General features: G+C 72.7%; 30 protein-coding genes. 17 read left to right on the top strand and 13 right to left on the bottom strand.

Annotated elements, in window-relative coordinates:
- On the top strand, positions 1-3513 hold a 3513-nt coding region (locus tag ACFV9T_RS35775; RefSeq protein WP_385446693.1), incomplete at its 5' end, for an amino acid adenylation domain-containing protein.
- On the opposite strand, the gene ACFV9T_RS35770 is transcribed toward ACFV9T_RS35775, so the two are convergent.
- Positions 3453-5003 carry a sensor histidine kinase gene (locus ACFV9T_RS35770; protein ID WP_385446692.1) on the bottom strand — a complete coding sequence of 517 codons (1551 nt, stop codon included), beginning with the start codon at positions 5001-5003 and terminating at the stop codon, positions 3453-3455. The genes ACFV9T_RS35775 and ACFV9T_RS35770 overlap by 61 nt on opposite strands.
- Before the next feature lie 300 nt (positions 5004-5303).
- Here ACFV9T_RS35770 and ACFV9T_RS35765 point away from each other — a divergent pair, with 300 nt between their 5' ends.
- Positions 5304-6257, top strand: a complete 954-nt coding sequence (locus tag ACFV9T_RS35765; protein ID WP_385446691.1) for a kinase — start codon at positions 5304-5306, stop codon at positions 6255-6257.
- A 65-nt stretch (positions 6258-6322) separates the two neighbouring features.
- Here the strand turns inward: ACFV9T_RS35765 and ACFV9T_RS35760 are convergent, their stop codons facing one another.
- Complete coding sequence (locus ACFV9T_RS35760; RefSeq protein ID WP_385446690.1) at positions 6323-7303, bottom strand: TauD/TfdA family dioxygenase; 981 nt, start codon at positions 7301-7303, stop codon at positions 6323-6325.
- 165 nt (positions 7304-7468) lie between these two features.
- On the opposite strand from ACFV9T_RS35760, the gene ACFV9T_RS35755 reads away from it, so the two are divergent.
- Positions 7469-8311, top strand: a complete 843-nt coding sequence (locus ACFV9T_RS35755) for an alpha/beta fold hydrolase (protein ID WP_385446689.1) — start codon at positions 7469-7471, stop codon at positions 8309-8311.
- A gap of 47 nt (positions 8312-8358) precedes the next feature.
- On the opposite strand, the gene panD is transcribed toward ACFV9T_RS35755, so the two are convergent.
- From panD to ACFV9T_RS35740, 3 genes are all read right to left on the bottom strand, one after another.
- Positions 8359-8775 carry an aspartate 1-decarboxylase gene (gene panD, locus ACFV9T_RS35750; protein ID WP_385446688.1) on the bottom strand — a complete coding sequence of 139 codons (417 nt, stop codon included), beginning with the start codon at positions 8773-8775 and terminating at the stop codon, positions 8359-8361.
- A gap of 95 nt (positions 8776-8870) precedes the next feature.
- Positions 8871-9143 (bottom strand): hypothetical protein, encoded by a 273-nt coding sequence (locus ACFV9T_RS35745; protein WP_385446687.1) that lies wholly within the window; start codon positions 9141-9143, stop codon positions 8871-8873.
- 155 nt (positions 9144-9298) lie between these two features.
- The gene (locus ACFV9T_RS35740; RefSeq protein ID WP_385446686.1) at positions 9299-10237 is read right to left on the bottom strand and encodes a GlxA family transcriptional regulator; all 939 of its coding nucleotides are present in this window, start codon (positions 10235-10237) and stop codon (positions 9299-9301) included.
- Positions 10238-10437: 200 nt separating this feature from the next.
- Between ACFV9T_RS35740 and ACFV9T_RS35735 the strand changes: the two genes are divergently transcribed.
- From ACFV9T_RS35735 to ACFV9T_RS35705, 7 genes are all read left to right on the top strand, one after another.
- Positions 10438-11121 (top strand): DJ-1/PfpI family protein, encoded by a 684-nt coding sequence (locus tag ACFV9T_RS35735; protein ID WP_385446685.1) that lies wholly within the window; start codon positions 10438-10440, stop codon positions 11119-11121.
- Positions 11122-11146: 25 nt separating this feature from the next.
- On the top strand, positions 11147-11608 hold the full coding sequence (locus tag ACFV9T_RS35730; protein ID WP_385446684.1) for a hypothetical protein: 462 nt from the start codon (positions 11147-11149) through the stop codon (positions 11606-11608).
- A 115-nt stretch (positions 11609-11723) separates the two neighbouring features.
- Positions 11724-12206 (top strand): hypothetical protein, encoded by a 483-nt coding sequence (locus tag ACFV9T_RS35725; protein WP_385446683.1) that lies wholly within the window; start codon positions 11724-11726, stop codon positions 12204-12206.
- A gap of 511 nt (positions 12207-12717) precedes the next feature.
- Entirely contained in the window at positions 12718-24489 is an 11772-nt protein-coding gene (locus ACFV9T_RS35720) for an amino acid adenylation domain-containing protein (RefSeq protein WP_385446682.1), read from the top strand.
- A complete protein-coding gene (locus ACFV9T_RS35715) occupies positions 24486-26474 on the top strand; it encodes a class I adenylate-forming enzyme family protein (protein ID WP_385446681.1) in 1989 nt (662 codons plus the stop codon). The genes ACFV9T_RS35720 and ACFV9T_RS35715 overlap by 4 nt, the downstream gene beginning before the upstream one ends.
- Position 26475: 1 nt before the next feature.
- A complete protein-coding gene (locus ACFV9T_RS35710) occupies positions 26476-27042 on the top strand; it encodes a cupin domain-containing protein (RefSeq protein ID WP_385446680.1) in 567 nt (188 codons plus the stop codon).
- A gap of 140 nt (positions 27043-27182) precedes the next feature.
- Positions 27183-28637 (top strand): glyceraldehyde-3-phosphate dehydrogenase, encoded by a 1455-nt coding sequence (locus tag ACFV9T_RS35705; RefSeq protein WP_385446679.1) that lies wholly within the window; start codon positions 27183-27185, stop codon positions 28635-28637.
- Here the strand turns inward: ACFV9T_RS35705 and ACFV9T_RS35700 are convergent.
- The 7 genes from ACFV9T_RS35700 to ACFV9T_RS35670 all read right to left on the bottom strand — a co-directional run bounded on the left by ACFV9T_RS35700 (position 28616) and on the right by ACFV9T_RS35670 (position 44697).
- Positions 28616-36733 carry an SDR family NAD(P)-dependent oxidoreductase gene (locus ACFV9T_RS35700; RefSeq protein WP_385446678.1) on the bottom strand — a complete coding sequence of 2706 codons (8118 nt, stop codon included), beginning with the start codon at positions 36731-36733 and terminating at the stop codon, positions 28616-28618. The two genes, ACFV9T_RS35705 and ACFV9T_RS35700, sit on opposite strands and share 22 nt — an antisense overlap.
- Positions 36734-36804: 71 nt before the next feature.
- The gene (locus tag ACFV9T_RS35695; RefSeq protein WP_385446677.1) at positions 36805-39027 is read right to left on the bottom strand and encodes a family 43 glycosylhydrolase; all 2223 of its coding nucleotides are present in this window, start codon (positions 39025-39027) and stop codon (positions 36805-36807) included.
- Positions 39028-39147: 120 nt separating this feature from the next.
- Complete coding sequence (locus ACFV9T_RS35690; protein ID WP_385446676.1) at positions 39148-39870, bottom strand: HAD family hydrolase; 723 nt, start codon at positions 39868-39870, stop codon at positions 39148-39150.
- Positions 39871-39943: 73 nt separating this feature from the next.
- On the bottom strand, positions 39944-40939 hold the full coding sequence (locus tag ACFV9T_RS35685; RefSeq protein ID WP_385446675.1) for an aldo/keto reductase: 996 nt from the start codon (positions 40937-40939) through the stop codon (positions 39944-39946).
- A 31-nt stretch (positions 40940-40970) separates the two neighbouring features.
- Complete coding sequence (locus ACFV9T_RS35680) at positions 40971-42575, bottom strand: FAD-dependent monooxygenase (RefSeq protein ID WP_385446674.1); 1605 nt, start codon at positions 42573-42575, stop codon at positions 40971-40973.
- Positions 42572-43693, bottom strand: a complete 1122-nt coding sequence (locus ACFV9T_RS35675) for a 3-oxoacyl-ACP synthase (RefSeq protein WP_385446673.1) — start codon at positions 43691-43693, stop codon at positions 42572-42574. Before ACFV9T_RS35675 ends, ACFV9T_RS35680 begins: the two co-directional genes overlap by 4 nt.
- Positions 43690-44697, bottom strand: coding sequence for a ScbA/BarX family gamma-butyrolactone biosynthesis protein (locus ACFV9T_RS35670; RefSeq protein ID WP_385446672.1), 1008 nt, complete (start codon positions 44695-44697; stop codon positions 43690-43692). The genes ACFV9T_RS35675 and ACFV9T_RS35670 overlap by 4 nt, the downstream gene beginning before the upstream one ends.
- 285 nt (positions 44698-44982) lie before the next feature.
- On the opposite strand from ACFV9T_RS35670, the gene ACFV9T_RS35665 reads away from it, so the two are divergent.
- From ACFV9T_RS35665 to ACFV9T_RS35645, 5 genes are all read left to right on the top strand, one after another.
- Positions 44983-45984 carry a beta-ketoacyl-ACP synthase III gene (locus ACFV9T_RS35665; RefSeq protein ID WP_385446671.1) on the top strand — a complete coding sequence of 334 codons (1002 nt, stop codon included), beginning with the start codon at positions 44983-44985 and terminating at the stop codon, positions 45982-45984.
- Positions 45985-46037: 53 nt separating this feature from the next.
- On the top strand, positions 46038-46277 hold the full coding sequence (locus ACFV9T_RS35660; RefSeq protein ID WP_385446670.1) for an acyl carrier protein: 240 nt from the start codon (positions 46038-46040) through the stop codon (positions 46275-46277).
- Complete coding sequence (locus ACFV9T_RS35655; protein ID WP_385446669.1) at positions 46277-47497, top strand: beta-ketoacyl-[acyl-carrier-protein] synthase family protein; 1221 nt, start codon at positions 46277-46279, stop codon at positions 47495-47497. The genes ACFV9T_RS35660 and ACFV9T_RS35655 overlap by 1 nt, the downstream gene beginning before the upstream one ends.
- Before the next feature lie 28 nt (positions 47498-47525).
- Positions 47526-48230, top strand: a complete 705-nt coding sequence (gene fabG / locus ACFV9T_RS35650; protein WP_385446668.1) for a 3-oxoacyl-ACP reductase FabG — start codon at positions 47526-47528, stop codon at positions 48228-48230.
- Between the two features lie 78 nt (positions 48231-48308).
- Entirely contained in the window at positions 48309-49109 is an 801-nt protein-coding gene (locus tag ACFV9T_RS35645; RefSeq protein ID WP_385446667.1) for a thioesterase II family protein, read from the top strand.
- On the opposite strand, the gene ACFV9T_RS35640 is transcribed toward ACFV9T_RS35645, so the two are convergent.
- Positions 49078-49875, bottom strand: a complete 798-nt coding sequence (locus ACFV9T_RS35640) for a BTAD domain-containing putative transcriptional regulator (protein WP_385446666.1) — start codon at positions 49873-49875, stop codon at positions 49078-49080. The two genes, ACFV9T_RS35645 and ACFV9T_RS35640, sit on opposite strands and share 32 nt — an antisense overlap.
- Positions 49876-50136: 261 nt before the next feature.
- Here ACFV9T_RS35640 and ACFV9T_RS35635 point away from each other — a divergent pair, with 261 nt between their 5' ends.
- Both ACFV9T_RS35635 and ACFV9T_RS35630 read left to right on the top strand, forming a co-directional pair.
- Positions 50137-54567, top strand: a complete 4431-nt coding sequence (locus ACFV9T_RS35635) for a type I polyketide synthase (protein WP_385446665.1) — start codon at positions 50137-50139, stop codon at positions 54565-54567.
- An 83-nt stretch (positions 54568-54650) separates the two neighbouring features.
- Entirely contained in the window at positions 54651-55280 is a 630-nt protein-coding gene (locus ACFV9T_RS35630) for a TetR/AcrR family transcriptional regulator (protein ID WP_385446664.1), read from the top strand.
- Positions 55281-55397 lie beyond the last annotated feature (117 nt).

Genomic DNA, 55397 nt, shown 5'->3' with positions numbered 1-55397 from the left:
CTCGGTTCCGAGGACGATCCCGACAGCCTGATCTCCCGGCAGATCGACTACTGGACGACCCAGCTGGCCGGTATCCCCGCCGAGATCACCCTCCCCGCCGACCGGCCCCGTCCCGCGGTGTCCTCTCATCGTGGTGAGCGGGTCGAGTTCGCCGTGCCGTCGGCCGTCCATCAGCAGGTCGCATCGCTGGCGCGGCAGAGTGGTGCGACGGTGTTCATGGTGCTGCAGTCGGCGCTGGCGCTGCTGCTGTCGCGTTCCGGCGCTGGTGAGGACGTGCCGGTCGGCACTCCCATCGCCGGGCGCAGCGACGATGCCGTGGACGATCTCGTCGGCCTGTTCATCAACACCCTCGTCCTGCGCACCGATCTGTCGGGCAATCCCAGCTTCCGGGAACTGCTCGGCCGGGTCCGGGAAACCGCCTTGGGCGCGTACGCCCACCAGGACCTGCCCTTCGAACGCCTCGTCGACCTCATCAACCCCGAACGCTCCCTCTCCCGCCACCCCCTCTTCCAAGTCATGCTCACCCTCAACAACACGGCAGGCCTGGGCGGTTCCGCAGCGCACACAGCCGGAAGCGACCTGGTCATCGGGGCGCAGAAGACCGGGACGGCCACCGCCAAGTTCGATCTGCTGCTGTCGGTGGCGGAACTCCACACCGAGCAGGGCGAATTGGACGGGATGAGCGCGGCTCTGGAGTACGACGCGGACCGCTTCGACACGGCGACCGTACGTCGGCTGGGGCAGCGGCTGGTCGGCGTGCTGGAGCAGGTCACCCGCGATCCGAAGCTCACCGTCGGGGCGGTGGGCCTCACGCTGCCGGATGAGTCGGCCACGATCGCCGCATGGAACAACACCTCCACCACCCGGGAGACACCGGAAGCGGGGCTGCTCGAGGTGTTCGCCGAGCAGGCACTCGGGCGCGGGGACTTCCCCGCTGTGGTGGACGAGGACACGGCGCTCAGCTACACGGAACTCGACGGCAGATCGAACCGGCTGGCGAGAATCCTGCTGCGACACGGGGTCCGCCCGGACACCATCGTCGCGCTGGCACTGCCACGTGGCGTGGACTTCGTCGTCGGTCTCCTGGCCACCCTCAAGGCGGGCGCGGCCTATCTGCCGATCGACCCCCAACTCCCCTCCGAGCGCGTCGAGTTCATTATCGAAGACGTTCGTCCCACAGCCGTGCTGACCAGCCCCGAGCTGGCCGGCCGGTTCCCCGGGACCGTCCTGGTGCCCGACGAGACGGCGCTCGCGGGCTGCTCCGCGGCTCCCGTGACCCAGGAGGACCGGGGAGGGCCGCTGCTGCCGGATCACCCGGTCTATGTGCTGCACACCTCGGGCTCGACGGGTGAGCCGAAGGCGGTGGAGATGACCACGGGCGCCCTCCGCGACCTGCTGGACTGGCACCACCGGGCGATCCCGGCGGAGGCCACCGTCACCGCCCAGTTCACCGCGACCGGCTTCGATGTCTCCGCCCAGGAAATCCTCTCCGCTCTGCTGTCCGGCAAGACGCTCGCGATCTGCCCGGAGGACATACGCCGCGACCCGGCCCGGCTGGTCTCCTGGCTCCGGGACACCGGTGTGGGGGAGCTGTACGCGCCGACACTCGTCCTGGACGCGGTGTGCGCGGCCGCACTCGAAGCCGGTGAGGACCTGCCCGCCCTGCGGCACGTGGCCCAGGCCGGTGAGGCGCTGGTGACCCGGGGAGCCGTACGCCGCTTCTTCACCCAGGCCGCCGCCCGCCCCGTCCTGCACAACCACTACGGGCCCACCGAAACGCACGTGGTGACGGCCGTGTCCCTGCCCGCCGACCCGGCGGAGTGGGCGGACGCGCCTCCCATCGGTGTCCCCCTGCCCCACGTCCGGGCCCATGTGCTGGACACATGGCTCCAGCCGGTGCCCCCGGGCATGCCCGGGGAGCTGTACATCTCGGGTGCCGCACTGGCGCGTGGCTACCGGGGCCGTCCCGGTATGACCGCCGAACGGTTCGTGGCCTGCCCCTTCGGAACGAAGGGAGAGCGGATGTACCGGACGGGCGACCTCGTACGCCGTACCGCCGACGGGCAACTGCACCACCTCGGCAGACTGGACGATCAGGTCAAGCTACGCGGCTTCCGCATCGAGCCCGGCGAGATCGCCGCCGCGCTGCGCGAGGACCCCGCGGTGGCCTCGGCGGCCGTCCTCGTCCACGACGGTGCCTCCCTCGTCGCGTTCGTGACACCTGCCGGGGACCACCCGCCCCGGGCGGCCGAGCTGCGCGGCCGCCTGACCCGGACCGTGCCCGATTACATGGTCCCGGCGGAGTACGTCGTGGTGGACGAGTTCCCCACGACCCGCAACGGGAAGCTCGACCGGCGCGCCCTGCTGGCCATGGAAGTGGAGAAGCCCGCCTCCCGCGCCGCCGCGACCGAGGCGGAGAAGCGGATCTGCGCCGTCTTCGCCGAGGTACTGGGCGTCGAGGAGGTAGGGCCTGACGACGACTTCTTCCGTCTGGGCGGCCACTCGTTCCTCGCCGCCAAGGCCGTCGCCGTCCTGCGCGAGCAGCTGGGGGCGGACCTCGGCGTGCGCGACCTGTTCGAGGCCCCGACCCCGGCCGGGCTCGCCCTGGAGGCCGAGCGCGGCGGACTCCGGGACTCCTTCGCCCCGATGCTGCCGCTGCGCACGGGGGGCGAGGACCGGCCCCTGTTCTGTGTGCACCCCGGTGGCGGCATGTCCTGGTGCTACGCCGGTCTGCTCACCCACCTGGATCCCGGCATGCCCGTCTACGGCCTGCAGGCCAGGGCGTTCAGCAGGCCCGGTGCGATGCCGGGGAGCGTCGAGGAGATGGCCGAGGACTACCTCCGCCAGATACGGGACATCCAGCCGGAAGGCCCGTACCGGCTGCTCGGCTGGTCCTTCGGCGGCGTCCTGTGCCATGCGCTGGCCGTGGAACTCCAGGCCCGCGGGCAGGAGGTGGAGCTGCTCGCGCTCGTGGACTCCTATCCGCACCCCGCCGACGAGACATCCGAGGAAGGGGCCCTGGACCGGGCGCTGCGCGAGCTGGAGGACCGGCTGCTGGTCGACAACTTCACCGCGTCCCGGTTCTCCTTCGACACCGCTGAACTGGCCTCCGGCCGCGACGCGCTGATCGCCCGCTACCTGCTGTTCCTGAAGGAGAACCAGCATCCGCTCGCCGCGGTGGGCGAGAGCACCCTGCTGGCCATGAAGGACGTCTGGATCAACAACAGCCGACTGCTGACGGCACACCGCCCGGGCCGCTTCCGCGGCGATGTGGTGCTGTTCACCGCCACCGAGGTACCGGACGGGGTGCGCGGCCGGGGCGGCGCCGGATCGTGGACACCCCATGTCAGCGGCGCCGTCGACGAGCACCCCGTCCACGCAGAACACGAACAGCTGCTCACCGTGCCCGCGCATATCGCCACCATCGGAGGGGCGCTGGCGCAGAAGCTGAGTCAGGTACGCCCCTCCACGCCCGGCAGCACCTCTTTGGAGACCAGGCGGTCGCCGGAGTAGCAGAGCCGGTACATGTCGACCTGGTCCAGGAGGTTGCCGTTGGACCGGTAGAAATCACACCTGGTGCCCCGGGGTGAGGGGGCCGCCAGAGCGCTGTCGGGCGGGTAGGGGTAGCTCTGCAGAGGGAGGAGATGGGCGAACTCGGAGCGCTGCTGCCCGACGTGGACGGTCGAGTAGGCCGCCGGGTGCAGGACGCACGTCGCCAGCTGGTAGGCGAGGTACGCGGCGGCGGGCAGCACGGTGAGGCCGACCGCGGCGGGGGCGACGAACGCCGCCGCGAAGCGCAGCCGGGCCTTGCGCCGTGCGTCCCCCATGCGGCGCGTCGACTCCGTTTCCGTGGACGGCGGCGTCTGCCGGGCGGGTTCCGGCGGCGACGCGGTCACGCGCTCGGGCAGCTCGGCCGTCACCCGGAAGCCACCCTCGAACCGCCCCGCCCGCAGTACGCCGCCCAGAGCGGTCACCCGCTCCCGCAGCCCGGCCAGACCGCGATTCCCGGACACCACGCCCGGCAGCGGCCCCGCGGGCGGCGCCGAGTTGACCACGCTGATCCCGACCCGGCCGTCCTCATGGGCGATGCGCACCCTGACCGCGCTGCCGGGTGCGTGTTTCGTGGCGTTGGTCAGGGATTCTTGCACCACCCGGTACACGGCGTGGCCGACCAGCGGCGACAACGCGGGGCTCCCGCCCACCCGCTCCAGATCGACCGCGATTCCGGACGCGGTGGCCCGGCTGAGGAGATCCTCCACCGACTCGACCGAGCGCTCCTCGGGACCCCTCTCCGTCCCGTCGCGCAGCACCGTCACGGTCTCGCGCAGATGGTCGACGGCGTCGGACACGGCCTTGCGCAGCTCGGCCACATCGTCACGGTCCTGGTCGCTGAGGGTGGGCGAAAGCTCCAGGGCACCCGCGCGCAGGGCGATGAGGCTCAGCACGTGGCCGAGGGAATCGTGCATGTCGGCCGCTATCCGCGTCCGTTCGCGCAGCCTGGCCTGCTCCGCGACGAACCGCTGCTGCTCCTCGAGGCTCTGCGCCAGCCGCCAGCCGCCCCGTACCAGCGCCTGGCGGGCCCGCTGGTACCGGCCGACGAGCCAGGGGACCAGGAGCGCCAGCGGCAGCACGGTGACCGCGTAGAACCACCACACCAGCGCGACACCGAGCACCGCGCACAGAGCGAGATCGGTGGCGAGAGACGCGGCGAGCACCAGCAGCGGTGCGAACCTGGCCGGTGCGCGGACCCCCATCAGATAGGTCATCACGGCCAGTGCCAGCACGTAGGCGTTGGCTGGGGTGGACTCGTCGGCGAACCCGATGGCACACAGCCCGTTGACGAGGAACACCGCGACCTCGGGCCACCGGCGGCTCCCCGGAACGGCCACGGCCAGTACCAGGACGGGCAGCACCAGCTCCAGCGCCATCGAGGGGTCCGTCGCGTTCGCGAAACCCACGGCCCCGGCGCCGGAGAGCACCAGCCACAGGGCCACATCACGCACGGTGGTCCTCAACGCGGGTAAGCGCGTGGGCGCTTGGTTCCCCGTACCTGCTTCTTCGATCCCGATCTGTTGCGTCACCCAGGTGAGCCTAGCGAACCCCGGCGACCTCCCCGCCTCGTCGTCCGAACCGCAGAATTCCGCCAGTGACCAGGCACTTTGCGACAGGAATACAGCTCGTTGACACCCCTTGCGGTCCGTTGGCACCGTTGCCCGACGACAGTGTGCCCGCCGCATCGCCGACATCAGATCCGTGCGCGCGGATTGCTGGGAACGTTCCTATTCACGCGACAGGGGATCAGAGTGGCAGTCTCCGGGAATGCTCTCGAACACGAGTCCACCGTGCTGCCGGTGGTGCCGGACACCGGTTCGCCGCACGGGGGCATGACCGGCATCAGTACCGCGTTCGGCACCTTCGGTGAGCTGCTGCAAGGTGTCCTGCCGGGCCCGGAGGGCGACTTCCTGGTGACGCTGCCCATCGCGCGCTGGACCGTGGCGACCTTCCGGGTCGACTCCGGGTCGACCACGGTACGGGTGGTGCCGGAACACAAGCGCAAAGCGGCCCGGCTGCTGTCGATGATCATCGAGGAGGCGCCCGTACCCATGGGGGGCGTGCTCACCCTGGACAGCGCGCTCCCGGAGGGCAAGGGCCTCGCCAGTTCCTCCGCCGACCTGGTGGCCACCGCGCGGGCAGCGGGCAACGCGCTCGGCATGCCCATGCCTCCCCGGCGCATCGAGTCGTACCTCCGCCGGATCGAACCCACCGACGGCGTCCTGTACGACGGCATCGTCGCCTATCACCATCGCCAGGTGCGGCTGCGCCGGATGCTCGGCTCGCTCAGCCCGATGACCGTCGTCGGCATCGACGAGGGGGGCACGGTCGACACGGTCGCGTTCAACCGGATCCCCAAACCGTTCTCCGCCGCGGAACGACGCGCGTACGAGCGGCTTCTCGCCCACCTCACCACCGCCGTACGGCGCGACGACCTCCGGGAGGTGGGAGCCGTCGCCACCCGTAGCGCGCTGATGAACCAGGCACTCCGCCCCAAGCGGACGCTGGAGGAGATGATCGCGGCGTGTACGGACATCGGCGGTCTCGGCGTCGTCGCGGCGCACAGCGGAACGTCGCTCGGCATCCTGATCGACAACGCCGACCCCGAGCGTGCGGCAAAGCTCACCCGGGCCGTCCGGGTGTGCTCCGAACTGGCGGGCAACGTGACCGCCTACCGCACCCTCAGCTTCGGCCAGGCCCGGTGAACATGCCGTCGCGGCGCGGGGGACGGACGCTGGGGGACCCACGCCCCGCCGCGCGCGGGCCGGTCTCAGGCCCGGGGCCTCGGCAGCGGATCCCCCAGCGCCACGACGATCTCGCGCTCACCGGTGTAGGGCGCCCGGCTGTGCGCGGTGCCGAAGTTGTCCACCAGCAGCAGGTCGCCGTCGCGCAGAGGGACCTGCACCGCGTGCTTGTCGTACGTCTCGTTGATGACGTCGACGGTGGCGGGATCCAGCGGCGTGCCGTCGCCGCGAAGCGTCGTGAACGGCAGGCCTTCGACGCCGAATTCGCCGACCAGGAACTCCCGGACCGTCGGGTCCATCGTCCACTCGTTCAGGAAGGCGATCTGGTTGAACCAGCACCGCCGGCCGGTCACGGGGTGCTCGACGACGGCCGGCAGCGTCTGGCGGGTCCGCAGCCCGCCGCCCGGGGTCCGCTGGAAGTCGATGCCGTGGGTGCGGCAGTACTCGTCCACCGCGTCGGGGTCCGCGGTGCCGAAGGCGTCGGCCGAGGAGATGCCGACCAGCTGGTCGTAGGTGCGTACGAGCTGCCAGCCCTCCCGCTCGAAGGGCTCCACGACCCCGGTCGGCAGGGAGCCGAGGACCTTCCCCGCGTCGGCCACCGACAGCGCCCCACCGGAGGAGCCCGCCGTCAGACACGAGAAGATCATCCATTGCGGGGAGCGCGGGGCGCTGGTCAGTTCGTGGTGCATGCACATGGGCTGGTCCGGTGGCCACTCCGAGGACGTGTACACCCCGCCGGGCAGTGCCGTGCGCGGAGCGAACCCCTCCACCTCGGCCATCAGCTCCGAGGCCAGGGCGCGGCTCGCCGCCGCGGCTTCGGCGTGGCTGCTGACGCCCAGTCCCCGGACCAGGACCGTGCCGCGTTCCAGGGCGGCCGACCGGAGCGCTTCGGCGTTCTCGGCGAGCCAGCCCGGACCGCCGTCGGCGGCCGTTTCGATGACGAGGATGTCGTCCTCCGCGCAGCCCGCCATTTCCCGCGCGAAGCGATGGGTATCGCGAGACATCATGCGTTCGTCCTTCCGTTTTTCTCTGCTGAGGGGTCGAACGCCGCCATCACACAACATTGACCGTGGACAGTGGAAGCCTTTTACTCAGGCCCGATTGTCGCTGTACGGAGACATGCCGGGGAGTAACGCCTCCGGTCCTGCCCGTGTGTTACTCGAGGAGTTCCCATGCCGGTAATCGACCGCGACGGATTCAGACTGAACTTCCAGGACGCCGGAAGCGGTGTTCCCGTCGTTCTCATCATGGGGTCCGGTGGCAGCGGGCGTTCGTGGCACCTGTATCAGGTGCCCGCGCTGGTGGCGGCGGGATACCGGGTCATCACCTTCGACAACCGCGGAGTTTCGCCGGATGACAACAGCCGGGCGGATTTCACCGTCGACGACATGGCGGCGGACGTGGCCGCACTCATCGAGCATCTGGGACTTGGGCCCTGCGCCGTCGTCGGCACCTCGCTGGGCGCGCGGATCGCCGCGGAGCTGGCGCTCGCCCGCCCCGAGCTGGTGAACAGGCTCGTCATGCTGGCCGCACGTGGCCGCGGCGACGCGCTGAGCACGGAGCTGAGCCTCGCCGAACGGGAGTTGGACGATCTCGGAATCGCGCTGCCCGCGCGCTACCGTGCGGTGATCCACGCGCTCCAGCAGCTCTCGCGGCGTACCCTCACCGACGATCTGCGCACCAAGGACTGGCTGGAGCTGTTCGAGCTGTCGACCTCCACCGACGCGACGGCACGGGTCCAGCGCGGCCTGTACCCCATGCCGGACCGGCTCCCCGCCTACCGGGCGATTCAGGCGCCCAGTCACGTCATCGCCTTCGCCGACGACGTCCTGACCCCGCCCCTCGCGGGCAGGGAACTCGCCACCGCCATACCGGGCGCGACGTTCCAGCTCATCGAGGGGGCGGGGCATATCGGGTACCTCGAAGTACCGGAGATCGTGAACCGCGCGCTGCTGGAGGCCCTGGGCTCCGGGGGTACGGTCCCCCGCGAACCGGAGGCGCACCACGCGGTATGACGGCATGGCCGGCGGCCGAAGAACCCCCGGCCGCCGCCCCGCACCCGCTAGGCGCTGATCGCGTCCCCGCGCCGCAGCTCGGACCCGGCCGGTACATCGGCCGGGTCCGAGCCGAGGCTGACCACCTTGTTCTCGCCGTCCACGAAGACGACGCGCGGCTCCAGCTTGGCCGCCTCTTCATCGGCGACCATCGCGTAGGCAATGATGATGACCAGGTCGCCGGGGCTGATCAGTCTGGCCGCGGCGCCGTTGATTCCGATGATTCCTGAATTCCGCGGGCCCTCGATGACATAGGTGGAAAGACGCGCGCCGTTGTCTATGTCGACGATGTCCACCCGCTCCCCGGGGAGCAGATCGGCCGACTCCATCAGATCGGCGCTGATGGTGAGCGATCCGACGTAGTGCAGATCCGCCTGGGTCACCGTGGCCCGGTGGATCTTGGATTTCATCATCGTTCTCTGCATGATTCCCATTTCATGGTCGGTCCCGGTGCGAAAACAGATCAGAAACGCCTGGCGAAAGCAGCGTACAGCCGATGACGAAGAACCCCGGTCCGGATTCATTTCCTCCTTGAAGAGGAAGGAAGCCGACCGGTCGGCCATTCGAGCCGGGTGTCCCCGGCGACCAGCTCGGCGTTGATGGCTCCTGCGGCACGGGCGCCCGCGGCGGCGGCGCCGACGACCTGCTCCATGACGCTCAGGCCGAGCCCGGCCAGGAAGCCCGCGCGGGCGGTGAACCGGGGCGCGACGGCCAGGGCCTGGCAGGCCACGAGGATGCCGCTCGCCAGCCGTACGCCGGTCAGTCGCCCGCCCTCCTGTTCCAGGGCGGCCACTCGCCGTCGACCACTGCGATGCCACGGGCGGTGCCGCCATCGGCGAGGCGTACGGTGAACCCGGTCGCGTCCCGTTCGACGGCGGTGGCGTGTCCCGGCCTGAACTGGCCGCCGTAGGAACGTACTTCGTCGAGAAAGCTTGCCGTAGTGGCAAATCAGCTGAAGGTGCGGCGGTAGGTGTGCGGGCTGACTCCGGTGGTGCGTTTGAAGCGGTCGCGGAAGGCGGTGGGGGAGCCGAAGCCGACCTGGGCGCCGATGCGTTCGACGGAGTGCGGCGTGGTCTCCAGGAGGTGCTGGGCCTGGCGGATGCGGGCGCGGTGCAGCCACTGGAGCGGGGTGGTGCCGGTCTGCTCGCGGAAGCGGCGTATCAGGGTGCGGGTGCTGGTTCCGGCGTGGGCGGCGATGTCGGCGAGGGTGAGGTCGCGGCCCAAGTTGTCCTGCAGCCAGGTGAGCAGGGGTTCGAGGACGGAGCCCTGCGGGGTGGGCGCGTAGTCGTGCACGATGAACTGCGCCTGCCCGCCCTCGCGTTCGAGCGGCATGACGGACAGCCGGGCCGCGTGGGCGGCGACGGCCGAGCCGTAGTCGCGGCGGATCAGGTGGAGGCACAGGTCCAGGCCCGCGGCGGCGCCCGCGGAGGTGAGGAACTGGCCGTTGTCGACGTACAGCACGTCCGGGTCCACCTCGATGTCCGGGTAGGCGGCGGCGAGCGTACCGGCCGCGATCCAGTGGGTGGTGGCCCGCAGCCCGTCGAGGAGGCCGGTGGCGGCCAGGATGAAGGTGCCCGCGCAGATGGAGGCGATGCGGGTGCCGTCCGCGGCCGCCGCCCGCAGGGCGTCGCGGACCTCGGGCGCGAGCGGTGCCGTGGGGTTCGCGGTGCCGGGCACGATGATGGTGTCCGCGCCCTGGAGCCCGTCGAGGCCCCAGGGTGCGCGCAGCGCGAAGGTCCCGGTGTCGATTTCCTGGCGCTCGGCGCACACCCGGAGCTGGTAGCCGGGGCGCCCGTCCGGCAGCCGGGTGCGGGCGAAGACCTCGATCGGCGTGGCCAGGTCGAACGGGATCACCTGGTCCAGCGCGAGAACGGCGATGGTGTGCATGGCCGGAAGATACCCCTTCGACGAGCGGCGCGGGGTGCGGAGTTCTCGACGTCGTCGCACGTCGGAGCGGCCACGCCGCAGGTGGCACTATCCCGTTGAAAGGTGGCACTCATGCCACTGGGAGGCGGGGCGGCAGCCGATTACCTTCGGTGGCGTTCCCGGCACTGGCCGGGCTTCCCGCCTCGGAAAGAGAGCCCTTCATGCATGTCCAGGTTGTCCTGCTCGACGGCTTCGACCCGCTCGATGTCATCGCCCCCTACGAGGTGCTGTACGCCGGTCGCGCCGCCTCGGCGGGGGCGGTGAGTGTGGAACTGGTCTCCGCCGAAGGGCCCCGCGAGGTGGCCAGCGGCATCGGGAGCCTGACCCTGCGGGCCACCGCCGCCCTGGATCCCGCGCGGGCCGGTGTGATCCTGGTGCCCGGCGTCGCCGGTCGCCTGGGCGAGCCCGGCGAGGCGCCCGGGCAGGGGGTGAGGGAGGGGCAGCCGGATGAGTTCATCTCCGTACTGCTGGGCCGCGCCATGGCCACCGAACTGCCCGCGCTGCTGAAGGCGGCGATGGAGAACCCGGAGGTGACGGTCGGCACGGTGTGCGGCGGGTCGATGCTCCTGGCCATGGCGGGCCTGTTGGCAGGACGCCACGCCACCACCCACCACGGGGGCCTGGACGCGCTCGGCGCCGGTGGCGCCCACGCGGTGAGCGCCCGCGTCGTCGACGACGGCGACCTCGTCACCGGGGCCGGTGTCACCTCCGGCCTCGACCTGGGGCTGTATCTGCTGGAGCGCGAGATGGGCCCCCGGATCGCGCACGCCGTGGAAGAGCTGATCGCCCATGAGCGCCGCGGCACCGTATGGCGCGACCAGGGCCCGGCGCCCGTCGGCTTCTGACCACCGGCTCCCGGGATCTCTGACCATGACGAAACTCTTCCTCATCCTGCATGTCCTGGCCGCCGTGGTGGCCATCGGTCCCGTGACCGTCGCCGCGAGCATGTTCCCGCCGACGCTGCGCCGCGCCCATGGCGACCCGGACGACCGTGAGGCGATCAGCACCCTGCGGGTGCTGCACCGCATCTGCCGCGTCTACGCCGCCGTCGGCCTCGCCGTGCCCCTCTCCGGGTTCGCCACCGCCAGCAGCCTCGGTGTCCTCGGCAGCGCTTGGCTGATCGTCTCGATCGTCCTGACGGCCGCGGCCGCCGCCGTCCTGGCCCTGCTGATCCTGCCCGCGCAGGAGGGGGTTCTCACGGCGGCCGGGACTCCCGGCGCCGCGACCGGTGCGCCGGGCCGCCTCGCCATGCTCACCGGCATCTTCAACCTGCTATGGGCGACGGTCACCATCCTGATGATCATCCGCCCCGGCTCCACCACGGGAGCGTGACGCGCGGGGCGCGCGGCCCTGCGGGGGTGCGCCGGGGTGCGTTCGGCGTGCCACAGGTCCTCGCCGGAATCTTCATGCGTTGTTTGCATCGGCCGGATCGGGCAATTCGCACAGCATGGCTAACGCACGAGCGAACAACGAATCGACCGACCGCGCGACCAAGGCCACGAAGGCGACAGCCGCGAAGGCCAAGGATGCCTCCGAGAAGGCGGCGGAGAAGACGGCGGCGAAGGCGGAGTCCGCGGGCCAGTCGACCGCCGATGCCGCCAAGTCCGCGGGGAACGGCGCGGGACGCGCCGCGACCAGCGCGGGCCACGCCGTCGGACACGCCGTGACCTCGATGGGCGCCACGGCGGGCAAGGCGGCCGGGACGGCCGGTACCGCCGTGACGAGCACGCTGAAGGGCGTGACCTCGGCGGCGGGGCAGGTGACCTCCGCCGCCACGACCGCCTGGACCGTCCTGAAGAACCGCAAGCTCATCGCTGCCGGTGCCGCGGCCGGTGTCACCGCCCTCAGCGCGGCCTCCTACGCCGTGGGCCGCCACGCGGAGCGCAGCGGCCACGGTCCCGTCACGCGGATGACGGGCGGCCGTATCTGACCGGCCCGACCGCGCAACCGCTCGACAGTTCAACAGATCGACCCACCGCCCGCCGAAGACCGCCCCGTTGCGGCCTTCGGCGGGCGGTTTCGTGCGTGCGCGTCACGTATCGCGTTTGCGGGTGGGACGGTTGCTCACCAAGGGGCAGCGCGAGCAGGTGTTCAGGGATCGGCGTATGGGCAGACAGGGTAGGGAGTGACGGCCGAGGGCCCGGGCGTGCTGGATCACGGCAGGGCCGAATCGGCCGTATCCGTGGCCGAGTTGCTGCTCCAGGGTTGTGAGCTGCTGCGATCTACCGTGTGCGGTCACGTTTAGGCGATCCGAGTGATGATCGTCTCCATTGCCATACCTTTGCGATGGCTTTACTCGCCTGTTAGTCTTCCGGCGACCGGACAAGATCGGAACACCGCCCAACCGGCCCCGTGCCCGAACAGCCCGACGACTGATGCAAATCGCCCTGTGAAGCCACTTCTACGTTGAGGTCGTCACACGGCGACCGGGCGGGAACCTCATGGCCCTGGACGACACCGGCACCGAACTCCCCCTTTCCGAGGCGCAGTCAGGCGTATGGCTGGCCGAGCGGTCCCGGCCCGACCTGTCCTCGCCCTACCTCTGGGGCGAGTACACCGACATCACCGGCCCGCTCGACACCGGTGTCCTCGTGGCGGCCGTCCAGCAGGCCGTGCGCGAGACCGAAGCCCTCCATGTCCGCTTCACCGAGGCGCCGGACGGACGGCCGGTCCAGCGCGTGACGCGCCCGCGCTCCGTCCCCTTCCCCGTACGCGACCTGCGCCACGAGCCCGATCCGTACGGAAGCGCCCTCGACTGGATGCGCAAGGAGCTGTCCCGGCCCGTCGACCTGGCCGAGGGCGAGCTGTTCGACGGCGCCGTCCTGCGGATCGGCGACGACCGGCATCTGCTGTTCACGCGGGTGCATCACATCGCCCTCGACGGCTTCGGCATGACGCTCTTCTCGCGCCGCGTCGCGGACCTCTACGGCAGCCTGCTCGACGGCGACCCGATACCCGGAGGCGACTGGACCCCGCTGCGGGCCGTCCTCGACGAGGACCGGGCCTACCGCGCCTCACCGGAGTGGGAGGCCGACCGGCGATGGTGGCTCGGCCATATGGAAGGGCATCCGGAGTTCCTGAGCCTGGCCGCCCGCCCGGCCCCGGTGCCCGCCGCCTCGCTGCGGCTGACCAGCACCCTGTCCACGGCGGAGTTCGCCCAACTGCGTTCGGCCGCCCAGGACATGGGGCAGCGCTGGTCGCGGCTGGTCATCGCGGCGACCGCCGTCTTCGCCCACGCGATGACCGGCAGCCGGGACGTCGTCCTCAGCCTGCCGGTCACCGGGCGGGTCAGCGAGCAGAGTCGCCAGGTGCCCGGCATGTCGGCCAATGTGCTGCCGCTGCGGCTGTACGTCGACCCCGCCGCCCCCTTCACCGACCTGGCCGCCCGGGCTGACGAGGCGATCGCCCTCGTCCAGCGGCACCAGCGCTACCGGGGCGAACAGCTGCGCCGCGACCTCGGATACCCGCAGGACGGGCGGCGCTTCTTCGGGCCCGTGCTCAACATCCAGCGCTTCGCCTACGGTCTGCGCTTCGGCCCCGCCACCGCCACCGTGCACAACGTCCAGGCGCCGCCCTCGGAGGACCTGTCCCTGGTGGCGTACGACCGTGGCGACGGCCCGCTCACCATCGACGCCGACGCCAACCCGGCCAACCACACGCCGGAGTTGCTGCGCGACGCCAGCGACCGCTTCCTGCGGGTGCTGCGCCAGGCCGCCACCCGCCCCGGCCCGACCCCCGTGGCGCGGTACGCCGTCACCTCGGCCGCCGAGCGCGACCGCGTCCGTACGGCGGGCAGCGGGCAGCCGCAGCGGCACACCGACCCGGAGCGCACCGCGCTCACCTGGTTCGAGGACCATGTCACCGCCACGCCCGAGGCGTTCGCCGTGCGCGCGGCCGCCACCGGCGAACGGCTCACCTACCGGCAGCTGGACGACCGCGCCACCGCCCTCGCCGCCCGGCTGACCTCGGCGGGCGTCACCGCCGAGACACCCGTGGCCCTGCTCGTGGAGCGCTCGCCCGACCTCGTCGTCGCCGTGCTGGGCGTGGTCAAGGCGGGAGCCGCGTATCTGCCGCTGCACCGCGCGGACGGCACGAGCCGCCTGACCGCGATCGCCGCCGGAGCCGGGGCGCGGTTCCTGATCACCGACGCCACCACCCGGGACGACGACATCGCCGCGTCGTTCCGCGACCGGGGACACCACACCCTCGTCCTCGGCGACCAGCCGTCCGCCCCGCCGCCCTCCCCTCCGGTGACCGTGCGCCCGGATCACCTCGCCTGCGTGATGTACACCTCGGGCTCGACCGGCACCCCGAAGGGCGTCGCGATCACCCACGGCAATCTCGTACGGCTCGCCGCCGACCGCTGGTGGGACGAACGCGGCGCGGAGCGGGTGCTGCTGCACTCCCCGCACGCCTTCGACGCGCTCACCCTGGAACTGTGGGTGCCGCTGCTCACCGGCGGCGAGATCGTCATCGCCCCGCCGGGCCGCACCGACCTCAGCGTCCTGCGCGAAACCATCGCCACCCACCGGGTCACCGGACTGTGGCTGACGGCGGGCCTGTTCGCGGCGATCGCCGAGGAGGACCCCGACTGCCTCGCCGGGGTCCGCCAGGTGTGGACCGGCGGCGACGTGGTCGCGCCCGAGGCCGTACGGCGCGTCCGCTCCGTACCCCGCGCGCCCGCCGTCGTCAACGGCTACGGACCCACCGAGACCACCGTCTTCGCCACCCGCTACCCGGTGCACGACCTGCCCACGGACACCGCCTCGATCCCCATCGGCAGCGCGCTCGACGGCACCCATGCGCACCTCCTCGACGACGCGCTGCGCCCCGTCCCGCCCGGTGTCACCGGGGAGGTCTATCTCTCCGGCACCGGGCTCGCGCGGGGCTACCTCGGCGCGCCGCGCCGCACGGCGGAGCGGTTCGTGGCCTGCCCGTTCGGCCCGCCCGGCGCCCGCATGTACCGCACCGGAGACCTGGCGCGCTGGAACCCGGACGGGACCCTGGACTTCGCGGGCCGCGCCGACAGCCAGGTCAAACTGCGCGGCTTCCGGGTCGAACCCGGCGAGGTCGACGCCGCCCTGTGCCGCCACCCCGCCGTGACGCAGGCCGCCACCGTGCTCCGCGAGGACCGGCCGGGTGAGCGCAGGCTCGTGTCGTACGTCGTCACCGCGCCGCTGGAGGAGGGGGAGAGTGGTGCGGACGAGCTGGAGCGCCACGCCGCCGAGCACCTTCCGGCGTTCATGGTGCCCTCGGCGATCGTCCCCGTCGAACGGCTCCCCCTCACCCGCAACGGCAAGCTCGACCGCGCCGCCCTGCCCGCGCCACTCAACTCCCGGCCGGACGCGACGGAGGGCGACACCGCCACGGACCGGCCGCCCCGCACGCCCGCCGAGGAGACGCTCACCGCGCTCTTCCGCGACGTCCTGGGCGAGCAGCACATTCCGCCGGACACCGGCTTCTTCACCCTGGGCGGCGACAGCATCCTGGCGATCCACCTGGTCAGCCGGGCCCGGCGGGCAGGGCTCCCGCTCACCTCGCAGGACATCTTCCGCCACCCCACGGTCACGGCGCTGGCCGCGACCGTGGCCGACCGCTCCCCGCTGCCCACGGGCCCGGACGCCGCCGCCCCGGGCGACACGGACACCGGCGTCGACACCGACACCGATCCGGCGGTGGAGCCGACACCCGTGATGCACTGGCTGCGCGAACGCGGCGGGCCCGTCACCGGGTTCGCGCAGTCCATGGCGCTGCGTACCCCCGCCGCACTGGACCTGCCGAGGCTGCGCACCCTCCTCGACGGGCTGCTCGACCGCCACGACATGCTGCGCCTCCGCCTCTCCGCGCGGGACTCCTCCTGGGAGCTGCGGACCGAACCCGGCGGCCGGATCGCACTGGTACGCCACGACGCGTCCGGCCTGGACCCGCAGGCGCTGGAGGCCGCCGTACGGGAACACGCCGCGCGGGCCGGGGAGCGGCTGGACCCCGCCGAGGGGCGCGTCGTCCACGCGGAGTGGTTCGACGCCGGAGCCGACCGCCCCGGCACCCTCGTCCTCACCGTGCACCACCTCGCCGTCGACGGGGTGTCGTGGCGGATCCTGCTCGACGACCTGCGCGACGGCTGGCGCGCGCTGGCCGAGGGCCGGACCCCGGCACCGCCGCCGGTCGGCACGGGGTTCGGGCGGTGGAGCAGGGCGCTGGCGACACACGCCCGGGATGCCTCGGTGCTGGCCGAACTCCCGTACTGGACCCAGGTCGCCAACGCGGTCGGCCACCTCCAGGCGGAGTCGCGGCCGGAGCGGCCGGACCCGGCGCGGGACACCGAGGCCACCCGCCGTCACCACACCCGCACCCTCCCGGCCGCGCTGACCTCGGCCCTGGCGGAGCGGGCCACCGCCGCGTTCGGCGCCTCGCTCAACGACCTGCTGCTGACCGCGTTCGTCCGGGCCGTCGCGGACTGGCGGGGCGCGGGGGAGACGGGGCAGCAGCCGGGGGACACGGCCGTCGGGCTGGACCTGGAGGGACACGGCCGGGAGGAGTTCGCCGCCGGACTCGAACTGTCGCGTACGGTCGGCTGGTTCACCGTCATCCACCCGGTGCTGCTCGACGCGGGGGACGGGGAAACGCCCTGGGACGTGGCCGTGGCACGGGTCCGCGCCGCACTGCGCGACGTACCGGCCCATGGCCTCGGCTACGGCCTGCTGCGCCACCTCAACCCGGACACCGCCACCCGGCTGGCCGCACCGGCACCGCCCCGGATCGCCTTCAACTACCTCGGCCGCTTCGAGGCGGACGGCGAACGGGACTGGAGCCCGGACGGGAGCGTCCTCGCGTCCGGCGCGTCGCCGGAGCTGCCGTTGGCGCACGCCGTCGAACTCGACTCCGTCATCGTCGACCACCCCGAAGGCCCCCGGCTCACCGCCATGTGGTCCTGGGCCGGTCGCCTGCTGGACGACGCGCACATGGCGGACCTTGCCGGGCGCTGGTTCGAGCACCTCACGGCCCTGGCCGACGGTGCGGACGAGCGACCGGTGGCGCCCGCAGCGGACCGCGAGGGTTCCGTGGCAGACCGCGAGGGCGAGGCGTTGCCGCTGGCGCCGCTCGCCCAAGGGCTGCTGTTCCACTCCCAGTACGACCATGGCGAAGACGGCGGCGCCGACCCGTATCTCGTGCAGTTCGTCTTCGAGCTGACCGGCGAACTCGACGCCACCGCGCTGCGCGAGGCACTGCGCGCCCTGCTGCGCAGGCACCCGAACCTGGCCGCCGGATTCCGGCCGGACGACCTCGGCAGGCCCGTGCAGATGGTGCCGGACCACATCGACGTGCCGTGGCGGGAGGAGCGGGTGGCCTCCCGCGCGGAGGAGGACGCCTTCCTCGACCGGGACCGGCGGGTGCGGTTCGACCTCGCCCGGCCGCCCGCGCTGCGCGCCACTCTGCTGCGCGCCGCCGGTGGGCGGCACGTCTTTGTGCTGACGGCCCATCACATCCTCCTGGACGGCTGGTCCTGGCCGATCGCGGTCCGGGAGCTGTTCACCCTCTACGCGGGCGAAACGCCCCCGGCCGCCACGCCCTACCGCGCCTATCTGGACTGGCTCGCCACCCGCGACGCCGAGGCCGACGAGGCCGCGTGGCGCGGAGTCCTGACCGGGCTGGACGGCCCCACCCTGGTCGGTGGCGAGCGCGGCCGGGACAGCGCCGCACAGCACGGCCAGGCCGACGCCGAGCTGGACGCCGGAGTGACGGACGCGCTGCGGCAAGCGGCCCGTACCCACGGGCTGACCGTCAACACGCTCGTACGGCTCGGCTGGGCCATGCTGCTGGGCGCCCACACCGGCCGTGACGACGTCGTCTTCGGCGCCACGGTCTCCGGCCGCCCGCCCGAGCTGCCCGGCGTGGAGAACATCGTCGGCCTGCTCATCAACACCATCCCGGTCCGGGTCCGCCTCGACCCCTCCCGCACCGTCGAGGAGACGCTGCGCGCGCTGCGCGACCAGCAACTCGCCGTCGTCGAGCACCAGTACGCCGACCTCACCCGGCTGCAACGCCTGGCCGGACATGGCGAACTCTTCGACACTCTCGTCGTGTTCGAGAACTATCCCCTCGACGCCGATGTGCTGCGGGACGTCGCGCCCGGCATCGAGATCACCGGGCTGCGGGTGATGGACGGCACCCACTACCCGCTGTCGCTCATCGTCCTCCCCGGCGACGGAACGCGGCTGGGCCTGCGGCTCGACCACCACACCGGGGTCCTCGACGCGGACGCCGCCCGGCGCCTGCTCGACCGGCTCGGCGCACTGCTCGGCCGTATCGCCGCCACACCCGGCGCCCGGCTCGCCGACATCGGCCTGCTGCTGCCCGACGAGCGGACACCTCGGCCGCTGGCCGACGCCGAGCGGACACCGGACCGGGTCACCCTGCCCGCGCTGTTCGAGGCGCAGGCCGCGATGCGACCCGACGCCCCCGCGCTGACCGATGGCGAACGCACCCTCCGATATGGAGAGTTGAACGAACGGGCCAACCGCCTCGCGCGGGCGCTCGTGGCGCGCGGCGCGGGCCCCGGCCGTCTTGTCGCCCTCGCCCTGCCACGCGGCGCCGACCTGGTGACCGCCATCCTCGCCGTGCTCAAGTCCGGCGCGGGCTATGTGCCGCTGGACCCGGCCACCCCGCCCGAGCGCGTGCGCCATGTGCTCGGCGAGGCGAACCCGCCGCTGGCCGTGGCCACGTCCGACACCGCCGCCATGCTGCCGCCCGACCGGGACCGCATCCTGCTGGACGACCCCGGGACGGTCGCCGCCCTGGCCACCGGCCCGGCCGGTGACCTCGGCCGATGTACCGACCCGCACACCACCGCCTACGTCATCCACACCTCCGGCTCGACCGGCACCCCCAAGGGCGTCGTGGTCACGCACGACAATGTCGTACGGCTGCTGGACACCACCGATGAGCGGTTCGGCTTCGGCCCGGACGATGTGCACGCCCTGTTCCACTCGTACGCCTTCGACGTGTCCGTATGGGAGCTGTGGGCCGCGCTCGGCCGTGGCGGGCGGCTCGTCGTCGTACCGCACACCGTCAGCCGCTCGCCGCGCGAGATGTGGCGGCTGCTGGTGCGCGAGCGGGTCACCGCGCTGTGCCAGACGCCGTCCGCGTTCTACCAACTCGCCCAGGCGGAAGCCGACATGGCGCGGGCGGCCGACGGACCGCCCCGGCACGCGCTGCGCGTCGTGGTCTTCGCCGGGGAGGCGCTGGACCCGCGCCGGATCCGCCACTGGTATCCCGAGGGCCCCGGCATCCACGGCCGCCCCCGGCTGGTGAACATGTACGGCATCACCGAGACCACCGTGCACTCCACCTACGCCGAACTCACCGACCCGGCCGACACCCGCAGCGCCATCGGCGAACCGCTCGACGACCTGCGGCTGCACCTGCTCGACCACGCGCTACGGCCCGTCCCGCCCGGGTGTCCCGGCGAGATCTACCTCTCCGGCCCCGGTGTGACCCGTGGCTACCTGGGACGGTCGGCCCTGACCGCGACCCGTTTCGTGGCCGACCCCTTCGGCCCGCCCGGCGCCCGGATGTACCGCTCGGGAGACCTGGCGCGCCGGTGGCAGGACGGCACGCTGGAGTACCTGGGCCGCACCGACCAGCAGGTGAAGGTGCGCGGCTTCCGGATCGAACCGGGCGAGATCGAGGCCGTCCTGGAGCGCCACCCCGATGTCGTCCAGGCCGCCGTCATCGCCCAGGCCACCGAGACCGACGGCAACGCGGACGGCAGCGTACGGCTCGTGGCGTACACCGTCCCCGCCACCGCCGACACCCGCCTCGACCCCGCCGCGCTGCGCCAGCACACCGCCGACCACCTGCCCGGATACATGGTGCCCGGCTTCGTGGTGCCGATCGCCCGGCTGCCGCTGACCCGCAACGGCAAGCTCGACCGGCGCGCCCTGCCCGCACCCACCGAAGGGCTGCGGACCGGCGCCGGACGGGCGCCCGCCACCGAGCTGGAACGGTTCCTGTGCCGCGCCTTCGCCGAAACACTCGGCGTACCCGAAGTCGGCGTGGAGGACGGCTTCTTCGACCTCGGCGGCCACTCGCTGCTCGCCACCCAGCTCATCAACAAGATCCGGGCGGGCCTCGGCATCGACCTCGCCATCCGCACGCTGTTCGACGCGCCCACCGTGGCCGCGCTCGCCCCGCGCGTCACCGCGCAGCGCGAGCCCCGCCGGGCGCGGGCCGGACGTCCGGCGCAGCGCCCGCCACTGCGCCCCGGACTGCGGCCCGCCCGGGTCCCGCTGTCGTTCGCCCAGCGCCGCCTGTGGTTCCTCCACCACTTCGAGGAGGCCGGGCCGACGTACCACATGCCCTTCGCCTTCACGCTCCGCGGCCCGCTGGACACCGAGGCGCTGCGCGCCGCGCTCATGGACGTCCTGACGCGCCACGAGATCCTGCGCACCGTGGTGGAGGTCCACGACGGCGAGCCCTGGCAGCGCCCCACCACCCCCGCCGAACCGCCCTTCGAGACGGTGGTACTGGACGAGGCGGACGGGTACGGCGCCGACGAAGCGCGCCTCGTCGACCGGCTCGCCGCCGACGCCGCCCGCCCCTTCGACCTGGCCACGGAAGTGCCGCTGCGGGCGACGCTGTACGTGCTGGGCCCCGACCGCCACGTCCTGATGCTGCTGCCGCACCACATCGCGGCCGACGGCTGGTCGCTGACCCCGCTCACCCGCGATCTGTCGGCCGCCTACCGGGCCAGGGCCTCCGGTGCCGCCCCCGGCTGGGAGCCGCTGCCCGCGCAGTACGCGGACTACGCCCTCTGGCAGCGGGAGCTGTCCACCGACGCCGACGCCGCGTACTGGACGCGCGCCCTGAGCGGCATCCCGCAGGTGCTTCCTCTGCCCGCCGACCACCCGCGCCCGCCGACCACCTCGCACCGTGGCGGCACCGTCGAGCTGGCCCTGGACGCCGAACTCCACCGGGGGATCACCGCCCTCGCCCGCGAACACGAGGCAAGCGTGTTCATGGTGCTGCACGCCGCGCTCGGCGCCCTGCTGTCCGGGCTCGGCGCGGGCGAGGACATTCCGATCGGCACGGCGGTCGGCGGCCGCCATGATGCGGCACTGCACGACACCATCGGCTGCTTCGTCAACACACTCGCCCTGCGCACCGACCTGTCGGGAACGCCCTCCTTCGCCGAGCTGCTGCGCCGGGTGCGCACGTTCGATCTGGACGCCTTCGACCACCAGGAGCTGCCGTTCGAGCAGCTGGTGAAGCTGCTCAATCCGCCGCGCTCCACCGCGCACCACCCCGTCTTCCAGGTGATGCTGGCCTTCCAGGACACCGGGAACGCCGACATCGACCTGCCGGGAATCACCGCGCGGCAGGTGGCCGTGCACGGCGACCGGGCCCGGCTGGACCTGCTGTGGAGCCTGCGGCAGGAGTACGACGCGACCGGCGCGCCCGGGGGCATCACCGGGGTGCTGGAGTACAACGCCGACCTGTTCACCCGGGGGACGGCGGACGCGCTCAACGACCGGCTGGCCCGGCTGCTCCGCGCCGCCGTGGCCGACCCCGGCCGGGCCGTCGCGGACCTTCCCCTGCTCACGGAGGACGAGGAGCGGCGGACCGTCACCACCTGGAACGACACCGCACACGAGGTAGCCGGGCCGGGCGTGGTCGAGCTGTTCACGGCCCAGGCCCGCCGCACCCCGCACGCGCCCGCCCTGATCGGGGCCACCGAGACGCTGGACTTCCGGCAGCTCGCCGAACGCGTGGCCGACCTGGCCCGGACGCTACGGGACCGTGGCGCGGGCCCCGGCCGACTGGTCGCCGTAGGCCTGCCGCGTGACACCGGCCTGATCACGGGATGCCTGGCCGTGATGTCCACCGGCGCCGCCTATCTGCCGTACGACCCCGAGCTGCCGCCGGACCGGATCGCCGCCCTGCTCGCCGACGCCCGCCCCGCCCTGATCCTGCGCGCCCCGGACACCGGTGGCGCCCCGGACAGCGGTGGCGATCCGGACACCGGTGGCGATCCGTGGACACTCGCCACCTCACCCGACCCGGCCCTGCTCCCCGACGACGCCGCGTACGCGATCCACACCTCCGGCTCCACCGGCCACCCGAAGGCCGTCGTCGTGCCGCAGCGGGCGCTGGCCAACCTGCTGGCCACCATGCGCCACCGCCTCGGTGTCCACGAAGGCGACCGCGTCCTGGCCGCCGCCCCCGCCAACTTCGACATGTCGGTGCCCGAGTTGTTCCTCGGCCCCGTCACCGGCGCCGCCACCGTGGTCGCCGACTCCGCGACGCTCCGCGATCCGGACGCGCTGCTCGCCCTGCTGGCCAGGCACCGCGTCACGGTCATGCAGGCCACCCCCTCGCGGTGGCAGACCCTGGCCGAGCGGCGGCCGGAGGTGCTGCGCGGCATGCGCGCGGTGATCGGCGGCGAGGCCGTTCCCGGCCCGCTCGCGGAAACCCTCACCGACCTCGGCTGCCGCCTGTTCGCCTATTACGGCCCCACCGAGACCACCGTCTGGTCGGCCTGCCACCCCGTCACCGGCCCCCAGGAGCCCGGCGTACCCCTGGGGCGGCCGGTCGCCAACACGCGTGCGTACGTGCTGGGTCCCCGGATGCGGCCCGTGCCGCCCGGCGCCATCGGCGATCTGTACCTGGCGGGCACGGGCGTCGCCCACGGCTATCTGCACCGCCCGTCGCTCACCGCGCAGCGCTTCGTCCCCGACCCGTTCGGCCCGCCCGGCACCCTCATGTACCGCACCGGCGACCTGGCCTCGTGGCGGGCCGATGGCACGCTGCGCTTCCACGGCCGTGACGACGACCAGATCAAGCTGCGCGGCCATCGCGTCGAACTCGGCGAGATCGAGGCGGCGTTGGCCGCACACCCCGAGGTCGGGGCCGCCACGGTGGCGGTGTGGGACATGGGCCCGGAGGACCGGCGGCTGGTCGGCTACGTCGTCCCGCAGCCCGACGACGCCGACCTCGACCTCGACTCCGTGCGCGCACACCTGGCCGCGCGGCTGCCCGGCTATATGCTCCCGGCCCGCCTCCATACGCTCGACCACCTCCCGCTGACCCGCAACGGCAAGGTGGACCGGCGCGCACTGCCCGAGCCGGACTGGGGGAGCGACACCGGCAGCCGGGCGCCGGGCACGCTCCGGGAGGAGACGCTGTGCCGGTTGTTCGCCGAGGTGCTCGGCGTGGACCGGGTCGGCGCCACGGACAGCTTCTTCGCCCTGGGCGGCCACTCGCTGAGCGCCACCCGGCTCGCCACCCGCATCCGCGACATCCTCGGCCTGCGGCCCTCCATCCGCGACCTGTTCGAGGCGGCCACCCCGGCCACGCTCGCCGCGCGCCTCGACGACGGCACCCCCACCACCCGGGGCCACCTCATCGCGTACCGCGCCACCGGCGAGGCGGCGCCGGTGTTCTGTGTGCACCCCCTGAGCGGTATCGGCTGGCTGTACGCCGGGCTGCTGCACCACATCGACGGCGCCCATCCGCTCTACGCCCTGCGGGGTGAGGACCCCGGTGGCATCGGCGAACTGCCGTCCAGCATCGAGGAGATGGCCGAGCGGTACGTGGACGAGCTGCGCTCGGTACGCCCGCACGGCCCGTATCACCTGGTCGGCTGGTCGTTCGGCGGAGTCGTCGCCCACGCCATGGCCGTACGGCTGCGGGAGCTGGGCGTCGCACCGGGGCTGGTGTGCGTCGTGGACGCCCTGCCACCCACCGGAGACGGCGACGACGGCGGCGAGGCGCCCGGCGCACCCATCGACGAGGAGCGCATCCACCGCATCCTGGTCACCGCCGCGGGCCACGACGAGCGGCGATTCCCGCCCGGCGGGCTGGACTTCGCCACCGTCACCGCCCTGCTCCGCACCGAGGGCAGCGCGCTCGCCACCCTCACCGAGGAGGACATCGGCCGCATCGTCGCGGTGGCGAAGAACAACGCCCGGCTCCTGCGCGCCTACCGGCCTCCCGCCCTGGACGGCGACGCCGTCCACGTGGCCGCGGCCGGAAACCGCCCGGCGCTGGAGAAGGCGTGGCGCCCGCTGGTCACCGGCGCGCTCACGCTGCACGAAGTCGACAGCGACCACGAGCGGATCATGCAGCACCAGCACATCGGCGGCTTCGGCCACCTCCTCGCCGAAGAGCTGCGCCGCCACGACCGCACCGCCCGAGGGACGGAGAACGCATGACATCCGTGGCGCACGGAGCCCCGCTGGACACGACGGAACTGGCGCGCCGCTTCCGAGCGGAGCTGCTCGGGCTGGACGCGCTTCCGGCGGGCGCCCGCGTCGTCATCCGGCTGCCGCACGGCGAACCGCTGGCCGGGGCCCTGCTCACCTGCTTCGACCGGCGGCTGGTCGCCGTACCGCAACATCCGCGCACCTCCGACGCGGACCTGGCCGCCACCGTGCGGCGCGTGGAGGCCTCGGCCGTCATCGACACCTGCGCCGACCGAGCGCACCCGATCGGGCTGCGGATGCTTCCCGGGGCGCCCGCCGAGCCCGATCCGGGGGCGGCGGAGCTGGCGTTCATCATGTTCACCTCCGGCTCCACCGGCACTCCCAAGGGCGTGATGCTCAGCCGCCGCGCCGTCCTCGGCAACGCCGCCAAGACGGCGCGGCTGCACCGCTTCGCCCCCGACCGTCCGCACGGCACCTGCCTGCCGCTATACCACTGCAACGCGCTCGTGATGTCGCTCATCGGCGCCCACATCACCCACACCCCGCTGGTCCTGCACACCGCCTTTGACCCCGAACGCTATCTGCGCGACCTGGCGGCGGGCGGCGCCCGCACCGCCTCGATCGTCCCCGCCCTGCTCACGGAGCTGGTGGAGGCCGGTCCCGGCTGGCCGGACGGCCTGGACTACCTGATCACCGCGGCCGCCCCGCTCACCGGCGACCTCGCCCGCCGTTTCCACCAGCGCTACGGGCCCAGGCTCCGCCAGGGGTACGGGCTCACCGAAGCGGTCAACTTCAGCTTCACCATGCCCGAGCTGGGCGGCCAGGACTTCACGGCGCAGTACCTGGACCGCTTCCCGCCGGTCGGACTGCCGCTGCCCGACACGGACGTGCGGCTCGAATCCGGCGAAGTGTGGATCAGAACACCGGACATGATGGACGGCTACTGGCGCGACCCGGCCGCCACCGCCCAGGCCCTCACCCCCGACGGCTGGCTGCGCACCGGCGACCTCGGCGAGCTGCGCGACGGACTGCTCGTCCTGCGGGGCCGCACCAAGGAGCGCATCGACCGCGGTGGCGAGAAGCACTATCCGCTGGACGTGGAGCGGATGTGGCACGAGGCGGGCCTGCCCGGCCGGTTCGCCGCCGTCCCCGTCGCCGAGGCCGCTCTCGGCCATGAGGTCGGCCTCGTCGCCGACGGCCCTCCCGCCGACACCCTCGACGCGGTGCGCGCCGTGTGCGAGCGGTCCGCCGTACGCCCCGCAGCCGTGCGGTGGGGCGGCTTCCTCGCCACCGCCACCGGCAAACCGCAGCGCACCGCGATGGGCCGCACCCTGGCCGTACGGCGGATCTCCGCCGTCCGCTACGAACGGCTGCTGCGCTACGCCGCCGTCACGGCCCGTACCCTGCTCGGCACCGGCACCGGCACCGACACCGGCCCCGAATCCGCACCGGAGCTGCGCCGGGCGCTGCGCGCGATCGCGCCGTACGCCGCCGACGAGCCGGTCCCCACCGGCGAGGAGCCCGTCTTCGCCGCCTTCGACTTCCTGCGCGAACACGTGCGCGCGCACGGGGCCGGGACACCCCTGCCGGAAGCGGAGAAGGTCCGGTGGCGCGCTTATCTGCGGTCCCAGTGGCCTCTTTCGGAACACGCCGAACTCGCCGCCGAGATCCGCGCCGCCGAGATCCGCGCCACCGAGGGCGATACGACCGATAATCCCGATCCACCCCAGTTCGGGGTGTGGTGGGAGTCCGGTGGCGGCGGCCTGCGGCTGCTGGCACACGCCCCGACGGCCTCAACCACCGACGGCATGCCATGGGCGCTCGACTACCTGTGGCGCTGTCTCGCGGACGACCACGGGGCCGCCCGTGCCGACCGCTGGACCTGGGTGCGGCAGCCGCGCACCGGCCACCCGGCCGCGGTGGGCTTCTCCGTGCTGCGATCCGGCCGCCATGACCTGGGCGGCGTCGTATGGGATTCACAACCGAGGGAGTGACATGCGCAACCAGGACACCGAGCCCGCGCTGAAGATCGCCACGTGGGCGAAGAAGACGCTGAGCCCCGAGCACACCGGGCTGCACGTGGAACACGCCGCGCTGCCGGTCGAGGTGCACGGCACATCGTCGGCCAGCGGGCGCGAACTGGTGACCAACGACGACATCGGCGCCGATCTGATCCGGCTGCCCGCGGGCGCCGGATTCGTCCCGCACACCCACCCCGGCCACCACATCCTCACCATCGTGGCCGGAATCGGCACCATGACCTACGGCGGCCGCATCTACGAGACCCACGCCGGACAGACCCTCCTGATCGAAGGCGGCATCCCGCACGCGGTCGGCGCGATCACCGACCATGTGATCCTCGCCGTCGGCGCGCCGCACAAGCGGATCGGCGCGGACGACCGGATGATCCCGGTGGCGTACGAGGAGGTGGTGGCCGACGACGGCGAGCTGACCTGCCTGATCTGCGGGTCCACGGCCGGTCCGCCGCGCTTCCTGCACTCCGTGGGCTGTCCGCACTGTCCCTGTCGGACGTGTGCGGGCATGCCCGCCGAGCACGGCTAGACATCCCCTGAAGCCGGACCCGCCAGGAGGTGTCGCCGCGAGCCCGGTGGCCCGGCGACACCTCGAGGCCGAACCTCGTGGCTGATCAAAGGTGCAGGCGGGTTACCATATGAGCACCGCCTAGCTCGAAAGATGAACTTGTGACTGTCAACGAGGACTCGTTCACCAACTGGAACACCCGCGAGGAGATCGCGGAGTCGATGATCCCGATCATCGGGAAGCTGCACCGGGAGCGAGACGTCAACGTCCTGCTTCACAGCCGCTCCCTGGTGAACAAGTCGGTGGTCAGCATCCTCAAGACCCACCGGTTCGCCCGGCAGATCGCCGGTGACGAACTCTCGGTCACCGAGACGCTGCCGTTCCTGCAGGCCCTCACCACCCTCGATCTCGGCCCGTCCCAGATCGACATCGGCATGCTCGCCGCCACGTACAAGACCGACGACCGGGGTCTGTCGGTGGAGGAGTTCACCGCCGAGGCGGTGGCCGGTGCCACCGGTGCCAACAAGATCGAGCGCCGCGAGGGACGCGATGTCGTCCTCTACGGCTTCGGCCGCATCGGGCGGCTCGTGGCCCGTCTGCTCATCGAGAAGGCCGGGTCCGGCAACGGTCTGCGGCTGCGCGCCATCGTCGTCCGAGGAGGCGGCGGCCAGTCCGCCGACGACCTCGTCAAGCGCGCCTCGCTGCTGCGCCGTGACTCCATCCACGGCCAGTTCCAGGGCACCATCACGGTCGACGAGGAGAACAGCCGGATCGTCGCCAATGGCAACGAGATCAAGGTGATCTACTCCGACGACCCGACGTCGGTGGACTACACGGAGCATGGCATCAAGGACGCCATCCTCATCGACAACACCGGCAAGTGGCGCGACCGCGCGGGCCTGTCGAAGCACCTGCGCCCCGGCATCGCCAAGGTCGTCCTGACCGCGCCGGGCAAGGGCGACGTCCCCAACATCGTCCATGGCGTCAACCACAGCACCATCAAGCCGGACGAGCAGATCCTGTCCTGCGCGTCCTGCACCACCAACGCCATCGTCCCGCCGCTGAAGGCGATGGCGGACGAGTACGGCGTCGAGCGCGGCCACGTGGAGACCGTCCACTCGTTCACCAACGACCAGAACCTGCTGGACAACTACCACAACTCGGACCGCCGTGGCCGGTCGGCGCCGCTCAACATGGTCATCACCGAGACCGGTGCCGCCTCCGCCGTCGCCAAGGCGCTGCCCGACCTCAAGGCGAAGATCACCGGCAGCTCCATCCGGGTCCCGGTGCCGAACGTCTCGATCGCGATCCTCAACCTCCAGCTCGCGCGCGAGACCACCCGCGAGGAGGTCCTCGACCACCTCCGTGATGTGTCGCTGACCTCGCCGCTCAAGCGTCAGATCGACTTCATCAGCGCCCCGGACGCGGTGTCGAGCGACTTCATCGGCTCGCGCCACGCCTCGATCATCGACGCCGGTGCCACCAAGGTCGAGGGTGACAACGCGATCCTCTACCTCTGGTACGACAACGAGTTCGGCTACTCCTGCCAGGTCATCCGCGTCGTCCAGCATGTGTCCGGCGTGGAGTACCCGACCTACCCCGCCCCGGTGGTCTGATTCCGCCGCCCCCTTCGGGGGGTGGTGCCGAGCGCGGTGAGCCATGCGCGGATGGCCTCGGCTGTCGTCCGCGCATGCGTCTCGGTCATGCTCCAGTGGTCACCGGGCACGTCCACCGTGTCGTACGGCTCCAGCCAGGACGTACGCCACGCGTCGCCGTGTGCCTCCCGCCCGCCGTGGGTCCGCGTCTCGGGCAACCGCTCCGTGGCGCGGACCAGCAGGGTGGGAACACCGGTCGGCCCGGGGCGCCAGCCACGGGTCATGCGGGTGTAGGCCCCGAGCGCGGCCATGGCCATGTCGTCCACGGCCATGTCGAACCGCTCTCCCATCTCCAGGGGGACGCGGGCGGGCATGGCCAGCAGCCAGGGCTCGTCCTCGCGGTCGGGGGTCACGTGGTAGGTGTCCACGATGACGAGACCTGACGGCGGTGTGCCGGTCGGCGCGAGCCGGGCCGCCACCGAGTGCGCGGGGTAACCGCCCATCGAGTAGCCCAGCACGACGTACGGGCGGTCCCCGACCTGCTCTCGTACGGTGGCGGCGTGCAGGTCCACCAGGGTCTCCCAGTCACGCGGGACGGCGTCCCCGTGGGCGACGCCGGGGTGCTGGATCTCCAGGACGTCCCGCTCGCCGCCGAAGAAACCGGCCAGCGTCCGGTACCAGGGCCCGCCGGGACTGGGGGAGAAGCCCGGGAAGCAGACGAGGACGGCCTGTTCGGTACGTTCGTCACGGCTGGCCAGCCTCAGTGGCGCGAGCGCGTGCCGGGCACGGTCGGCACGGTCGAAGACGGGCAGGGCGAGCGAGGCGGTCGTCAGCAGGTGCATCGCCTGGACCACCTCCCCGGTCCGGCACACCCGCCGGTAGAGCGAGGCGAGAGCCTGTGGCGGGCGGGCCGGTGGCGCGTGCGGTGCCGGTGCGGCGGCCATCGGTTCTTCGGGCAGCGCGGGCAGCGCGGGCAGCGCGTGGCCCAGCTCCGTGAGCAGGTGGTCGGCCAGCTCCGCGACGCTGGGCCGGTCGAAGGTGACCGTCGCGGGCAACGGCAGACCGGTGAGCGTACTGAGCCGGTTGCGCAGCAGGACACCGGTGAGGGAGTCGAAGCCCAGCTCGCCGAAGTGGGCGCCGGGGTCCACGTCGGTCGCGTCCGGGTGGCCGAGAACCTGGGCGGCCTCCTCGCGGACCAGCGCCAGCAGGGCGGACGCCCGGTCGGCCCCGGACAGCGAGGCCAACTGGTCCCGCCAGCCAGCCGTGTTCGCGCCGTCGGCCACGGACCGGGCGGCCGGGCGGGGGCTGCGGATCAGCCCGCGAAGTGGCGGCGGGAGGGGCGACCCGGCGGTGCCGGTGGCCTGAGCGGGGGACAGCGGCAGTGGAGCCAGCACCGCTTCGCCCATGCCGAGCGCGGTGTCGAACATCGCGAGGCCCTGTTCGGCGGAGACCGGGCGGACCGGGCCGTGTCCGGCCCGGTCCGTGCGGGCCGCCATCCCGCCGTCCCTGTCCCTGTCCCTGTCCCTGTCCGCGTCGCCTTCCGTGTCCGCCCAGGGGCCCCAGACGAGGGAGAGCGCGGGCAGGCCGAGAGCCGCGCGGTGGAGTGCGAGCCCGTCCAGGAAGGCGTTCGCGGCGGCGTAGTTGCCCTGTCCGGCGTTGCCCAGCAGTCCGGCCGCCGAGGAGAACAGCACGAAGTGCGACAGCGGCAGATCCCGCGTCAGCTCGTGGAGATGCCAGGCCGCGTCCGCCTTGGGACGGAACACGGCCGCGATCCGCTCGGGCGTCTGCGCCTCCAGTACGCCGTCGTCCAGCACTCCGGCGGCGTGGACGACCGCGGTCAGGTCCGGCGCGTACCTCCCCACCACGGTGGCGAGCCGGTCGCGGTCGGCGGCGTCACACGCGATCACGTCCGCCCGCGCTCCCGTCTCTTCCAGCGCGGCCCGTAGCCGCCGCGCGCCCGGTGCCGCCGGGCCACGGCGGCTGATGAGCACCAGATGGCCGACCTGGTGACGGGTGGCCAGGTGCCGCGCCAGCAGCCCGCCGAGAGCCCCGGTGCCGCCGGTGATCAGAACGGTGCCGTGGAGCGGGGCCACGCTGGTGGGGGATGAGGCGGCGGTCAACCGGGGGACGCGTACGGTGCCTTCCCGGACGGCGAGCTGGGGTTCGCCCGTGGCGATGGCGGCGGGCAGCAGGCGCAGCGACTCCGGCCGCCCGTCCACGTCCACGACGGTGAGGCGGCCAGGAAACTCCGACTGGGCGGTGCGCAGCAGACCCCACACCGAGGCGGCGGCCAGGTCCGGCGACGGTGAGGCGGCGTCACGCGTCACCACGACCAGATCGGGTCCGGGGGCGGACAGCCTGGTCCGCAGCAGGTCCAGGGCGCGGGCGGTCAGGGCGTGTGCCTCCGCGACAGGCTCCCCGGAGGGGGCGGCGAGGGAGACGACGACCGGGCCCCCGCCGCCGACGGGAAGGACCTGGCCCACGCCCAGGTCGTCGGGCGCCGCGATGACCGGCGCGGGTACGTCCGGTCCGGGTACGTCCGGTCCGGCTGCGGCCGGGATATCCGTCCACCGGGTGCGGTACAGGGTTCCGGACGCCACGTTCCCGGCTTCCCGGAGCGGCCGGGTGGTGAGCGAGTCGATCCGGAGCACCGGTCGGCCCGTACGGTCGGCGAGGTCGACGGTGACCGTGTCCTCGCCGGTGGCGCGGATCCGCCCCCGTACGGCCGTGGCCCCGTCGGCGAACAGGGTCATGCCGCGCCAGGCGAAGGGCAGCCGGGCGCCGCCACCCTCGGGCGGCGCGGCGAGCAGCCGGGCGTGCAGGGCGGCGTCCAGCAGTGCGGGATGGATACCGTACCGCCGGGCGTCCGCGCCCACCGGCTCCTCCAACACCACCTCGGCGAACAGCTCCTCGTCCCGCCGCCACACGGCCGTCACCCCCTGGAAGGCGGGGCCGTACGCGTAACCGGCGTCCGCCAGCCGACGGTAGGCGCCGGTGAGGTCGACGGGTACGGCGTCCGGGGGCGGCCACGTCGTGGCGTCGGGTGCGAACTCACGGGACCCGGTGGCCGGGCCGAGCCGCCCGGTCGCGTGGTGGGTCCAGGCGCCGAGCGCACCGGAGTCCACGGGGCGGGAGTGCACGTCGGCCGGGCGGCGGCCGGACGCGTCCGGCTCTCCGAGGATCACCTGCGTCTCCACCGGATCGCCCGCGACGGGCAGGACCAGCGGGGCGAGCAGCGCGAGATCCTGCAGCACCTCCGTTCCGCACACGTCGCCCGCGTGGAGCACCAGCTCGGCGAACGCGGTACCGGGCAGCAGTACATGACCGGCGACGACGTGATCGAGCAGCCACGGCTGGTCCACCACGGACAGTCGGCCGGTGCACAGCAGACGCTCGGTGCCGGGCACGGTGGTCATCCGGTCCAGCAGCGGATGGCCGTCGTCCGGCGCGGGCACCGGACCGGTGGCGCCCGGCGCCGGACCGGCGGTGTCGGCCAGCCAGTAGCGCTTCCGCTGGAAGGGGTACGCCGGCAGCTCCACCCGCCGGGCACCGCTGCCCGCGAACACCCGCCGCCAGTCCACCGGCAGCCCGCGCACATGCAGTTGGGCCACGGCGTCCAGAGCCGTGGCCGGTTCCGGCGCGTCGGCCCGTACGGTGGCCGTGCACAGCGGGTCTTCTCCCGTTCCGGCCAGGGCCGCCATGGCCGCCGCGGTGAGCTGCGCGCCGGGCCCGATCTCCACGAAGGCGGTCACCCGCTCGTCGTGGGCCAGCCGGTGCACGACGTCACCGAAGCGCACCGCCTCACGGGCGTGCCGTACCCAGTAGGTGGCGGAGCGCATGTCGTCCCCGACGGCCGGACGCCCGGTGAGTGCCGACACGACGGGGACGCGCGGAGGCTGGTACGTCAACCGGGCGGCGACCCGGCCGAACGCGGCGAGCATCGGCTCCACCAGCGGCGAGTGGAAGGCGTGGGAGACCCGCAGCCGCGTGGTGCGGCGACCGCGCGCGGCGAACCGCGCCGCGACGGTGAGAACGGGCGCCTCCGTACCGGAGATGACGACCGATCGAGGAGCGTTCACGGCCGCGATGGCGACGCTGTCCGGGATATCAGCCAGCGCTTCCGCCACCTCCTCCTCGGAGGCGTCCAGGGCCACCATGGTGCCGCCCGTGGGTAGTTGGCGCATCAGCAGTCCCCGGGCGGCGACCAGCTCGACGGCGTCCGCTTCCGACAGGATGCCGCCGACGTGGGCAGCCGTCAGTTCACCGATGGAGTGCCCCGCCAGGAAATCGGGCCGCACACCCCAGGACTCCAGCAGCCGGAACAACCCCACCTCGAAGGCGAACAGGCCCGCCTGCGAGAAATCCGTCCGCTCCAGCAGGTCGGCGTCCCCGGTGCCCGGCTCGGCCCACAGCACGGTGCGCAGGGGACGCTCCAGACCGCCGCCTTCGTCGAACCGCTCGCACAGGGCGTCGAAAGCCCGGGCGAAGACGGGGAAGGCGGCGTGCAACTCCCTTCCCATGCCGTGTCGTTGAGCGCCCTGCCCGCTGAACATCAGGGCCAGCCGCCCGGCGGACACGGGCGTCGGGACGGGCCCGTCCGTGGCCAGCGTGTCCAGCGCGGTCAGCAGCACCGCACGGTCCGTGGTGGGCAGGGCCGCCCGGTGCGCGAGCGCGGCGCGCGTGGTGGCCAGGGAGAACGCCACGTCGGTCAGGTCTGTTTCGGGGTGTGAGCGCAATCGCGTCGCGATCTGCCCGGCCTGCGCGCGCAGCGCCCGCGGGCTCGCGGCGGAGAGCAGCAGCGGAGGCGACGACGGCACGCGGGCAGGGGCGCCGGGGAGCGGCCCGGGTGTGCCCGTGGCCCGGGCCGCGTCTTCCGGGGCGGCCTCCTCCACGATGACGTGCGCGTTGGTCCCGCTGATGCCGAACGCCGAGACCCCGGCCCGGCGTGGGCTGCCGGGCGCCGGATGCCACTCCTCCTCCCGGGTCAGCAGCCGTACGGCGCCCGACGACCAGTCCACCTGGGGCGACGGCTCGCCGGTGTGCAGGGTGCGGGGCAGCCGCCCGTGGCGCATGGCCAGGACGGTCTTGATGACCCCCGCGACCCCGGCGGCGGCCTGGCTGTGCCCGATGTTCGACTTCAGCGCGCCCAGCCACAGCGCCCGGCCGCCGGTCCGGCCGGGGCCGTAGGCGGCCATCAGCGCCCGGGCCTCGATGGGATCGCCGAGCGCGGTACCCGTGCCGTGGGCCTCGACGCCGTCGATGTCGGCCGGGGACAGTCCCGCGTTCGCCACGGCCTCCCGGATCACCCGCTCCTGGGCCGGGCCGCTGGGCGCCGTCAGCCCGTTGGACGGACCGTCGGAGTTGACGGCGGAGCCACGGAGGACGGCCAGTACGGGATGGCCGTTGCGGCGGGCGTCGGAGAGCCGTTCCAGCAGTACGAGACCCACTCCTTCACCCCACCCCGTGCCATCGGCCGCCGCCGAGAACGGCTTGCACCGGCCATCCGGCGCCAGGCCCCGCAGCCTGCTGAACGCGATGAACGGGCTGGGAGTCGCCATGACGGTGACGCCTCCGGCCATGGCCAGTGAGCACTCTCCGGACCGCAGCGCCCGCGCCGCCCAGTGCATCGCCACCAGCGACGAGGAGCAGGCGGTGTCCACGGTCACGGCGGGCCCGCGCAGGCCCAGGGTGTAGGCGACGCGGCCGGATGCCACGCTGCCCGCCGAGCCCAGCGCGAGGTGGCCCTCCAGTTCGTGCGGGCCGTGGTGGATGAACCGGCCGCCGTAGTCACCGTGCATGACCCCGGCGAAGACCCCGGTGTCGCTGCCGCGCAGATCTGCCGGGTCGATACCGGCCCGCTCCAGAAGCTCCCAGCCGGTCTCCAGCAGCAACCGCTGTTGCGGGTCCGTGGCCAGGGCCTCGCGCGGGGACATCCCGAAGAAGGCGGCGTCGAACTCGGCTGCCCGGCGCAGGAAGCCACCCCGCCGGGTGACGGAGGTGCCCAGCCGGTCCGGATCGGGGTCGAAGAGCCCCGTCGTCGCCCAGCCACGGTCGGTGGGGAAGTCCGAGGTCGCGTCCGTCCCCTTGGTGAGCAGCCGCCACAGGTCCTCCGGCGCGTTCACGTCCCCGGGGTAACGGCAGGCCATGGAGACGATGACCACCGGGTCCTCGCGCTCCTCGGCGGAGGTACGAGGCGTTACGACCGTCGCCGCCCCGGCCGTGTGCGCCGCGTGTGCCGTGTGCGCCGTACCTTCGCCGAACAGCGCGGTGAGCAGCTGGTCCGCCACATCGGCCGGTGTCGGCCGCTCGAACACCAGGGTCGCGGGCAGGTCGAGACCGGTCGCCGCGCCGAGCTGGTCCCGCAGCAGTACGCCGCCGAGGGAGGCGAGCCCGAGCGCGGTGAAGGGACGGTCCGGCTCCGGACCGGGTTCGGGGACGCCGGACACGCGGGCCGTGGCGTCGAGGACGAGGCGCAGCACGGCGTCGTACCTGCCGCCCGGAGGCAGCGGCAGCAGCCGTGTCCGCAGTGCGGCCGAGGCGGACTCGCGCGCCGTGGCCAGGCGCTCGGAGAGCTGTCGTACGAGGCCCGCCCGGAGGATCTTGCCTGAGGAGGTGCGGGGTACCGAGCCGGTCTCGTACACCTCGTCGGGCACCTTGAAGTCCGACAGCCGCTCCCGGCAGGCGGCCAGCGCCCGCCCGGTGTCGACACCGCCGGACCCGGGGACGGGGACGACGAAGGCGATGGGCACCTCGCCGAGTACATCGTGCGGCCTGCCGACGACGGCCGCGTCGGCGATGTCGGGGCAGCCGAGCAGGACCTCCTCCACCTCGGGCGGGTTGATGTTCTGGCCACCGCGGATGATCAGTTCCTTGAGACGGCCGGTGACCCGGATACCGGAGTGCGGCAGGCGGCGGCCGAGGTCCCCGGTGCGGTACCAGCCGTCGTGGAAGGCCCGGGCGGTGGCCTCGGGGCGGTTGTGGTAACCGAGCATCAGATTGGGGCCACGCACCCACAGCTCGCCCTCGCCGCCGTCGGCCACCTCGTCCCCGGTCGTGGGATCGGCCACCCGTACGTCGACGCCCGGCAGCGGCAGACCGTTGGAGTCGTCGGTGCGGAACCTGCCGAACCCATTGACGGTGATCTTCCCGCAGGCCTCGGTGGAGCCGTAGCCGTCGAACAGCGGCGCGCCCAGCAGTTCCTCGGCCTCCGCCCGCAGCGCCGGGGGACACGGAGCGCCCCCGGTGGCGCACAGGCGCAGGCCGGGCAGCGGCCGTACCCCCTTGCGTACGGTGTCCAGCAGCAGGTGGAAGGTGGCGGGCACGCCAGCCAGAATGGTGAACGGCCGCTCGGCGAGGGCCCGCGCGACGTTCGCGCCCCGGTCGAGGAGGTACGCGCTCGCTCCCACCGAGACCACCCCCAGCAGGCACAGCGAGTGGGCCATGGCGTGGTGCAGCGGCAGCGGCCACAGCAACCGGTCCTGCCGCTGGAGGCCGAACCGTGGCACGTAGCCCGCCGCCACCGACCACAGGGCGCCGCGCTGGCTGGAGACCACGCCCTTGCGCTCGCCGGTGGTGCCCGAGGTGTAGAGGATCCACGCCGGTTCGTCCAGACTGAGGTCGTCCCGGGGCGGGACGCCCGGATCCGTACCGGCCAGCGCCTCGAACAGGGCCGCTCCTGTGGGGGCATCGCCGGGTAAGCGGTCCGTGGCCGCCACTACGACCGTCACGCGCGGCGGGCCGTCCACGGGCCGGGCGATGCGCGGCAGCAGCGCCTCCTCGGTGATGATCGCGGTCGCGCCGCTGTCCTCGAGGAAGTACGCCAACTCCGCGTCCGTGGCCCGTGGATCGAGCGGCACCCCTACCGCCCCGGCCCGCAGCACCGCCAGGTAACTCTCCACCATCTCCACACGGTTGCCCAACGGGAGCGCCACCCGATCGCCGTGCCGCACACCGAGCCGCGCCAGGTGGCCCGCCAGCCGTCCGGTACGTTCCTCCAGCGCCGCGTACGTCACCGCCCGCCGGGAGTCCTCGAACGCTGTGCTGCCCCCCGCCCGCCTCGCGTGCTCCGCCAGGACGCCGGGCAACGCACGGATGAACTCCCCACGAACCTCCGCCATCCCCACTCCTCCTGCTGAAACGGGCGCAATGTGACTTACGCACCGTACCCGGCGGAGTGGGGGAATTAGCGTCAGCGGCGGCGCAGCGGGTCGATCGACTCCAGCGTCGGCACCACCGGCTTGATGGTCCCGTCGGCCGCGAACTCCATGCGGTCGAGGGTGGTTTCCCGGTGCGTACCGTCGCCGCCCGCCGTGCCGGGGCCGCCCACGGCGAACCGGTGGTAGGCCATGTACCACTTGTCCGTGCCGGGGACGTTGACCACGGAGTGGTGGCCCGGGCCCTTGATCCCGTAGTCGAGGCGCTTGGAGAGGATCGTGCCCCGCTTGGTCCACGGCCCCATCGGCGACGCGCCGGTGGCGTACGCGACGTGGTAGTTCTCGCTGCCGGTGTCGTCCTCGGACCACATCAGGTAGTAGGTGCCCTTGCGTTTGACCACGAAGGAGCCCTCCCGGAAGTTGTCCGGGGTGAACTTCCGCATCTTCGCGGGGGCGTACGACGTCATGTCGTCGTTCAGCGGCACCCCATACGCCTGGCCGTTGCCCCAGTACAGATAGGCCTGGCCGTCATCGTCGGTGAACACCGACGGATCGATCATCTGGCCTTCCAGCTGGCCCTTGGGCACCAGCGGCTTGCCCAGGGCGTCCTTGAAGGGCCCGGCGGGGGAGTCGGCCACCGCGACACCGACCTGCTGTTCGGCGCAGAAGTAGAAGTAGTACTTGCCGTCGCGCTCGGCCATCGCGGGCGCCCACGCGTACTTGTCCGCCCAGCTCACATCCGGGCCGAGGTCCAGGATCACCCCGTGGTCCTTCCAGTGGACCAGGTCCTTCGAGGAGTAGGCCTTGAACTTGGTGCCGCCCCAGCCACGGAAGCCGTCCGTCGTGGGATAGATCCAGTAGCGGCCGTCGGCGTACTGGATGTCCGGGTCGGCGTTCAGTCCGGGCAGGATGGGGCTGCGCATCGGCACGGCCTCGACGGTCCAGTCACGCGTCGTGCCGTCGGCGGACGTCAGCGTGTACGTCCGGGGCTTGCGGAAGTCCCGCCGGGTGCCCGAGGGCGGGCTGAGGGTGGCCCCGGCCGGGAGCGCGAAACGGGGCGCCAGCCGCCGCAGATCGGCCTTCGGGTCCATCGGCAGGACGGCCTTGCGGCTCGCCTCGGTGACGATGGCGTACCCCTTCTGGCCCTTCGCCGTGACATCGGCGGGCGCGGCCTCGGACGCGGGGTAGGTGCGCAGCAGCCGGTCGTACTCGGCCTGGGTCACGGGCAGCACCGTGCCGTGCCGGGGGCTGGCGGGCAGCTGGTAGTTCGTGGACGGAGTCCACTTGCCCGAGCTGAGGTCGGTGGTCTCGAAGGGGATGTAGCCACGGCCGCCGAACTCGTCGATGAACAGATACCACTTGTTCTCGGTGTTCGACTTGAAGATGGTCGGGCCCTCGCCGCGGTCGATCGCCTCCTTGCCGATGCAGTCGGAGACGAAGTCGTACGAGGTGTCCGTCAGTGAGGTGGACTTCTCCGCCGTGATGAATTTCGAGCAGGGCGTGCCGGAGGAGGGATCGCGCTCGTCCTTGGTGAAGCGGTAGTAGGCGCCCTTGTCCTTGATGACGGTGGAGTCGATGACCGAGTAGCCGGGGTCGTTCCACACCTTGGGCTCGCTGAAGGTGCGGAAGTCCTTCGTGGTCGCGTACAGCATCTTGTTGTACGTCGAGCCCGTGTGGTTCGGGTCGTCCTCGGCGTAGAGCTTCGACGCCCAGAAGACGACGTACTCACCGAGCTTCTCGTCGTAGTACGCCTCGGGCGCCCAGGTGTTGCCCGCGGTGTCCGGGGACACCTTGACGAGGCGCTGGTCGGTCCAGTTGACGAGGTCCTTCGACTCCCACACCATGATCGACTTGCTGCCGGTGCGCTGCACCTGGTCCCAGCTGCCGCTGCTGTTCTTGTACATCCGCAGATCGGTGGCGATCAGAAAGAATTTGTCGCCCTTGGGGGAGCGGATGACGAAGGGGTCGCGCAGGCCCTTCTCGCCGAGGCTGGAGGTGAGGACGGGCTTCCCGGCGTTCAACTCCCGCCAGTGCAGCGGGTCGTTGCCACGGCTGAGCGCCATCCGTATCTGTTCGCCGTCGGCGGTGCCCTCACCGGTGAAGTAGGTAAAGACATACCCGGCGTACTCGGGCTTTGACCGTGCTTCGGACTCCGCTCCGCTCAGCGCGGGGCTGGGCGGAGCGGTGAAGATGCTCGTCACCAGCGTGAGCAGGGCGAGCAGTGGCACAAGGAGCATGCGGGTTGAGCGGGGACCCATGACACATCCTGTGGGAGTCTGGTGCATTCTGTTGTGGTTGCACCGGAGTGTGTCCAGTGGGGACCCGGTGCGTCAACGGTGTGTGGCCCCCTCGGCCCGAGCGAAAGTTTCGACGCCCCCTCAGCCCGCCGACGTACCGCCGAGGCCCACCGGGGCAGCGTCGACGGCCGGTGGCAGCCGCCGCCACTTGCCCCGGTGGGCGTGCTCCAGCAGGACCGGATCGTCCCCCACCACGACGGGGTGCCCCACCTGGCGCAGCAGGTCCAGGTCGGAGGCGTGGTCCCCGTACGCGTGGCAGTCCTCGGCGCGCAGTTCCCGCTCCCGCAGCACCCCGGCCACCGCCTCGGCCTTCCCCGCCCCGATCCGTACCTCGTGGACCTCGCCGGTGTAGCTGCCGCCGGAGACCTCCGGCACCGTGCCGAGCGCGATGTGCGCGCCCGTGTACCGGGCGATCGGGTCCAGTACGGCCGAGAAGGAGCCGGAGACCAGGACCACCAGATCGCCCCGCTCCTTGTGCACCCGCAGGGCCAGCAGCGCCGGGGGATGGAACAGCCCCCCGGCTGTCATCCCGTCGTCGAACCACTGCTGCCCGGCGGCGGCCACCTCGGCCACCCGGTGGCCCGCGAACAGCCCGTAGTAGGCGCGGTTGGACGCCGCCCGGCCACCGGGGCCCGCCGCGATGTCCCGCAGGGAGGACACCGCGTCGTCGGCCGCCGAGTCGGGGCGGCCGAGCCAGCGGTAGTAGTCGCGGAGGAACGAGAGCATGCTCTTGCGCGTGATCAGCGTCTCGTCGACGTCGAAGAACGCGGCGCCGCGCGCCGTGGTCGCCTGGGCCGGGGTCATCGCGAAGTTCCTTTTCTGCCGGAGCGTTTCCCGGTCGCGGAGGCCGCCGCCCCCGCGACCGGGATGTGGCGGATCAGTAGCGGGACCCCACCGGGTCCGGTACGGCGTCCAGCTCGGCCAGGTCCGCGTCGCTCAGGCGGATCGCGGCGGCGCCGGTGTTCTCCTTCAGATAGCGGGAGTTCTTGGTGCCGGGGATCGGCACGACGTGTTCTCCCTGGGCGAGGGTCCAGGCGATGGCGACCTGGGCGGGCGTGGCGCCGTGCCGGGCGGCGACCGTACGGACCACCTCGACGATGCGGGCGTTGGCCGCCAGCGCGTCGTCCTGGAAACGGGCGTTGGTCTTGCGGAAGTCGCTGTCCTCGAACTGGTCGGGGCTGACGTACGCGCCGCTGAGGAAGCCCCGGCCGAGCGGGGAGAACGGGACGAAGGTGACGTCGTTCTCGGCGCACCAGCCGACCAGGTTCTCCGCGCTGGGCAGCCCCTCCAGCTCGTCACCGGGGCGGCCGAGCGGGCCACGGGTCCACAGCGACAGCTCCGACTGGATGGCGGCGACCGGGTGCTGCCGATGTGCCTCGGCGGCCTGCGCGATGCTCACCTCCGACAGCCCGAGCCGCCGCACCGTGCCCGCGGCGACGAGGTCGGCCATGGCGCCCCACGTGTCGGCGAGCGGCACCTCGGGGTCGACCCGGTGCAGATAGAGCAGGTCGATCACATCGGTGTCCAGGCGGGCGAGGCTCGCCTCGACCGCCGCCCGCACCTGCGCGGGGCTGCCGTCGCGGTGCATGGCGCGGGTGGCCAGATCGTCCACCACAAGACCGCACTTGGTGGCCAGCACCACGTCGTCGCGGCGCCCGGCGAGGGCCCGGCCGAGCAGCCGCTCGTTGTGCCCGTCCCCGTACACGTCCGAGGTGTCGAGGAAGGTCACGCCGAGGTCGAGGGCCTCGGCGATGACCCCGACCGAGGTGTCGTCGTTCCGCTGCCCCTCGGCGTACCCCCAGCTCATGCCCATGCAGCCGAGGCCGATGGCGCCGATGGAGGGCCCGCTGGCGCCGAGCTTGCGCTGTTCCATGTGTGTCCTTGTCTCCTTCGATCTGTGGTGCTCAGGCCGCTTCTTCGGGCCGGGTCGCGCCGACGCGGGCGAGGACCGCGCGCAGCCGCGCCACGTCGAGGTGCGGCTCGATGGCGGCGATGTGGCCGTCGGGGCGTACCACGACGGCGCGCGGGCGGGTGCCGAGGAATTCCTTCAGCGCCGACCAGGCCGACACGTCCCGCACCGGGTGGTGCGGGGCGAGTGCCGTGCGCAGGGACTCGACCCGCTCCTGCCACCGCACGCCACGGGCGCCGCCCGACCAGGTCAGTACGGTGAAACGGTCGTCGGCGATGGCGGGCCACGGCCCCTGCTCGCCGTCCTCGTACCCGCCGGAGTACCCGTCGGACACGAAGACGGGAAGGCGTTCCCCGACGCCCAGCGGCTTGCGCCGCCAGCGTATGTCGGCCTTCACATCCTCCCGGTCGGAAGCGTAGTTGACACTGGTCTGGCTCATCAGCGGTGTCACCAGCCGCTGGAACGCGCCGGTCACCTTCGCCCCGCGCACCAGCGCGTCGCGCAGGGCCACCTTCGCGGGCTGCTGCACCAGCCCCCACGAGGTCTGCTTGGCGGTCACCAGGGACACCCGCTCGGCGGAGTGGCGGCGCTCGCGGTCGTACGTGTCCAGGACGCGGGCGTCGACGGTTCCCCGCGTCACGCCGCCCAGCTTCCAGGCGAGGTTGACCGCGTCCTGGATACCGGTGTTCATGCCCTGCGAGCCCGCCGCGCTGAAGATGTGCGCCGCGTCGCCCACCAGGAAGCAGCGGCCCGCGCGGAACGCCGCGGCGGTCCTGCGGCGCGCCCGGAAAACGGTCGTCCACTTCAACTCGCCGAGCTTGGCGGGGAAGGGCACGACCCGGTCCAGGTTCTCCTGGAACAGCTCGCGCGGCGGCTCGTCCTCGTCGTTCCACACCGGGACGCTGCACGCCACGCGGAACGTGCCGTCGCCGAACGGCGCGAGGCCCATGGCGCCGCCCGCGTTGTAGCAGTACACCATCTCGTCCGGGGGCAGCGGGCCGTCGAGCGGACCGTCACCGATGGCGAACAGCACATCGGCGCCCTGCCCCTGGAACTCGATGCCCAGCTCCTTGCGCACGGTGCTGTGCGAGCCGTCGGCGCCGATGAGCCAGTCGGCGCGTACCCGCTCCTCCGTGCCGTCCGGGTGGCGGAGCGTCGCCACCGGCCGGTCGCCGGAGTTGTCCAAGGCCACCAGGGCGGTTTCCGACTCGACCCGGCCGCCCAGCTCCACCAGCCGCTTGCGGATGACGTCCTCGGTCTTCCACTGCGGGGTGCACAGCCCGAACGGGTACGGGGTGTCGTGCAGGCGGCTCATCTCGATGGCGCCCAGGCGGCTGCTGCCGGAGTAGTACGACACCGCGTCGATGTGCTTGCCGGTCCGGGACAGTTCCTCGGCGACCCCGATGCGGCGCAGCAGCTCCAGACTGCGCGGCCACATGATGACGGCCCGGGAGTGAATGGTGGTGCTGGGCGCCGCGTCGACGATCCGTACCGGGATGTCCTGGCGCAGCAGATCGCAGGCGATCACCATGCCGACCGGTCCCGCGCCCACCACCAGGACCGGGTCGGGGCCGTTCGTGCTGTGCTGTGCGGGGGTCATGCCCCCTCCTTCCTGTCACTGCTGCTGTCGCTGTTTCGAGCGTCGTCCGCCGGGGCGCCCACAGGCCGCCTGACGACCGCGCACGACCAGGTGAATCCGCCCCCGGCGCTGAGCACCACGGCCACCTCGCCAGGGGAGAGCCGCCACCGGCCGGGCCCGGCCAGCAGCGCGAGGTTGGCGAGGATGTCCCCCGCGCCCAGATGGCCGGTGTCGTGCCCCACGTCCCAGGCGGGCGCCGAGGTGACCAGCGCGACGGCCGGGGTGTACGCGGCGCTCAGCGCCGTATGGCCCAGGCGCGGCAGGAGTACACCGCGCAGGGCCGGGTCGTCCGGGGACACGCCCGCGTCGTACAGGGCCGCCCGGATCACCGAAGGCACCCGCTGCTGCACGACCTTGGCGAAGTGCTCCTTGCCGTTGTCCTCCAGGAACGCCTTCTTGGTGCGGCGGATGTCCACCACCGGGCTGTGCTCGCGCGGCGCCGGGCTGAAGGTGTCACGGCCGCGGTGCATCGTCTCCATGGCGGGCGCCGCGGCGGTGACCAGGGACAGCAGCTCAAGTGTCTGCTCCGGGTCCTGCTCCGGGTCCTGCTCCGGCGCGGTGGCGCGCAGCACGGCGGCCGTGGCGCCGTCGCCGTACCAGAGGCCGTAGTCGCCGCGCCAGCGGTCGAACCCGGGCGCGCAGAAGCGGTCGGCCGTGGTGACCACGGCGGCGCCCGTCGCCGGGTCGGCCCGGAGCCGTGCGGCGGCGAGTTCGAGCGCGGCGGCACCGCCGTTGCACATCTGCTGCACACCGACCGGCACCGCGTCGAGGGCGCCCGCGCCGTGGGCGATGTAGTGGGCGGGCGACCAGAAGTCATGGCCCTGGTGGTACGTCCAGGCGTGGGCCAGCAGGCCCACGTCCCGTGGGTCGTCGCCCGCCAGCTCCAGCGCACGCCGCGCGGCCCGGACGGCCATCTCCGGCGCCGCCTCGGTACGGGACACCGGCAGCCGCCGGTAGCCGGTCGCCGCCACGTCCTCCGGCTTCAGCCGCCCGGCGCGCACGGCCTCGTCCGGTGTCTCGACGGTGGCCGGGAGCCACGTCGCGGCGGCGCTCAGATACAGCGGTCCGTCGAGCTTCACGGCGCGTCCTCGCGGGTGAGCGTGATGTCCGCCTCGGCGACGAGCTGTTCGTCCTGCTCGAAGGCGATGTTCAGGCTCAGCTCCGCGCCCGTGTCCGGCTCGTGGCCGGACGGCGGGCGGGCGGTCAGCAGCAGCGGGCTGTCCAGCTCCGCGTACGTCTGGAAGGACGAGGCCAGCTCGGTCAGCGCCCACGCGCCTTCCGGAGCACCGGCGCGTTCGGCGGCGTACAGGACGCCGAGCTGACGGGCCGCCTCCATCAGGACCATGCCGGGGAAGTGGTCCAGCGGGTGGTCGAAGAGGCTGGGGTGCTCACCTGCCGGGCGCAGCCGGGCGGTGGCGCTGTCGGCCCCGGTCACCGCGTCGAGCAGCACCACGTTCTCCGCCCGGCCGCGCCCGACCCGGCCCGGCGCCACCGGTGTGCCGTCCCGCAGCTGGCGGAACGCGTCCGAGGTGGGCGGTGTGCTGCCACGCCGCCGGGTGCGCATCGCCGCGTACGTACCGCCGGGCATATAGGCCGCGCGCAGCGACACATCGCCGAGGTACCGACCGGCCACGGACAGCCGCATCACGTACGTCGTCGCGAGGAGCGTGCCGTCCCGCCACCGGCTGTCGCGCGTGGTCACGTCCATGATGAGTTCCGCGGGCCCGGGGCCGATGCGGGCGGTGGCCGCGCCGGGCAGCCGCATCGACCACGACTGCAGAATGAAAACGGTGTCGCGCGGTGCTCCGAAATGCGCGTGCACCGCATGGGTTTCCGCCTGTCGGCAGCATTCGAGCAGCAGCAGCGGGTCAATCGGGGACGGACCCGTGTGATCGGTGTAATAGGCGTGCGACGGGGGTATTTGGGCGGCAGCCACGAAATGCCCGTCCGTCACTTTCCTGCTGTCGGTGAGAAACAGCTCGGACAACGCCTCCCGGTGCACCAGGTCCTTGGGGACGGTGCGGGAGAAGTCGAGGTCCGGCACGATGGCTCGTGCGTCGGCCGCTTCGGTGGCCACTGTCACGCCTGTCCCCTTTCCCTCGAGGTCGTGGGGTGTTTCGGCACGGCAACCATGCTGGCTGGGCCCGCTACCGGCCCGCTCACGTCCCTCTCACGCCGCGAATGAGCCGACCGTGAGTGCCTTCTGTGCCGTACGTGAGAACGCCTCAAGCGGCGGCCTGCAGCATGAATTCCCGGAAACGCCGCACAGTCGGCGAGGCGGGCCAGAAGGGAAAGCATCGATGGACTTTTTCCTTGTTGACGGCGCATTCACGCAGGTGTTTCGCGCCATAGGTACTGGGAGCGCCGGGTGAACCGCGCGGCGGTTCTCGCGGGGCTCGGGACCTGGCTGCCGGAGAACGTCGTCACCAACGACGAACTGGCCCGCCGGCTCGACACCTCCGACGAGTGGATCCGCACCCGCACCGGAATCCGGCAGCGCCATGTCATCGGCCCCGGGCAGTCCACCGGAGACCTCGCCGTGGAGGCCGGGCGGCGCGCGCTGAAGTCGGCGGGCACCGAACAGGCCGACATGGTCATGGTGGCCACCAGTACCCCGGACCGGCCGTGCCCGGCCACCGCGCCGGACGTGGCGAGCAGGCTCGGGCTCACCGGTGTCCCCGCCTTCGACATCGCGGCCGTGTGCACCGGCTTCGTCTATGCCCTGGGCATGGCCGCCTCCGTCATCGCCTCCGGTGCGGCGGGCAGCGTGCTGGTCATCGGCGCGGATACCTTCTCCACCATTCTCGACCCCGAGGACCGCACCACCCGCGCGGTGTTCGGCGACGGTGCGGGCGCCGTCCTGCTGCGCCCCGGCGACCCCGGGGAGCCGGGTGCCCTCGGCGGACTCGACCTCGGCAGCGACGGCAGCCGCAGCGAACTCATCGAGGTCCCGGCGGGCGGTTCGCGGCAGAAGGCGTCGGGCCTGTCCGCGCAGGAGGTCGGGGCCTACTTCACCATGCGGGGTCGGGCCGTGTTCTCCGAGGCGGTCCGCAGGATGACCACCTCGGTCGAAACGGCCGCGCAGCGCCTCGGCTGGGCCCTGGGCGATGTCGACCGCGTCGTCCTGCACCAGGCCAACGCCCGCATCCTGGCGGCCGTCGCGGACCGTATGGGACTGCCCGTGCGGCGGTTCGTCTCCAACATCGGGCGGGTCGGCAACACCGTCGCCGCCTCCATTCCGCTCGCCCTCGCCGACGGCGTCATCGAGGGCGAGCTGCGCCCCGGGCAGCGCGTCGTCCTCGGCGGCTTCGGCGGCGGCCTCACCTGGGGCGCGCTCGGGCTGCGCTGGCCCGACATCACCCCTGTCTGAACCCCTGTCTGATCTCGCATCGGCAACTCACCACTGAAAGAAGGAGTTTCACCATGCATGCGATCGAAGAGCGCGTCACCGGCATCCTCTCCGGACAGTTCAAGCTCAAGAAGGAGATCATCACCCCCGAGGTGACCTTCCAGAACCTGTCGTTCGACTCCCTGGTGCTCATCGAGCTGAGCCTCGTCCTGGAGAAGGAGTTCCAGGTGGTGATCGACGAGGGCGACCTCACCGACCAGCACACCGTGCGCCAGCTGGCCGAACTCCTCACCGACAAGGGCGCGGTGGCCTGATGGCCGACGGCATAGCGGTCACCGGACTCGGGCTGGTGACACCGGCCGGATCCGGTGTCGCGGAGAACTGGGACGCGCTGCTCACCGGCCGCTCCCGTGCCACCAGGGATCCGTCCCTGGACGGCATGCCCGTCGATTTCACCGCCCGTGTCCCCGGCTTCGACGCCGGTGAACTGCTGGGCGGCTTCGCCTCCTGGCAGCTGAGCCGTTTCGTCCAGCTGGCCATCGTCGCCTCCCGCAGGGCGATCGAGGACGCCGGATGGGACCGGGACAGCTGGGACGGCACCCGGGTGGGCGTCGTCCTCGGCAACTCCCTCGGCGGCGCGGCCACCTTCGAGGAGCAGTACCAGGAGCTGCGCGACGGGGGCCCCGGCCGGGTCTCCCCGCTGATGATCACGAAGTACATGCCGAACATGCTCGCCGGGTACGTGGCGATCGACTGCGGCGCCACCGGCCCCGGCCTGGTGACGGCCACCGCCTGCGCCTCCGGCGCCACCGCCGTCGGCACCGCCCGCGACCTGCTGCGATCGGGGGTGTGCGACATCGTGCTGGCCGGGGCCAGCGAGTCCGCGCTGACCCCGACCGTGCTGGCGGGGCTGACCAAGATGGGCGCGCTGTCCAAGAGCCGGGACGCCCCCGAACACGCCGCCCGCCCCTTCGACGCGGAACGGGACGGCTTCGTGGCGGCCGAGGCCGCCGGGATCCTCGTCCTCGAACGCGCCGAGGACGCCCGCGCACGCGGCGCCACGGTGCGTGCGGTCGTACGGGGCTACGGCGCCACCTCGGACGCCCACCACGCCACCGCGCCCGACCCGGAGGGGCGGGGCATCGAACGGTCGCTGCGGGAGGCGCTGGCCGACGCCGACGTGGCGGCGCGCGACATCGGCCACGTCAACGCCCACGGCACGGCCACCGCCATGAACGATGTGATCGAGGGGCGGATGCTGCGCCGGGTCCTCGGCGAGGGGCCCGCCGTGACCTCCACGAAGGGTGTCACCGGCCACGCCCTCGCGGCGGCCGGGGCCATCGAGGCGGCGTACACCGTGCTGGCCGTGCAGCACGGCACCGTACCGCCGACCGCCAACCTCAAGAACCAGGATCCGGAGATCGACCTGGACATTGTCACGGGGGAGCCGCGCCGCACCCGTATCGAGGCGGCCGTCAGCACCTCGCTCGGGTTCGGCGGCCACAACGCCGCGCTCGTCGTCACGCCCGCGTGACGACGAGCGCGGGAAGGGAGGGGAAACGATGAACCGTTCGGTCTTCGTCACCGGCGGCAACCGGGGCATCGGCGCGGCCGTCGCCGCCGCCTTCGCGGCCGATGGCGACAGGGTCGCCGTCAGCCACCGCTCGGGCAGCCCGCCGGACGGGGTGCTCGGCGTCCACGCGGATGTCACGGTGCCCGGGGAGGTGGAAAAGGCGCTGCGCGAGGCGGAGGCGGCGCACGGCCCGGTGGAGGTCGTGGTGGCCAACGCCGGGATCACCCGGGACCGGCCCGCGCTGCGGATGTCGGACGAGCAGTTCGAGGAGGTGCTCTCCACCAACCTCACGGGCGCGTTCGCCACCGTCAGGGCCGCGCTCACCAGCATGCTCCCGGCCCGGCGCGGCCGGGTGGTGCTCATCTCGTCGGCGCTGGGCTTCCTCGGCTCGCCGGGGCAGACCAACTACGCCTCGGCCAAGGCCGGTCTGGTGGGCATGGCCCGCTCCCTCGCGTGGGAGCTGGGCGACCGTGGCATCACGGTGAACGTGGTGGCGCCCGGCATCATCGAGACCGATATGACGGCGCCGCTGTCCGACCGCCGCATGGCGGACCTGATGCGGATGACCCCGCTCGGCCGCCCGGGCAGGCCCGAGGAGGTCGTGGCCGCCGTGCGCTTCCTGGCGAGCGAGCAGGCGAGTTACATCACCGGAGCGGTCCTGCCGGTCGGCGGAGGGATCGGCATGGGCCTCTGACGATGAACCCCGGGGCCCGGTACGGACACCCGCCCGTACCGGGCCCCTTCCTCAACCCACCCCAGGAGGCGGACCACCATGTTCCCGAGCCCGCGACCGACCACCGGCGGCGGCTGGACGGCCGGTCTGCGTCCCGCGCGTCCCGCCCCGGCCGCCCGGATCGTCGTCTTCCCGCACGCGGGCGGCGACGCGCCGCGCTATCTGACGCCACTGTCACGGCTGCCCGGCGACGTGGAACTCCTCGGCATCACCCTGCCCGGACACGCCGAGCGGGCCGCCGAGCCCCCGGCCGCGCGCGTGGCGGACGTGGTGCGGGGTGTACGTGGCGCACTGCGCGGGCTGCCGTCCGTACCGACCGTGTTCTACGGGCACAGCCTGGGCGCGCTGCTCGCCGTCGCGGTGGCGGACGCAGCGGAGACGGGTGCCGTGGTGGTGAGTTGCGGGCTGCCGGGGGAGCGGGCGTACCCGCACCCGGAGCGGCTGCACACGGCCGCCGGACTGGATGAGATCTTCGCGCTGCACGGCCTGCCGCCGGGCGCGCTCCACGACACCGCGCTCGGCCCGCGTGCCCGGACGCTGGCCCATGACCTGGCCCTCAGCCGCCAGGCGCTGCGCGCCGTACGGGACGTATGCCTCGCGGTGCCGCTCACGGCCCTCGCCGGGACGAACGACCCGCTGGTCCCGGCCGCCACCCTGCCCGGGTGGGCCGCCTTCACCCGGGCCGCCCACCGCGGGCGGCTCGTGGAGGGCGGCCACTTCTTTCCGTTCTCGCCTACCGGAGCGGACGTGCTGCTGGAGGAACTCACCGCGGCGCTGAGCGCGGCCGGTCATGACGCGGGGGCAGGTGTCACAGCCCCACGGACGGCAGTGCGGGGGTGAGCGAGCCGCCCGCCACGAGAATCGACTTCTGCAGCTCCTGGAGCCGCATCGAGGGCTCAAGACCGATCCCGTCGGCCAGGGCGGAGCGCAGGCCCTGATAGACCGACAGCGCGTCGTTGCGTCTGCCGGACCGGTTCAGGGCGATCATCAGGCACTCGTGCAGCATCTCGTCGTACGGGTGCAGCGCCGTCAACGCGCGCAGCTCGCCAACCACTTCGTACCGCTGGAGCCGCAGGTCGAGCAGGATGCGGCGGCGCAGTACGGACTTGCGGTCCTCCTCCAGCCGCAGCACGTGTGACTGCAGCACGGGCCCGGTCGGCAGATCGGCCAGCGGCTCGTCGCGCCACAGGTCGAGGGCGCACCGCAGGAGCGCCGAGGCCTGGGCCAGCTGGCCCGCCTCCTCCGCCCGGCCCGCCTCGGCCACCCGGTCCTGGTAGCGGCGTACGTCGAACTCGTCGTCGCGGACCGCCAGCCGGTATCCGGTCTGCTCCGTGACCAGGACCTGTTTCGCGAGGGCGCTCCCGGGCCCGCCGGGCAGGACCATCCCCAGGTGCTTGCGGATCTGCATCACGTAGTTCTGCAGGCTGGTGGCCGCGCTCTTGGGCGCCGCGGCGCCCCACACCTCGCGCTCCATCGCGTCGATCTGCACGACCCGCCCCCGGTTGAGCACCAGTAGGGCGAGCACCTTTCTGGCCTTCGGCGCGGCCGGCACGACCGAGCCGCCGTTCAAGGTCACACGCAGCGGCCCGAGTACGTTGGCGATCATCCGTCAGTCCCCCTCCTTGAGGGTAAACATATAGCGCCGTACATCTATGAGCGCAAGTACAAACTCAGCGTGCTCGCGGCGGTGATGGGACGTCAACTGTGGGGAAAGTGGGTCAAATCGGCGTGCGTAGTGTCGCTGTCTGCTGAATTCCGGGGACGCATAGTTATCGAGTTGGGTAAACTTTTGCTCTCCGATACAACTTTGAATCACAGTGATTGGCACTATGACGGCGTCATTCTCACGTCATGAAGGGGGAGCGCCGTGGAGCGCAGACGACAGATGGACGACACCGCGATCGCCGTTGTCGGGATGGGGTGCAGGTTCCCGGGGGCGGCCGGTACGGACGCGTTCTGGGACCTGCTCATGGGGGGAGCCGACGCCGTCACCGGTGTCCCGGCCGACCGCTTCGACATCAGCCGCGCCTACGACCCCACGCCCGGCACGCCCGGCAGGACGGTCTCCCGCCACGGCGGTTTCCTGGACGACGCGTTCGGGTTCGACGCGGCGTTCTTCGGTATCGCGCCCGTAGAGGCCGAGAGCATGGACCCGCAGGCGCGCCTGCTGCTGCATGTGGTGTGGGAGGCCCTGGAAGGCGCGGGCCTGGTGCCGGAGCGGCTGGCCGGAAGCCGGACCGGCGTCTTCGTCGGCCAGGCCACCGCGGAGTACGCGGAGGCCGAGGACGCCCCCGCCGAGCCGGTGCTGCGGGACGCCGTGGGGGCGCGGATCAGGGCCGTCACCGCGGGGCGCGTCTCCCACGCGCTGGACCTGCGCGGCCCCAGCGTGGTGATCGACACCGCGTGCTCGTCCTCCCTGGTCGCCGTGCACACGGCGCGGCAGAGCCTGCTGACCGGAGAGAGCGACCTCGCCATCGCCGCCGGGACCAACATCATCCTGTCGCCGCAGGACGCCGTCGCCTACTCCGAGGGTGGCATGCTCTCGCCCTCGGGGCGCTGCCGGTTCGGCGACGCCACGGCCGACGGCTTCGTACGGAGCGAAGGCGTCGGCACCGTCGTCCTCAAGCGGCTGGACGACGCGCTCCGCGACGGCGATACGGTGTGGGCCGTCCTGCCCGGCTCCGCGGTCACCTGCGACGGCCGGGCCAGCGGGCTGCTGATGCAGCCGTCCGTGGACGGGCAGGCCGCGATGGTGCGCGAGGCCTGCCGCAGCGCCGGAGTCCGCCCCGACCAGCTCGACTATGTCGAAGCACACGGCACCGGCACGCCCGTCGGTGACGGGGTCGAACTCCGCGCCCTGGCCGAGGCCGCGGGCCCCGGGCGCGCCCGGGACCGCCCGCTGCTCACCGGGTCGGTCAAGACCAACATCGGCCACGCCGAGGCGGCCGCGGGTATCGCCGGGCTGATCAAGACGGTGCTGGCGGTCCGGCACGGCGTCATACCGGCCTCCCTCCACCTGCAGCGGCGGAACCCGCTGCTGGACGGCGAGGCGTCCGCCGTCGACATCGTCACGGCGGCCCGCGAGTTGCCGAAGGCGGGCCCGACCGCGCTCGCGGGCGTCAGCTCGTTCGGCCTGTCCGGCACCAACGCCCACGTGCTGGTAGCCGAGCACGTCCCCCCGACACCCCCACAACCCAATCCCACCCCGTCAACGGGCGCGCCCGAGCCCACCCCGACCCCGGGCGTGCCTGCGTCCACCTCGACCACGGGTGTGCCTGCCACCCCGGCTGCGGCCGCGTCCGCCGCTACCCCGCCCACGGGCGTGCCCGCCGCCAACCGGGCCGCAGCGCAGCCCGCGCCCACTCCGGCCGCGTCCGCCGCTACTCCGGCTGTGGGTGTGCCTGCCGCCACTTCGGCCACTGGCGTGCCCGCGTTCACCTCGGCCACGGGCGCGTGCGCCGCCCCGACTGCGGCCGCGCCCGCCGACACTCCGGCCACGGGTGTGCTCGCCACCGCCCCGGCCGCTGGCGCGTCCGCCGCAATTGCGGCCACGGCCGCGCTCGCGTCCGCGTCAGCTCCGGCTGCGGCCGTGTCCGACGCCACCTCTGCCGCGCCCGCGCCTACGCGACCCGCGCCGCACCTGCTCGTGCTCAGTGCCCGTTCGGTCGTCGCGCTGCGTCGGATGGCGGGGCGGTACGCCGATCACCTCGGGCCCGGTGGGCACGGACGCGTCGACTCGCTGGATGCCATCTGCGCCACGGCCGCCACCCGGCGGGCGGCGCATCCGTATCGGCTGTGGGTGGTCGGCGACTCGCACGATGACCTCGCGGACAAGCTCCGCGCGCTCGCCGAGGGGCGGGCCATTCGTGACGGTGGCACCGGGGAGGCCGGGTTCGGCGAGGCCAGGCGCATCGCGTTCGTCTTCGCCGGGCAGGGCTCGCAGTGGGCCGGGATGGCGCGGGACCTGCTCGCCTCGTCGCCCGCCTTCCGGGCTGAGATGGAGGCGTGCGACCGGGCGATTCGGGATGAACTCGGTTGGTCCGTGCTTGAGTTGTTGGGGGATGCGGCGACGCCGTTCCCCACCGGAGTCGCCACCGTCCAGCCCGCCCTGTGGGCCGTGCAGGTGTCGCTGGCCGCCGCGTGGCGGGAGCTGGGGGTGGCGCCGCAGCTGTGCCTCGGCCACAGCATGGGGGAGGCCGCCGCCGCGTATGTGTCCGGCGCGCTGACCCTGCGGGACGCCGCCGCCGTGATCTGCCGCCGCAGCGGCCTGATGGAGCGGGCCGCCGGGCGGGGTGCCATGCTCGCCGCCGAACTCCCGGCGCACCGGGCGCGGGAGATCGTCGCCGCCTACGGCGATCGCGTCTGCGTGGCAGCCGAGAACGCGCCGTCCGCCTCCGTGCTGGCCGGTGACCACCAGGCGCTGACCGCCATCGCGGCGGGCCTGGAGGCGCGCGGAGCGCTGAGCCGCATGGTCCGGGTCGACGTGGCCTCGCACTCGCCCGCCATGGACCCGCTCCTCGGCGAACTCCGCGAGCGCCTGAAGGACATCGCACCGGCGGAAACACGGACCGGCATGCTCTCCACCGTGCACGCCACCCCTGTGCGCGGCCCCGAACTCGACGCCGCCTACTGGGCGGAGAACCTGCGCCGCGTCGTGCGGTTCGCTCCGGCGGTGCGCGAGGCGGCACGCCAGGCCGGGACCGTCTTCGTCGAGGTCGGCCCGCACCCCCTGCTCGTCACGGCGGTCGAGGAAACACTCACCGACGCGGACCTCGACGGCGCCGCCGTGGGTACGCTGCGCCGGGACTCCGACGGCAGGACCGACATGCTGCGCGCCGCAGGACAGATCTTCGCCGCAGGTGGCGCCGTGGACCGGACGGCCTGGTACGGCGGGAACCACCGCGCGGTGCCACTGCCCGCCTACCCGTGGGACGCCGTACGGTTCCGCCGCGAGCCACGGCCACCGGAGACCGGAAACCGTGGAGCGGCGCCGTACGTCAAGCGGCTCGACCCCGCCGCCTGGGCGGCCGACACCTGGGGCGGTGGCATCCGGGTGCGGGGCGTGGCCCCCGTACCACCGGCGGTCTACTGCGCCACGATGCTGGAGGCGGCCCGCGAGGCTGGGTGCGACAAGAAGCTGACGCTCGGTCGATTGCGTCTCGGCGACGAGCCCTTGCTCCTGGAAGCTCTCCATGACACCGACCTCCGGGTGGTCCTCACCGGTCCGGGCCCGGACACCGAGGAGGGTCTGCGGGCCGTGGTGGAATTCCGCACCGCCGGGGGGACTCAGTGGCGGAGGGCCGCCGTGGCGCGGCTGGTCGCGGACGGGGAGGAGGACCCGTACGACGCCTCCTGGGCGCTCGACTCGGTGCTGGGCCGGTGCCGCGACCACCGGTCGGCGGGCGAGTTCCGCGAACTCGCCGCCGGGCGCGGGTTCGCCGTCGGGGAGCCCTTCCACGCGGTGGAGCGGCTGTGGCGGGGCGGCGGTGTGGTGGCGGCCCGGATGCGGCAGCCGCAGGTGGCGGGACCGGCGGCCTGGGAAGCGGGCCTGCTGCCACTGCTGGCCGCCGTGCCCCCGGCGGCGCCGGGCGCGGAGGCCCGCCCGTATGTCCCGGTGGCCATCGACTCCGTACGGCTGCTGGCTCCGCTCCCGGACGACTTCTGGACGCTGTGCCGGTTCACCCCCGCGCGCGGGGACCGGCCCGCGCGCGCCGATGTGCGGATGGTCGCCCAGGACGGGCGGCTGCTCGCGGAGTTCACCGGGATACGGATGCGCCGCCCGGGTGCCGCCGCCCGGCAGGCGGGCACCGCGCCCGGCGCGCTGGCCCTGCGGGCGGCCCGGCGCGGAGTGGCACGGGCCGTGGCGGAGGCGCGGGCACGGACCGCGCCGCTGGGCTCCCGGCTCTCCCAACTGCTGGTGGCCCGCCCGGCCTCGCGCCCCGCGCCCGTCTCCTCCCGCCCCGCGCGGTCCCTGCGCCACGCGCTCGACGCGCGCCCCGCACTCGACGCCCGCCCCGCACTCGACGCCCGCCCCGTGGCGGCGCCGCGCCTCCCGGACACCCGGCGCGACTCCACCAAGGCGCTGCCCGCCGCGGCCGCCGCCGTCCTGGGGATGTCACCCGGCGACCTCGACCCCCGCAGGCCGCTGCGCGATGTGGGGCTCGACTCGCTGATGGCCGCGCGGCTCGGGCAACAACTGCGCCGCGACCACGGCATCGAGATCACCGCAGGTCGGCTGCTCGGTGCCGAGAGCCTGGAAGCCCTGACCCGCAGTCTGATGGACGGCGCGCCGAGATGACAGAGCTGAACGAGGACCAGAAGTCATTGTTAGACTGTGGTATAAGAAAGTTGGGGGTTATCAAGGGACGGAGACAGGACGATATGGACTCAACGGCGTCAGTGGCGCCGCCCGCGGGTCGCCGGGAGCGCAACAAGCAGCGGGTCAAGGAAAGGCTGTACACGGCGGCTTTGGAACTCTTCAGCGAGAAGGGTTACGACCAGACCTCCATCGACGACATCGCGGAGCGTGCCGATGTGGCGCGGGGAACCTTCTTCAATTATTTTCCCCGCAAGGAAGATCTCATCGGCGCCTGGAGCGAACGGCGGCGGGCGAAACTCATGACGCATCTCGCGGAGACCCGTTCCTATGGGGCCGGTGCCGTCGCGCAGCTGAAACAGTGCGTGTCCGTACTGGGACGGATCAACGAGGAAGAGCGCGACCTGACGGTGGCCATGCTCACCGCCTGGGTGAAGGCGGGCCGTCCGATCCAGGAAGACCCGTACATGGCGGACATCTTCTCGGAGATCGTGGAAACCGGGTGCCACACCGGTGAACTGGCCGAGAACCTGTCGTCGAACCTCATGGGAAACGTGCTGCGCGATCTGTATCTCGGGGCGCTCTACCGCTGGTGCTACCAGCGGGATTCCGCTGACGCCGGATCGCTGAACGACGAACTCCAGGAAGTCCTGGGCCATCTGCTCGGAGGCATCTCGCATTCCTCGCGGCGCTGAAGGCGCGACGAACGCACCCGGCCCGGGGGAGGGGGGGGGGGGGCCCCGCAAAGGGCCCACAGGGGGGCCCCCCCCCCCGCCGGGGCCGGGGGGGCCGGGGGCGGGGCCGGAAAGGGT

The organism is Streptomyces sp. NPDC059850 (assembly GCF_042731515.1).
GTDB lineage: Bacteria > Actinomycetota > Actinomycetes > Streptomycetales > Streptomycetaceae > Streptomyces.
Note: the sequence above shows the minus strand (reverse complement) of the source record. Positions and strands in the feature narration are given on the sequence as shown.

Bases quoted from the DNA above. Each gene is read 5' to 3' on its own strand.
- ACFV9T_RS35685 (WP_385446675.1), bottom strand. From the start codon at position 40,939: ATGGAACAGCGCAAGCTCGGCGCCAGCGGGCCCTCCATCGGCGCCATC.
- ACFV9T_RS35680 (WP_385446674.1), bottom strand. From the start codon at position 42,575: ATGACCCCCGCACAGCACAGCACGAACGGCCCCGACCCGGTCCTGGTG.
- ACFV9T_RS35735 (WP_385446685.1), top strand. From the start codon at position 10,438: ATGCATGTCCAGGTTGTCCTGCTCGACGGCTTCGACCCGCTCGATGTC.
- ACFV9T_RS35690 (WP_385446676.1), bottom strand. From the start codon at position 39,870: ATGACCCCGGCCCAGGCGACCACGGCGCGCGGCGCCGCGTTCTTCGAC.
- panD (WP_385446688.1), bottom strand. From the start codon at position 8,775: ATGCAGAGAACGATGATGAAATCCAAGATCCACCGGGCCACGGTGACC.
- ACFV9T_RS35760 (WP_385446690.1), bottom strand. From the start codon at position 7,303: ATGATGTCTCGCGATACCCATCGCTTCGCGCGGGAAATGGCGGGCTGC.
- ACFV9T_RS35710 (WP_385446680.1), top strand. From the start codon at position 26,476: ATGCGCAACCAGGACACCGAGCCCGCGCTGAAGATCGCCACGTGGGCG.
- ACFV9T_RS35715 (WP_385446681.1), top strand. From the start codon at position 24,486: ATGACATCCGTGGCGCACGGAGCCCCGCTGGACACGACGGAACTGGCG.
- fabG (WP_385446668.1), top strand. From the start codon at position 47,526: ATGAACCGTTCGGTCTTCGTCACCGGCGGCAACCGGGGCATCGGCGCG.
- ACFV9T_RS35720 (WP_385446682.1), top strand. From the start codon at position 12,718: ATGGCCCTGGACGACACCGGCACCGAACTCCCCCTTTCCGAGGCGCAG.
- ACFV9T_RS35630 (WP_385446664.1), top strand. From the start codon at position 54,651: ATGGACTCAACGGCGTCAGTGGCGCCGCCCGCGGGTCGCCGGGAGCGC.
- ACFV9T_RS35645 (WP_385446667.1), top strand. From the start codon at position 48,309: ATGTTCCCGAGCCCGCGACCGACCACCGGCGGCGGCTGGACGGCCGGT.
- ACFV9T_RS35695 (WP_385446677.1), bottom strand. From the start codon at position 39,027: ATGGGTCCCCGCTCAACCCGCATGCTCCTTGTGCCACTGCTCGCCCTG.
- ACFV9T_RS35640 (WP_385446666.1), bottom strand. From the start codon at position 49,875: ATGATCGCCAACGTACTCGGGCCGCTGCGTGTGACCTTGAACGGCGGC.
- ACFV9T_RS35660 (WP_385446670.1), top strand. From the start codon at position 46,038: ATGCATGCGATCGAAGAGCGCGTCACCGGCATCCTCTCCGGACAGTTC.
- ACFV9T_RS35725 (WP_385446683.1), top strand. From the start codon at position 11,724: ATGGCTAACGCACGAGCGAACAACGAATCGACCGACCGCGCGACCAAG.
- ACFV9T_RS35655 (WP_385446669.1), top strand. From the start codon at position 46,277: ATGGCCGACGGCATAGCGGTCACCGGACTCGGGCTGGTGACACCGGCC.
- ACFV9T_RS35755 (WP_385446689.1), top strand. From the start codon at position 7,469: ATGCCGGTAATCGACCGCGACGGATTCAGACTGAACTTCCAGGACGCC.
- ACFV9T_RS35740 (WP_385446686.1), bottom strand. From the start codon at position 10,237: ATGCACACCATCGCCGTTCTCGCGCTGGACCAGGTGATCCCGTTCGAC.
- ACFV9T_RS35730 (WP_385446684.1), top strand. From the start codon at position 11,147: ATGACGAAACTCTTCCTCATCCTGCATGTCCTGGCCGCCGTGGTGGCC.
- ACFV9T_RS35700 (WP_385446678.1), bottom strand. From the start codon at position 36,733: ATGGCGGAGGTTCGTGGGGAGTTCATCCGTGCGTTGCCCGGCGTCCTG.